Annotated in this window: 51 protein-coding genes and 2 pseudogenes (2 of these 53 only partly in view); 38 read left to right on the forward strand and 15 right to left on the reverse strand. The window is 70.0% G+C overall.

The window, feature by feature from the left end; translation table 11 throughout:
• The 3 genes from FCK90_RS08210 to FCK90_RS08220 form a co-directional block, all read left to right on the forward strand.
• A protein-coding gene (locus FCK90_RS08210) for an HAD family hydrolase (RefSeq protein ID WP_158033823.1) crosses the window boundary here: on the forward strand, positions 1–716 show its 3' portion. The gene continues 130 nt to the left of window position 1, outside the view; the window shows 716 of its 846 coding nt (coding positions 131–846); its start codon lies beyond the left edge, outside the window; it ends in the stop codon at positions 714–716.
• A 68-nt stretch (positions 717–784) separates the two neighbouring features.
• A complete protein-coding gene (locus FCK90_RS08215; RefSeq protein ID WP_158033824.1) occupies positions 785–1,639 on the forward strand; it encodes a glycerophosphodiester phosphodiesterase family protein in 855 nt (284 codons plus the stop codon).
• Between the two features lie 9 nt (positions 1,640–1,648).
• Positions 1,649–2,710: an enoyl-CoA hydratase/isomerase family protein gene (locus FCK90_RS08220; RefSeq protein WP_158033825.1), complete on the forward strand. Its 1,062-nt coding sequence runs from the start codon at positions 1,649–1,651 to the stop codon at positions 2,708–2,710.
• A gap of 89 nt (positions 2,711–2,799) precedes the next feature.
• Here FCK90_RS08220 and FCK90_RS08225 read toward each other — a convergent pair whose 3' ends face one another.
• Positions 2,800–4,218: a uracil-xanthine permease family protein gene (locus FCK90_RS08225; protein WP_158033826.1), complete on the reverse strand. Its 1,419-nt coding sequence runs from the start codon at positions 4,216–4,218 to the stop codon at positions 2,800–2,802.
• A 178-nt stretch (positions 4,219–4,396) separates the two neighbouring features.
• Between FCK90_RS08225 and FCK90_RS08230 the strand changes: the two genes are divergently transcribed.
• On the forward strand, positions 4,397–4,732 hold the full coding sequence (locus FCK90_RS08230) for a PadR family transcriptional regulator (RefSeq protein ID WP_158033827.1): 336 nt from the start codon (positions 4,397–4,399) through the stop codon (positions 4,730–4,732).
• Entirely contained in the window at positions 4,729–5,757 is a 1,029-nt protein-coding gene (locus tag FCK90_RS08235) for a permease prefix domain 1-containing protein (RefSeq protein WP_158033828.1), read from the forward strand. Before FCK90_RS08230 ends, FCK90_RS08235 begins: the two co-directional genes overlap by 4 nt.
• Positions 5,758–5,860: 103 nt before the next feature.
• On the opposite strand, the gene pgm is transcribed toward FCK90_RS08235, so the two are convergent.
• The 7 genes from pgm to FCK90_RS08270 form a co-directional block, all read right to left on the reverse strand.
• Positions 5,861–7,495, reverse strand: a complete 1,635-nt coding sequence (gene pgm, locus FCK90_RS08240) for a phosphoglucomutase (alpha-D-glucose-1,6-bisphosphate-dependent) (protein WP_158033829.1) — start codon at positions 7,493–7,495, stop codon at positions 5,861–5,863.
• Positions 7,496–7,552: 57 nt separating this feature from the next.
• Positions 7,553–8,530, reverse strand: coding sequence for a ribokinase (locus FCK90_RS08245; protein ID WP_158033830.1), 978 nt, complete (start codon positions 8,528–8,530; stop codon positions 7,553–7,555).
• Position 8,531: 1 nt separating this feature from the next.
• Positions 8,532–9,488, reverse strand: a complete 957-nt coding sequence (locus tag FCK90_RS08250; protein WP_158033831.1) for a nucleoside hydrolase — start codon at positions 9,486–9,488, stop codon at positions 8,532–8,534.
• Between the two features lie 39 nt (positions 9,489–9,527).
• Entirely contained in the window at positions 9,528–9,848 is a 321-nt protein-coding gene (locus FCK90_RS08255; RefSeq protein ID WP_158033832.1) for a putative quinol monooxygenase, read from the reverse strand.
• Between the two features lie 153 nt (positions 9,849–10,001).
• Positions 10,002–11,624: an amidase gene (locus tag FCK90_RS08260; RefSeq protein ID WP_158033834.1), complete on the reverse strand. Its 1,623-nt coding sequence runs from the start codon at positions 11,622–11,624 to the stop codon at positions 10,002–10,004.
• Entirely contained in the window at positions 11,587–12,930 is a 1,344-nt protein-coding gene (gabT, locus tag FCK90_RS08265; protein WP_158033835.1) for a 4-aminobutyrate--2-oxoglutarate transaminase, read from the reverse strand. Before gabT ends, FCK90_RS08260 begins: the two co-directional genes overlap by 38 nt.
• A gap of 198 nt (positions 12,931–13,128) precedes the next feature.
• Positions 13,129–14,640, reverse strand: a complete 1,512-nt coding sequence (locus FCK90_RS08270) for an NAD-dependent succinate-semialdehyde dehydrogenase (protein WP_158033836.1) — start codon at positions 14,638–14,640, stop codon at positions 13,129–13,131.
• Between the two features lie 217 nt (positions 14,641–14,857).
• Between FCK90_RS08270 and FCK90_RS08275 the strand changes: the two genes are divergently transcribed.
• Positions 14,858–17,272, forward strand: a complete 2,415-nt coding sequence (locus FCK90_RS08275) for an ATP-binding cassette domain-containing protein (protein WP_158033837.1) — start codon at positions 14,858–14,860, stop codon at positions 17,270–17,272.
• A gap of 6 nt (positions 17,273–17,278) precedes the next feature.
• On the opposite strand, the gene FCK90_RS08280 is transcribed toward FCK90_RS08275, so the two are convergent.
• Positions 17,279–17,629 (reverse strand): ArsR/SmtB family transcription factor, encoded by a 351-nt coding sequence (locus FCK90_RS08280; protein ID WP_158033838.1) that lies wholly within the window; start codon positions 17,627–17,629, stop codon positions 17,279–17,281.
• A 226-nt stretch (positions 17,630–17,855) separates the two neighbouring features.
• Here FCK90_RS08280 and FCK90_RS08285 point away from each other — a divergent pair, with 226 nt between their 5' ends.
• From FCK90_RS08285 to FCK90_RS08295, 3 genes are read left to right on the forward strand one after another with little or no spacing between them, the layout of a single operon-like run.
• On the forward strand, positions 17,856–18,191 hold the full coding sequence (locus FCK90_RS08285) for a rhodanese-like domain-containing protein (RefSeq protein WP_158033839.1): 336 nt from the start codon (positions 17,856–17,858) through the stop codon (positions 18,189–18,191).
• A gap of 13 nt (positions 18,192–18,204) precedes the next feature.
• Positions 18,205–19,134, forward strand: a complete 930-nt coding sequence (gene pheA / locus FCK90_RS08290; RefSeq protein ID WP_158033841.1) for a prephenate dehydratase — start codon at positions 18,205–18,207, stop codon at positions 19,132–19,134.
• Positions 19,135–19,194: 60 nt separating this feature from the next.
• Positions 19,195–20,595 carry a GntP family permease gene (locus FCK90_RS08295; RefSeq protein WP_158033842.1) on the forward strand — a complete coding sequence of 467 codons (1,401 nt, stop codon included), beginning with the start codon at positions 19,195–19,197 and terminating at the stop codon, positions 20,593–20,595.
• Positions 20,596–20,823: 228 nt separating this feature from the next.
• Here the strand turns inward: FCK90_RS08295 and FCK90_RS08300 are convergent, their stop codons facing one another.
• Entirely contained in the window at positions 20,824–21,783 is a 960-nt protein-coding gene (locus FCK90_RS08300) for a diacylglycerol/lipid kinase family protein (protein ID WP_158033844.1), read from the reverse strand.
• A gap of 138 nt (positions 21,784–21,921) precedes the next feature.
• Between FCK90_RS08300 and serS the strand changes: the two genes are divergently transcribed.
• The 7 genes from serS (at position 21,922) to FCK90_RS08335 (ending at position 28,842) form a co-directional block, all read left to right on the forward strand.
• The gene (serS, locus tag FCK90_RS08305) at positions 21,922–23,223 is read left to right on the forward strand and encodes a serine--tRNA ligase (RefSeq protein ID WP_158033845.1); all 1,302 of its coding nucleotides are present in this window, start codon (positions 21,922–21,924) and stop codon (positions 23,221–23,223) included.
• 37 nt (positions 23,224–23,260) lie between these two features.
• The gene (locus FCK90_RS08310; RefSeq protein WP_158033846.1) at positions 23,261–23,803 is read left to right on the forward strand and encodes a hypothetical protein; all 543 of its coding nucleotides are present in this window, start codon (positions 23,261–23,263) and stop codon (positions 23,801–23,803) included.
• A 110-nt stretch (positions 23,804–23,913) separates the two neighbouring features.
• Positions 23,914–24,900: an HAD family hydrolase gene (locus FCK90_RS08315; protein WP_158033847.1), complete on the forward strand. Its 987-nt coding sequence runs from the start codon at positions 23,914–23,916 to the stop codon at positions 24,898–24,900.
• Positions 24,901–25,120: 220 nt separating this feature from the next.
• Positions 25,121–25,759: an ABC transporter permease gene (locus FCK90_RS08320; protein ID WP_158033848.1), complete on the forward strand. Its 639-nt coding sequence runs from the start codon at positions 25,121–25,123 to the stop codon at positions 25,757–25,759.
• 7 nt (positions 25,760–25,766) lie between these two features.
• Positions 25,767–27,053, forward strand: coding sequence for a betaine/proline/choline family ABC transporter ATP-binding protein (locus FCK90_RS08325; protein WP_158033913.1), 1,287 nt, complete (start codon positions 25,767–25,769; stop codon positions 27,051–27,053).
• The gene (locus FCK90_RS08330; RefSeq protein WP_158033849.1) at positions 27,050–27,838 is read left to right on the forward strand and encodes an ABC transporter permease; all 789 of its coding nucleotides are present in this window, start codon (positions 27,050–27,052) and stop codon (positions 27,836–27,838) included. Before FCK90_RS08325 ends, FCK90_RS08330 begins: the two co-directional genes overlap by 4 nt.
• Before the next feature lie 11 nt (positions 27,839–27,849).
• Positions 27,850–28,842, forward strand: coding sequence for a glycine betaine ABC transporter substrate-binding protein (locus FCK90_RS08335; protein ID WP_158033851.1), 993 nt, complete (start codon positions 27,850–27,852; stop codon positions 28,840–28,842).
• 40 nt (positions 28,843–28,882) lie between these two features.
• Here the strand turns inward: FCK90_RS08335 and FCK90_RS08340 are convergent, their stop codons facing one another.
• Positions 28,883–29,584: a hypothetical protein gene (locus tag FCK90_RS08340; protein WP_158033852.1), complete on the reverse strand. Its 702-nt coding sequence runs from the start codon at positions 29,582–29,584 to the stop codon at positions 28,883–28,885.
• Between the two features lie 166 nt (positions 29,585–29,750).
• Entirely contained in the window at positions 29,751–30,266 is a 516-nt protein-coding gene (locus FCK90_RS08345) for an inorganic diphosphatase (RefSeq protein ID WP_158033853.1), read from the reverse strand.
• A 197-nt stretch (positions 30,267–30,463) separates the two neighbouring features.
• On the opposite strand from FCK90_RS08345, the gene dacB reads away from it, so the two are divergent.
• The 20 genes and pseudogenes from dacB (at position 30,464) to FCK90_RS08440 (ending at position 51,384) form a co-directional block, all read left to right on the forward strand.
• Complete coding sequence (gene dacB, locus FCK90_RS08350) at positions 30,464–31,978, forward strand: D-alanyl-D-alanine carboxypeptidase/D-alanyl-D-alanine endopeptidase (RefSeq protein ID WP_181954245.1); 1,515 nt, start codon at positions 30,464–30,466, stop codon at positions 31,976–31,978.
• Positions 31,979–32,027: 49 nt separating this feature from the next.
• Positions 32,028–33,185, forward strand: a complete 1,158-nt coding sequence (locus FCK90_RS08355; RefSeq protein ID WP_158033857.1) for a zinc-dependent metalloprotease — start codon at positions 32,028–32,030, stop codon at positions 33,183–33,185.
• A 132-nt stretch (positions 33,186–33,317) separates the two neighbouring features.
• Positions 33,318–33,779 carry a DNA-binding protein gene (locus FCK90_RS08360; protein ID WP_158033858.1) on the forward strand — a complete coding sequence of 154 codons (462 nt, stop codon included), beginning with the start codon at positions 33,318–33,320 and terminating at the stop codon, positions 33,777–33,779.
• 51 nt (positions 33,780–33,830) lie between these two features.
• Positions 33,831–34,949 (forward strand): tRNA lysidine(34) synthetase TilS, encoded by a 1,119-nt coding sequence (tilS, locus tag FCK90_RS08365; RefSeq protein ID WP_158033859.1) that lies wholly within the window; start codon positions 33,831–33,833, stop codon positions 34,947–34,949.
• Positions 34,950–34,990: 41 nt separating this feature from the next.
• Positions 34,991–35,542, forward strand: coding sequence for a hypoxanthine phosphoribosyltransferase (hpt, locus tag FCK90_RS08370; RefSeq protein ID WP_158033860.1), 552 nt, complete (start codon positions 34,991–34,993; stop codon positions 35,540–35,542).
• Between the two features lie 214 nt (positions 35,543–35,756).
• Complete coding sequence (gene ftsH, locus FCK90_RS08375) at positions 35,757–37,934, forward strand: ATP-dependent zinc metalloprotease FtsH (RefSeq protein WP_246180097.1); 2,178 nt, start codon at positions 35,757–35,759, stop codon at positions 37,932–37,934.
• The gene (folE, locus tag FCK90_RS08380) at positions 37,931–38,494 is read left to right on the forward strand and encodes a GTP cyclohydrolase I FolE (protein WP_158033861.1); all 564 of its coding nucleotides are present in this window, start codon (positions 37,931–37,933) and stop codon (positions 38,492–38,494) included. Before ftsH ends, folE begins: the two co-directional genes overlap by 4 nt.
• Before the next feature lie 71 nt (positions 38,495–38,565).
• The gene (folP, locus tag FCK90_RS08385; protein WP_158033862.1) at positions 38,566–39,516 is read left to right on the forward strand and encodes a dihydropteroate synthase; all 951 of its coding nucleotides are present in this window, start codon (positions 38,566–38,568) and stop codon (positions 39,514–39,516) included.
• 5 nt (positions 39,517–39,521) lie between these two features.
• Positions 39,522–39,941, forward strand: coding sequence for a dihydroneopterin aldolase (gene folB, locus FCK90_RS08390; protein ID WP_158033914.1), 420 nt, complete (start codon positions 39,522–39,524; stop codon positions 39,939–39,941).
• Positions 39,938–40,522, forward strand: coding sequence for a 2-amino-4-hydroxy-6-hydroxymethyldihydropteridine diphosphokinase (gene folK, locus FCK90_RS08395; RefSeq protein WP_158033863.1), 585 nt, complete (start codon positions 39,938–39,940; stop codon positions 40,520–40,522). Before folB ends, folK begins: the two co-directional genes overlap by 4 nt.
• Positions 40,519–41,085, forward strand: coding sequence for a DUF3180 domain-containing protein (locus tag FCK90_RS08400; RefSeq protein WP_181954246.1), 567 nt, complete (start codon positions 40,519–40,521; stop codon positions 41,083–41,085). The genes folK and FCK90_RS08400 overlap by 4 nt, the downstream gene beginning before the upstream one ends.
• A complete protein-coding gene (locus FCK90_RS08405; protein ID WP_158033865.1) occupies positions 41,078–41,638 on the forward strand; it encodes a PH domain-containing protein in 561 nt (186 codons plus the stop codon). The genes FCK90_RS08400 and FCK90_RS08405 overlap by 8 nt, the downstream gene beginning before the upstream one ends.
• The gene (locus tag FCK90_RS08410) at positions 41,635–43,425 is read left to right on the forward strand and encodes a PH domain-containing protein (RefSeq protein ID WP_158033866.1); all 1,791 of its coding nucleotides are present in this window, start codon (positions 41,635–41,637) and stop codon (positions 43,423–43,425) included. The genes FCK90_RS08405 and FCK90_RS08410 overlap by 4 nt, the downstream gene beginning before the upstream one ends.
• Positions 43,426–43,573: 148 nt before the next feature.
• Positions 43,574–44,464 (forward strand): annotated as a pseudogene (locus FCK90_RS15540) (Rossmann-like and DUF2520 domain-containing protein); the annotation flags it as partial.
• Positions 44,465–44,539: 75 nt separating this feature from the next.
• A pseudogene (gene panC, locus FCK90_RS15545) lies at positions 44,540–45,376 on the forward strand (pantoate--beta-alanine ligase); the annotation flags it as partial.
• 145 nt (positions 45,377–45,521) lie between these two features.
• Positions 45,522–46,985: a lysine--tRNA ligase gene (gene lysS, locus FCK90_RS08420; RefSeq protein WP_158033915.1), complete on the forward strand. Its 1,464-nt coding sequence runs from the start codon at positions 45,522–45,524 to the stop codon at positions 46,983–46,985.
• A 3-nt stretch (positions 46,986–46,988) separates the two neighbouring features.
• Complete coding sequence (locus tag FCK90_RS08425; protein WP_246180098.1) at positions 46,989–47,228, forward strand: hypothetical protein; 240 nt, start codon at positions 46,989–46,991, stop codon at positions 47,226–47,228.
• A 278-nt stretch (positions 47,229–47,506) separates the two neighbouring features.
• The gene (locus FCK90_RS08430) at positions 47,507–47,854 is read left to right on the forward strand and encodes a histone-like nucleoid-structuring protein Lsr2 (RefSeq protein ID WP_158033868.1); all 348 of its coding nucleotides are present in this window, start codon (positions 47,507–47,509) and stop codon (positions 47,852–47,854) included.
• 306 nt (positions 47,855–48,160) lie between these two features.
• The gene (locus tag FCK90_RS08435) at positions 48,161–50,794 is read left to right on the forward strand and encodes an ATP-dependent Clp protease ATP-binding subunit (RefSeq protein ID WP_158033869.1); all 2,634 of its coding nucleotides are present in this window, start codon (positions 48,161–48,163) and stop codon (positions 50,792–50,794) included.
• A gap of 68 nt (positions 50,795–50,862) precedes the next feature.
• Positions 50,863–51,384, forward strand: coding sequence for an amino-acid N-acetyltransferase (locus tag FCK90_RS08440; RefSeq protein WP_158033870.1), 522 nt, complete (start codon positions 50,863–50,865; stop codon positions 51,382–51,384).
• Between the two features lie 61 nt (positions 51,385–51,445).
• Here FCK90_RS08440 and FCK90_RS08445 read toward each other — a convergent pair whose 3' ends face one another.
• Positions 51,446–52,426 carry an HhH-GPD family protein gene (locus FCK90_RS08445; protein ID WP_158033871.1) on the reverse strand — a complete coding sequence of 327 codons (981 nt, stop codon included), beginning with the start codon at positions 52,424–52,426 and terminating at the stop codon, positions 51,446–51,448.
• 24 nt (positions 52,427–52,450) lie between these two features.
• Between FCK90_RS08445 and FCK90_RS08450 the strand changes: the two genes are divergently transcribed.
• The gene (locus FCK90_RS08450; protein WP_158033872.1) at positions 52,451–53,410 is read left to right on the forward strand and encodes a hypothetical protein; all 960 of its coding nucleotides are present in this window, start codon (positions 52,451–52,453) and stop codon (positions 53,408–53,410) included.
• A 23-nt stretch (positions 53,411–53,433) separates the two neighbouring features.
• On the opposite strand, the gene radA is transcribed toward FCK90_RS08450, so the two are convergent.
• Both radA and FCK90_RS08460 read right to left on the reverse strand, forming a co-directional pair.
• Complete coding sequence (gene radA / locus FCK90_RS08455; RefSeq protein WP_158033873.1) at positions 53,434–54,819, reverse strand: DNA repair protein RadA; 1,386 nt, start codon at positions 54,817–54,819, stop codon at positions 53,434–53,436.
• Between the two features lie 107 nt (positions 54,820–54,926).
• Positions 54,927–56,084: an FUSC family protein gene (locus tag FCK90_RS08460; RefSeq protein ID WP_246180099.1), complete on the reverse strand. Its 1,158-nt coding sequence runs from the start codon at positions 56,082–56,084 to the stop codon at positions 54,927–54,929.
• Positions 56,085–56,346: 262 nt separating this feature from the next.
• Here FCK90_RS08460 and pstS point away from each other — a divergent pair, with 262 nt between their 5' ends.
• Positions 56,347–56,533, forward strand: the start of a protein-coding gene (pstS, locus tag FCK90_RS08465; protein WP_158033874.1) for a phosphate ABC transporter substrate-binding protein PstS. 896 nt of this gene lie beyond the right edge of the window; the window shows 187 of its 1,083 coding nt (coding positions 1–187); the start codon lies at positions 56,347–56,349; its stop codon lies off the right edge, out of view.

Here is a 56,533-nt window from a genome sequence, read left to right on the forward strand (position 1 = left end):
TGACCGGGCGTCCGTCCCGCTGGCTGCATCCGCTGCGCGAGCAGATCGCCCCCGCCGTGGCCGCCGTGGGCACGGTGATCTGCTCCAACGGCGCCATGGTCTACGACCTCGCGACGGACGAGGTGGTCTCCGCCAGCACGTTCGAGGGCCACATCGCGCTCTCGGTGGTCGAACGCCTGCGGGAACGGGTACCCGGCGTCTACTTCAGCGCCGAGACCCTCCGGGGCGTGGTCGCCGAGCCGGGCTGGATCCCCACGGATCGGACCGGCATGCAGGACGTGGAGGTCGGCGTCATCGAGTCCGTGCTCACCCCGGACGACGCGGTGGTCAAGTTCCTGGCCAAGCACGACGGGCGCAAGCCGCACGCCTTCATCCGTGAAGTCACGCGCCTGGCCGCGGAACAGGTCACGGTGACCCATTCCGTGCCCGCCGTCTGCCTCGCGGAGATGTCCCGGCTGGGGCTGAGCAAGGCGCACACCCTCAAGGCGGTCTGCGGCGAGCTCGGGGTGGACCGCTCCCAGGTCATGGCATTCGGCGACATGCCCAATGACCTGGAGATGCTCACCTGGGCGCGTTACGGGTTCGCGATGGCCTCCGGCTCTCCTGCGGTCGTGGATGCAGTCGAGCGCACCGCGCCGGCGTTCGAGGAGGACGGCGTGGCGCAAGTGGTCGAGGCGTTCCTGGCGGCCAGACCGGGCCCCGGCCTGGCCCGATGAACCCCGGGGACATGCCGCCCAGGACGTCCCGATGAGGTGACGGCGGTCGCCCCGCCTAGGATCGGTTCATGACCGAACGCTCCGACGACATCTCCCCCAAGGTGCTCGCCCACCGCGGATTCTCCCTGGACGGCGCCGAGAACACGCTTCCGGCGTTCAAGGCTGCTCGCGAGCTCGGGTGCACGTGGATTGAGACCGATGTGCACACCACCCGCGACGGCGTGGTCGTCGCCTTCCACGACCCCACCCTGGAGCGGGTCACCCAGGGCGCGGGCCAGATCAACGACGTCACCTACGAGGAGCTGACCCATCTGGCGGTGGCCGGGTCGAGCCGGATCCCCACCCTCCGCGAGGTCCTGGAGGAGCTGCCCGACGTCTACGTCAACATCGACGTCAAGGACGAGGCCTCCGTGCGCACGCTGCCCCGGCTGCTCGCCGAGACAGGTGCTGCGGGACGGGTCCGGATCGCCTCGTTCTCGGAGTCGCGGCGGGTGCAGGCACTGGCGGCCATGCGGGAACTGGGCCTCGAGCCGATGAGCTCCTCGGCCGGGGCGCTGGGGACCACCGTCGCCGTGCTGGTCTTCAGGCTGCTGCCCGCGGCATGGCCGGTGGCCTGGCGGCTCCTGCGCAACCGGGTGCCGGAGTTCGACACGATCCAGATGCCGCTCTACCTGAAATGGACCCTGCCCGCGGTGACACGGCTGCCGCTCGTCGGCGGGCGCCTGGGGCAGGTGGTGATTCCCTCCAGGCGCGCCATCCGAGCGGCCCACCGGTACGGATTCGAGGCCCATGTCTGGACGGTCGATCACCCGGAGGAGATGCGCATGCTGCTGGACCGCGAGGTCGACGCGCTGATCACCGACCGGGCCGACATCGCGCTCGCCGTGGTGGCTGGGACCTGGCCGGAGGCTCCCGGCCTCTAGGCTGGAGCTATGACGCAGAGCACAGTGCCGGCAGATCCCGAACAGTACGTCCGCGCGGAGGTCCGCCACCGCACCGGGGTGATCACCCTGGACCGGCCCAAGGCGCTCAACGCCCTGACGGCGAAGATGTACCGCGATCTCCTGGAATGCCTGTGGGTGTGGTCGGACGACGACTCCGTCGACCAGGTGCTCATCCACGCCAGCGCGTCGCGCGCCTTCTGCGCGGGCGGGGACATCCGCCAGGTCCGGCAGGCCGTGCTGGACGGTGAGATCGAGCGCGGTATGGGGGCGTTCACCGACGAGTACACGCTGAACAACCTGATCGCCGGTTATCCCAAGCCGTACATCGCGTTGATGGAGGGCTACACCATGGGCGGTGGCATGGGGCTGTCGGTGCACGGCAGCCACCGGATCGTCACCGAGAACACCGTGATGGCCATGCCGGAGTGCGTCATCGGGTTCTTCCCGGACATCGGCGCCTCCTGGTTCCTGCCGCGGATGAGCCTGCTGGGCCGGGGTCCCTCGCTCGCCGTGGCGCGCTGGATGGGCCTGGGCGGGCAGCGGATCTCCGGCGCAGACGCCGTGGCGGTGGGCCTGGCGGACGTGCTGGTGCCCTCCGAGCGGCTGGACCGGTTCCGTGAGCTGGCGATCTCCGACGGCGTCGAGGCCGCCATCTCCGAGTTCGCCGCCACCGCGGCGGACGGGCTGCCGGACACTTCGCTGGCGGAGGCCTGGGACCAGATCGAGCAGGTCTACGGCGCCGACTCCCTGCCCGAGGTGCTCGCAGCCGCGGGAGAGGAGCTGGCGGGTGCCTCGCCGTCGTCGCTCGTGCGGACCTGGGAGCTCCTGGACGCCGGCGCCGCGGCCTCCTCCGTCACGGAATGCCTCGAACGCGAGCTGGCGTTCGCGCGGGCCACCATCTCCGCCCCCGATTTCAGCGAAGGCGTGCGGTGCGCCCTGATCGACAAGGAGGACTCCCCGCAGTGGAGCCCCGCCACGGTGGAGGAGGTGGACGTGGCGGCGATCAAGGCGGTGCTGGGCGCCTCCGAGCCGCTGCGCGAGCGCCCCTGAGTGCTCCAAAGGCGCCGAGATGCGAGCCGGCCCGCCCATCAGCGCTGATGGGCGGGCCAACTCGCATCTCGGCCGAAGGCGGGGCGCTGTCAGCCCATCGGGCCGGAGTGCTCCTTCGGAACCGGGGTGTAGTCCGGGTCGATCGGGTCCGTCCCGCCCGTGGTCCCGCGCCACAGGGCGATCCCGCGCATGCCGTGGAAGACGATCAGCGTGGCCGCGGTGCCCAGCGCGATGCCCGCGAACTGGATGCCGAAGGCGTCCCACGTGTAGTCGGCGATGCCGATGATCATGGCGATCGCCGCTGTGCTCAGGTTGATCGGGTTGGAGAAGTCCACCCGGTTCTGCACCCAGATCCGCACGCCGAGCATGCCGATCATGCCGTAGAGGACGGTCGCGGCCCCGCCCAGCACGCCCGCCGGGACGGAGGCGACGGCGGCGCCGAACACGGGCATGAAGGACAGCAGCAGGGCGACGACGGCGGCCACCCAGTAGGCGGCGGTGGAATAGACCTTGGTGGCGGCCATGACCCCGATGTTCTCCGCGTAGGTGGTGGTGCCCGAGCCGCCGCCGGATCCCGCCAGGATGGTGGCCAGGCCGTCGGACATGATGGCCCGGCCCATCAGGGGGTCCAGGTTCTCACCGGTCATCAGCGACACGGATTTCACGTGCCCGATGTTCTCGGCCACCAGCACCAGGATGACGGGGACGAACAGCCCGATCAGCGCGAGGTGGAACTCCGGTGCGTGGAAGGTCGGAAGCCCCACGAGGCCCTCGGACTCCCAGGCCGCCCGGATCGGGGCGAAATCGACCTCGCCGCGGGCCACGGCGGTGAGATAGCCGATCACGACGCCCACCAGGATGGACAGCCGCCCGAGGATCCCGCGGAAGAGCACGGAGACCAGGATGATCGACACCAGGGTGACCAGCGCGGTCACCGGAGCCAGCATGAAGTTGTCCTTGGCGGCGGGCGCCAGGTTGAAGCCGATGAGCGCCACGATGGTGCCCGTGACCAGCGGCGGCATGAGCGCCTGCAGCCATCCCGTGCCCATGAACTGCACCAGGAGACCGATCAGGAACAGGGCGGCACCGGCCATGACCACGCCGCCCAGCGCGCCGCCGGGGCCGTACTGGCCCATGGCGGCGGAGATCGGGGCGATGAACGCGAACGATGATCCGAGATAGGACGGCACGCGCCCGGCGGTGATGACCAGGAAGAGGATCGTGCCGATGCCCGAGAAGAACAGCGTGGTGGACGGCGGGAACCCCGTGATCAGCGGCACCAGGAACGTGGCGCCGAACATCGCGACCACGTGCTGGGCGCCGATGCCGATGGTCCGCGGCCAGGTGAGGCGCTCGCCCGGGCGGACCACGTTTCCCGGGGCCACGGTGCGCCCGTCGCCGTGGAGCGTCCAGCCCAGCCCGAGACGGGAGGCGGTCGTGGCCGGGCGGTCCGGCGTCGTTGAGTTCTCCGGTGGCCGGGATGCTGAGGAACCCGTGGAATCGGACATGGGGCAGCTCCTGTGCGAGAGGGACGAGACCCGGCGCGACACCGGCGGGCCGCAGCTAGCGTAGTCCTCCCCGGTTTCGGGCCGTTAAAACTGTCTCAGCGAAAACTCACTAGACGTACTACGTGATACGTAGTACGTTGAAGGCAGTACTTCGGCGATACGAGAGGAGAGCAGGCCCATGATCGGTGCCGATGCCATCCGCGGGCACATCACCCTGATGGTGCTGGCCATCCTCGAGCACCAGCCGTCGTACGCCTACGAGATCTCGCGCACCATCACCGAGATCTCCGGAGGCACCTACGCCATGAAGCAGACCACGTTGTACACCGCCGTCAAACGGCTGGAGTCCCTCGGCTACCTCGACTCCTACGACGCCACCTCCGACTCCGGCAAGTCGCGCACCTATTACCGGCTGACCGGGCCGGGCCGCGCGCACCTGGATGAGAAACGCGCTGAATGGCAGCAGACACGAGACCTCGTCGATCACTTCGTGAAAGGAGATGGACGGCCGTGAACGTCATCGACTCCTACCTGGACACCCTTTTCGCCCCCTATCCCAACACCGCACAGATGCAACGAGCCCGCCGGGAACTGCGGGACATGATGGAGGACAAATTCCACGCGCTGGTCGCCAGCGGCGTGGGGGAGTCCCAGGCCGTGGGGACGGTGATCGCCGAGTTCGGCTCCCTGGACGAGATCGCCCCGGTCCTGGGCATCGACGTGGAGATGGGCGAGGCCGCCGGGGCGAGGCAGGCGCGTGAGACGACGGCGCCCCCGCTGGACCCTCATCGCGCCCTGCGCTACGTCGATGCCGTCCGCGCCTCCCGCTTCACCGGCGGGGTCTCCACGGCGCTGTTCGTCCTGAGCCCGGTGCCGCTTCTGCTGCTGCTGGCGATCTTCCGCGACAGCACCGGCATGGCCTCGGGGATCACCGTGGGGATCGGCATCGCGGGCGTGCTGGTGATCGTGCTGCTCGGCATCCTGCTGAACATGCGGCGCGGCGAGCAGCTGGCCGAGTTCGAGGACATCGAGAACGGCGCCTTCACCACCACGGCCAGGATCGAGGAGGTGGCGCACCGCCTGGAGGCGGAGCACCGTAGGCAGTCCTCCCGGGGGTGGATGATCGCCATCTCCCTCTGGGTGCTGTGCGCCGTGCCGCTGATCGTGCTGTCCCTTATCTCGGAGGGCAACAGCCCCCTGCCCCTGATCGGGGTGGTGCTGACGATCACCATGGTGGCCATCGGCCTGGTGGTCGTCTCGACCACGACGTGGTCCGACGCCGTCGTCGAGACGCTGATCGGCGAGGACCCGGACGAAGACGACGAGGACGCGGTCATGCACCCCGTGGTGCGCGCGATCACGGCCGTCTACTGGCCGGTGGTCGTCGCGGTCTACCTGGGCTGGAGCTTCCTGGGCAGCGCATGGTCGCAGTCCTGGCTCGTGTGGCCCATCGCCGGCGTCCTGTACGCGGGCCTGCTGGCCCTCGGGCGCGTGCTCGATGAGAACAGGGCGCAGTCGGATCGTTCCGCCTCGAACTGAGGCGAGCGGCATGCCGCCGCTCGACATGATGCCGGGGTGGTCCTGCACATCCGATCGGATGTACGGGACCACCCCGGCATCGGTGCCCGGAGCCGGCCGGTGACTAGGAGATCACCGAGTCCACCAGCGCCTTGGCCTCCTCCTGGACCCGCTTGAGGTGGTCTTCGCCGATGAAGGACTCGGCGTAGATCTTGTAGACGTCCTCGGTGCCTGACGGGCGGGCGGCGAACCAGGCGTTGTCGGTGGTCACCTTGAGCCCGCCCACGGCCTCGCCGTTGCCGGGAGCCTTGGTGAGCTTGGCCGTGATCGGGTCGCCGGCCAGCGTCTCGGCCGTGACCTGCTCGGGGGAGAGCTTCTTCAGGGCCGCCTTCTGGTCCCGGTCGGCCGGGGCGTCGATGCGCTGGTAGACCGGCGCGCCGAACCGTTCGGTCAGCTCGGCGTAGCGCTGCGAGGGCGTCTTACCCGTGACCGCCGTGATCTCCGCCGCCAGCAGCGCGAGGATGATGCCGTCCTTGTCGGTGGACCACACCGAGCCGTCCCGGCGCAGGAAGGAGGCGCCTGCGGACTCCTCGCCGCCGAAGCCGATCGTGCCCTCCAGGAGGCCCGGCACGAAGTACTTGAAGCCCACAGGCACCTCGACCAGTTCACGGCCCAGGGACTCCGCCACCCGGTCGATGATCGACGACGACACCAGGGTCTTGCCGATCCCGGCCGACGGGTTCCAGCCGTCTCGGTGGGTGTACAGGTAGTCGATGGCGACCGCGAGGTAGTGGTTGGGGTTCATCAGACCGGCATCGGGGGTCACGATGCCGTGACGGTCGGTGTCGGCGTCGTTGCCGGTGGCGATGTCGTACTTGTCCCGGTTGCCGATGAGCGAGGCCATGGCATTGGGGGAGGAGCAGTCCATCCGGATCTTCTCGTCCCAGTCCAGGGTCATGAAGGCCCACTGGGGATCCACGTCCGGGTTGACGATGTCCATGTTCAGCCCGAACCGGGAGGCGATCTCCTTCCAGTACTCCACCGAGGCCGAGCCCATCGGGTCCGCCCCGATGTGCAGGCCGGAGTTCTTGATGGCCTCGATGTCGATGATCTCCGGCAGTGCGGAGACGTAGGAGTCCAGGAAGTCGAAGCTGCCCGTGGTCTCGGCCGTCCGGGCCTCGTCGAGGGAGATCCGCTTGACGTCCGCGTTGCCGCCTTCCAGCAGCTCGTTGGCGCGGTCGGCGATCCAGCCGGTCGCATCCGAGTCGGCCGGCCCACCGTGGGTCGGGTTGTACTTGAATCCGCCGTCCGACGGCGGGTTGTGCGACGGGGTGATCACGATGCCGTCCGCCAGGTCCGCGTCCCGACCGGCGTTGTAGGTCAGGATCGCGTGCGAGAGCGCCGGGGTGGGGGTGTAGCCCTCACGGGAGTCCAGCAGCACGTTCACGCCGTTGGCGGCCAGCACCTCCAGGGCGGTGTCCTGGGCGACGTCGGACAGGGCATGGGTGTCCTTGCCCATGAAGAGGGGGCCGGTGGTGCCCTGGGCGGCCCGGTACTCGACGATCGCCTGGGTGATCGCCGCGATATGAGAGTCGTTGAACGACGATTTCAGTGAGGTCCCTCGGTGTCCCGAGGTCCCGAACGCCACCCGCTGTCCCGGATCGTTCAGATCCGGCTGGCGTGAGGCATAGGCCTCCAGCAGCTCAGCGATGTCGACAAGATCTTCCGGAAGGGCGACGGTGCCCGCGCGATTAGCCATGAGGCCAACGGTAGGCCAGGTGAGTGACTCCGGTCACCCGGCACGCGCAATTGCCCGTCACATTGTGTGCAGATCGGCGGCGAACGGATAGGACGGCTGGGCGCCCGCCACGGTGGCCGCATGGGCGGCGACCCGCATGGCCAGCGCGGTGGCCTCGGCCAGAGGCGCGCCTCCCGAGGTCGCCGCGAGCAGCGCTCCCAGGACGGCGTCCCCGCAGCCGGTCGTATCCACCGCCTCGACCTCGTGACCGGCGATCTCGGTGACGCGCAGCTGGTCGTGCTCCGGGGCCGAGGCTTCCGCGGAGCCGGGGGAGACCGCGGCCCCTTTCTCGTGTTCGATCACGACGGCGCCCCTGGCGCCCAGGGTCACCACGAGCGAGCCGACGCCGGTGGCCGCGCACAGGGCCCGCCCGCGCTCCCGCCACCCTCCGCCGGAGCCGGCCCCGAACGCGTCGAGGATCTGCCCTATCTCGTGCTCGTTGACCACCAGGACGTCCGTGGCCGCCAGCAGCTCGGGCTCTGGCAGCCGGAAGGGGGAGGGGTTCAGGAAGACGGGGACGCCGAGTGCGCGTGCGTGCCGTGCGGCGGCGATGACGGTCTCTCCCGGGATCTCGAAGGTCAGCCCGAGTGCCCCCGCCCCCTCCAGCGCGGCCTCCGGCACGTCCTCGGGCCGCAGCTCGCCGTTGGCGCCGGCCGAGATGATGATCGTGTTCTCGCCGTCGGCGGAGACGGTGATGACCGCGGTGCCGGTCGGTGTCCGCTGGAGCGCGCGGACGTGGCCGGTGTCCACGCCGTCGTCGTCGAGGGAACCGAGGAGGAGGCGGCCGTGGGCGTCGTCGCCGACCGCGCCGACCATGCGCACCCTAGCTCCCAGCCGAGCCGCCGCGACCGCCTGGTTGGCGGACTTGCCGCCGGGGGCGATGGACAGAGGGCCGCCCGTGAGCGTCTCCCCGGGCCGGGGGTGGCGCTCGGTGCGGACCACCAGGTCGGCATTGAGCGAGCCCACGACGCACACCGTCCCGGCCTGGATCTCCATGTCAGGCCTCCTGCGCACGGGGCTCGCCGAGTGCCCGTACGGCGTCGACCACCAGGTCCCAGAACCCCGCGTGATCCAGCTCGGTGGACACGGCGGTCGGGCACTCCTCCGGCTCCAGGCCCCGGAGGTCCACGACCGTCTGCCCGGCCGTGAGCTCACCGTGCAGTTCGACATCGACGGGCGCCCGGCGAACTCCGACGAATTCAGGAGCGATCACGCGGGCCACCGCGACCGGATCGTGGCACGGCGGGTCCGTGAAGGCCTGGTTGTGCCGGTAGGCATGGCGGTAACTGCGGATCAGCCCGACGGCGATCTCGCCCGGGCGCGTCCCCAGCCCGGCGAAACGCGCCTCGACCTCCGGCGTCGCCAGCGACTGGTGGGTGGTGTCCAGGCCCACCATCGTGACCGGCCAGCCGGCGGTGAAGACCGCCCGGGCGGCCTCGGGGTCCACGGCGACGTTGAACTCGGCCACCGGGGTCACGTTGCCCGTGGCCACGCCGCCGCCCATGAGCACGACCTCCCGTACCCGGCCGACGATCTCCGGGTACTGCCGGATGGCCAGCGCCAGGTTCGTGAGCGGGCCGGTGGCGATGAGGGTGATCTCCCCGGGCTGCGCGTCGAGCACCGTGCGGGCGATGACCTCCACGGCATGGCGGCGGTCCGGCGCATAACGGGGCTCCGGGAGTTCCACCAGCCCCAGCCCGGTGTCCCCGTGGATGTCCCTCGCCGTCAGGGGTTCGCGTACCAGGGGGCGGTCGGCGCCGGCGGCCACCGGGATCCCGTCCAGGCCCAGGGCGTCGGCCAGGCAGAGCGCGTTCCGGGTGACCTTCTCCAGGGTCTGGTTGCCGCCGCACACCGTCACGGCCAGGAGCTCCACCTCGGGGCTGCCGTGGGCGAGCATGAGTGCCAGGGCGTCGTCGATGCCGGGATCGCAGTCGATGAGAACTTTGCGGGTCATGCCCCTAAGGTATCGGCCCCGGCCCCGGCAGAACGGAGCTCAGCCGACCTGCAGCTCGCCCATGTCGTCCCAGTCGTCGCCTTCGATCTGACGGGAGATGATCTTGGGGGTGGCGCGCAGGTACTGCGGGAAGTCGCGCTGCATCTTCTCGAAGTGCGGGGAGGAGACGTGGGCCTCGGCGGCATCGTCGTCGAAGGCCTCCACCAGGACGAACTCGTACGGGTCCTCGATCGACCGGGACCACTGGAACCACTTGTTGCCGGGCTCGGCGCGGGTGGCGTCGGTGAACTCCCGGACCAGCTCGGGCCACTGATCGACGTACTCGGGCTTCACGGGCATCTTCACGACGATGAAAATCACGCGGATCACTCCTTCGACTCGTGTTCGACTCGTGCCGGGCGCAGCCCCGGCGTACTCGTCGATCGTGGCACACCGGCGCCACGGCGGGCCACGACGACGTCTCCTGCCCGGCGCCTCTTCGCCACCGGCTGACCGCCGCGGGGCCGGCGGGCCTCAGCCCAGCCGGCCGCGCACCTGCTCGGCCAGCGCCAGGAGCCCGATGTCGGCGCCGGGGCGGCCGATCAGCTGGATCCCCATGGGCACGCGGCTCCCGCCGAACTCGGAGCGCTCCCAGGTGGTCGGCACCACGACGGCGGGCAGCCCCACCACGTTGACGATCGAGGTGAACGGCGTGTAGCGGCACTGCCTCTCGTAGTCCTGGGCCGCCGAGGCGGGATCCGCGGGATCGAAACCCTCCCACCACCAGCCCAGCGGCCGGGGCGTCTGGGCCAGGGCCGGGGTCAGGACGACGTCGTAGGCGTCCCACGCCCGCAGGGTGGCCTTCTCGAGGTCCCGGAGCACGCGGACGGCGATCGCCAGGTCGGTGGCGGACCGTTCCAGGGCCGCGCGCCGGTAGTGCCTGGCCAGTCCGGTCAGCCGGTCCTCCTGCTCGGCGTCCAGCGGGGCGACGCCCAGGGACGTGGTCCACAGCGCGAAGAAGGCCTCCGGATACCGGGGGTCGTAGCCGAAATCCGCCTCCGCGACCTCGTGCCCCGCGGCCCGCAGGGCGTCGACGCCGGCCTGCAGCGCCGATGAGGCCTCGGGGGAGACCGGCGTGGGATGGGCGGAGTTGAAGGGCGACGCGGTGGACACCCCGATCCGCAGCGGCCGCTGGCCCCAGGGCATCCGGCCGCGGGCGGCGCCGAGCACGGCCTCCAGCGCGGGGGAGGAGTCCTCGACCGCGGTGCGGAACCGCCCGGCGGTGGGTTCGGCGATCGCGTCCGCGGCAGTGTCCCGCCACGGGGACGCGGCCTGCCGGGCCCCCGGTGCGCTGACGGGGCGGAACAGGCGGTTGCCTCCCGGCACGGTGCGCAGATGCGCCGTGAGCCCGTCGAAGACCAGCGCCGCGTCGGCGGGAGTGCGGGCGAGGGGGCCCTGGACGGCCAGCTGCGTGTGGTCGGCCAGCCCGTCGCCGACAGGCACCATCCCGCGCGAGGGTTTCAGCCCGATCAGGCCGCAGGCGGCCGCCGGGATGCGGATCGACCCGCCCGCGTCGGAGCCCACCGCTACGGGAAGCGCCCCGGCGGCCACGGCCGCGGCCTGCCCGCCGGAGGAACCGCCGGAACCGCATTCCAGGTCGTAGGGATTGCGCGAGGGCGCCGCCACCAGGTTCTCGCTGTAGCAGTTGAGCCCGAATTCCGGGACCTGCGTCTTGGCGAACAGCAGGGCCCCATGAGCGCGGTGGAGGGCTGCCGTCTCATCGTCCGCGACCGCCACCGGGGCCGACGAGGGGCCGCCCGGGGCCAGCACCAGCGACCCCTGGGTGGTGGGTTGCCCCTCCACCTCCTGGAGGTCCTTGAGGGCCATGGGCAGGCCGTGCCACCGTCCGCGGTCCCAGGAGGGACGATCGTCCAGCGCGGAGGCTGCAGCGGTGACCTCGGCGGCCGGGGCGATGTGCACGAACGCGCCCAGCGCCGGGCCCGAATCCGGGTTCTCCACGGCGACCGCGCGCTCGCGGACCGCCGTCGCGACCTCGCCGGAGGACACCCGGCCGTGGCGCAGCGCGTCGCGCAACGCCACGGCATCGGTCAGGGGCAGCTCATCGGTCGTGCGCGGCGATGGCATCGGAGAGGACATCCAGTCCTTCGCGCAGCAGTTCGTCCGTGATCGTCAGCGGGGGCAGCAGCCGCACGATATTGCCGTACGTGCCGCAGGTCAGGATGATCACGCCCTTCCCGAGACACTCGGCGGCGACGGCCTTGGCCGCTTCGGGGTGGGGATCGCGGCTCCCGGGCTTCACGAACTCCAGGGCGATCATCGCTCCGCGTCCGCGGACCTCGCCGACCACGCCGGTGCCCTCCACCAGGGAGTCCAGGGAGGCGTGGATCACGGCCTCGATGTGCTTGGCCCGGGACTTCAGGTCCCATTCCTCGATGGTGTCCAGCGCGCCGATCGCAGCGGCGCAGGTCACCGGATTGCCGCCGTAGGTTCCGCCCAGGCCACCGCCGTGCACGGCGTCCAGCAGCTCCGCGCGCCCGACGACGGCGGACAGCGGCATCCCTCCGGCCACGCCCTTGGCGATGGTCATCAGATCCGGGACGACGCCCTCGTGCTCCACGGCGAACCACTCACCGGTGCGTGCCACCCCGGACTGCACCTCGTCGGCCACGAACAGGGCGCCGTTGTCGGTGCACCACTCGGAGAGGGCCGGCAGGAACCCGTCAGCCGGGACGATGAAGCCCCCCTCGCCCTGGATCGGCTCGATCACGACGGCCGCGACGTTGTCGGCACCGATCTGCTTGTCGACCATCTCCAGGGCGCGCCGGGCCGCCTCCGCGCCGTTCATGCCCTCGGGGTCGCGGAAGGGGTAGGACACCGGGACGCGGTAGATCTCCGGGGCGAACGGCCCGAAGCCGTTCTTGTAGGGCATGTTCTTGGCCGTCATGGCCATGGTGACGTTGGTGCGGCCGTGGTAGGCGTGGTCGAAGACCACGATGGCGTCGCGCCCGGTGGCCACGCGCGCGATCTTGACCGCGTTCTCCACGGCCTCGGCCCCCGAGTTGAACAGGGCGACCTTCTTGGCGTGATCGCCGGGGGTGATCGCCACCAGGCGCTCGGCCAGCTCCACGTACCCCTCGTAAGGGGTCACCATGAAGCACGTGTGGGTGAAGCGCTCCACGGAGTTCTTCACGTTCTCGACCACCTTGGGCGCGGAGCCGCCCACCGTGGTCACGGCGATGCCGGAACCGAAATCGATCAGCGAGTTGCCGTCGACGTCGACGACGACCCCTCCGTCCACGTCGGCGGCGTAGACGGGAACGGAGGAGGCCACGCCGGTGGCGATCACCGAGCTCCGCCGGTCCGCCAGGGCCCGGGACTTCTCGCCCGGGAACTCGCCGGCGATCTCGCGCTTCTGCGGCAGCCGGTACTGGATTTCGCTCATCGACGGGTCCTTCCGTGTTCTGGCCGTGCACCCGGGTTTCCCCGCGATGGGGCGGGTCCAGGGGGCCGTGTGGTGTCTGTGCTCATCGTCTCATGCCCGCCGCGCGAGGGGACCTCGCCGCTGACGTGCTGATGACCCCGGAACCAGGGGTCTTACGGTCATCAGCACGTCAGCGGCGTCCGGCCGCCGGTCACGCGATCAGCTCCAGGGGCTCTCCGCGCCGATGTACTGCACGGTGCTGTACTCCTCGATGCCCTCGGAGCCGCCCTCGCGGCCCACGCCCGACTGCTTGACGCCGCCGAACGGGGCCGCCGCGTTGGAGATCACCCCCAGGTTCAGACCCATGAGCCCGAACTCGATGCGGTCGGCCACCCGGTAGGCGCGCCGGTGGTCCTCGGTGAACACGTACGAGGCCAGGCCGTACTCCGTGGTGTTGGCGATCCGGACGGCGTCGTCCTCGTCCGTGAAGGTGATGACGGGCGCCACCGGGCCGAAGATCTCCTCGCAGGAGACCCGGGCGTCCTCGGGGACGTCGGCCAGCACGGTGGGGGCGTAGAAGTAGCCCTTCTCCCCGACGCGGTGCCCGCCGGTGACCACCCGGGCGCCCTTGGCCACGGCGTCCTCCACGAAGGCGGTCACCGACTCCAGGGCCTTGGCGTCCACGAGCGGACCCACCTTGGCGTCCTCGAGGGTCCCGTCGCCCACGGCCAGCTCCGAGAGCTTCGCGGCCAGCTTCGAGGTGAACTCCTCCGCGATCGACTCGTGCACCAGGATCCGGTTCGCGGCCGTGCAGGCCTCGCCCATGTTGCGCATCTTGGCGGCCACAGCGCCCGTCACGGCCTTGTCGAGGTCGGCGTCGTCGAACACGATCAGCGGCCCGTTGCCCCCCAGCTCCATGGAGGTGCGCAGGACGTGATCCGCGGCGTCCTTCATGAGCTGCTTGCCCACGGGGGTCGAGCCCGTGAAGGAGACCTTGCGCAGCCGGGGATCGGACATGATCGGCTCCGAGACGGCCGAAGCCGACATGGAGGTCACCACGTTGAGCACGCCCGCCGGAAGCCCCGCGTCGATCATGATCTGGGCGAAGTACTGGGAGGTCAGCGGCGTGAGCTTGGCCGACTTGAGCACCATGGTGCAGCCGGCGGCCACGGCCGGGGTCACCTTGCGGGTGGCCATGGCCAGCGGGAAGTTCCACGGCGTGATCAGGTAGCAGGGCCCCACGGGCTTGTGCCGGACGACGACCTGCAGGTTGCCCTCGGGCGAGGACACCGTGCGGCCGTAGTGCCGCACGGCCTCCTCGGAGAACCAGCGCAGGAACTCGCCGCCGTAGGTCACCTCCCCGTTCGCCTCGGCCAGCGGCTTGCCCATCTCCAGGGTCATCAGCAGCGCCAGGTCCTCGCGGCGCTCCTGGACGAGGTCGAAGGCGCGGCGGAGGATCTCGGCGCGTTCGCGCGGGGCGGTCCGGGCCCAGTCCTCCTGGGCCTGCGCGGCGGCGTCCATGGCGGCCTGCGCGTCCTCGGGCGTGGCCGATGCCAGCGTGGCCAGGACCTCGCCGGTCGCCGGGTTCTCGACGTCGAAGGTCGACCCGTCGGAGGCGTCCTGCCACGTCCCGTTGATCAGAAGGCCCTTGGGCGTGCGGGCCAGGAGATCCTCGATCTGCTCGGCGGAGACGGACGGATCGCCCGAGGCGATGACGGTGTGATCGGTCATTTGACGGACCTCCTTCGCTGGCTGCCGCCCTCGGCAGCCTGGGGGAGCGAGGCGGCCGGGCGCCCCGCTGGGTTCGGTTTCATCCTAGGCACGCGCGGGGAGCGGGCGGAGGGTCTCAGGACATCTTCCTTGGTCTTCAGCGCACAGCGCACGCCGGTCGCCCGATGACCCGGCGGGCTCGTGGTGAGATGATCCTGGCATCACGAACGGAGACCAGATGACCCCCCATGCAGTGAGCCCCGCCACGACCGGTCAGCCCGGCGCCCCCGACAACCACGAGACCATCCGCGTCCAGGGCGCCCGGGAGAACAACCTGAAGGGGATCGACGTCGAGATCCCCAAGCGCCGCCTGACGGTGTTCACCGGGGTCTCCGGATCCGGGAAGAGCTCCCTGGTCTTCGGCACCATCGCCGCCGAGTCCCAGCGCCTGATCAACGAGACCTACAGCACCTTCGTCCAGGGTTTCATGCCCGCCCTGGCCCGGCCCGACGTCGACGTCCTGGAGGGGCTGACGACGGCGATCATCGTGGACCAGGAGCGGATGGGGGCCAACGTGCGCTCGACCGTCGGCACCGTGACCGACGCCAACGCCATGCTGCGCATCCTGTTCAGCAGGCTGGGGACCCCGTACGTCGGCTCGGCCAAGGCGTTCTCCTTCAACGTGGCCACGATCAGCGGCAAGGGCGCGGTGACCCTGCAGAAGGACGGCAAGGAGGTCAGGGAACGCCGTGAGTTCAGCGTCACCGGCGGCATGTGCCCCCGGTGCGAGGGCCTGGGGCGGGTCTCCGACGTCAACCTCGCCGCGATCTACGACGCCTCCAAGTCCCTCAGCGACGGCGGCCTGACCGTTCCCGGCTACAGCATGGACGGCTGGTACGGGCGGCTCTACGGCGGCTCCGGCTACTTCGACATGGACAAGCCCATCGGCGAGTTCACCGAGCAGGAGCTCCAGGACCTGCTCTACCGGGAGCCCATCAAGATCAAGGTGGACGGGATCAACCTGACCTACGAGGGTGTGATCCCGCGTATCCAGAAGTCCATGCTGTCCAAGGAGCGGGAGGCGCTGCAGCCGCATATCCGCGCCTTCGTGGACCGGGCTATCACCTTCACCGCCTGCCCGGACTGCGGGGGTACCCGGCTGAACGAGGCCGCCCGGTCGGCCAGCATCGGCGGTGTCTCGATCGCCGATGCCTGCGCGATGCAGATCAGCGACCTCGCCGAGTGGGTCCGGGGGATCGACGAGCCCTCGGTCCGCCCCCTGCTGAACTCGCTGACGGAGCTGCTGGACTCCTTCGTCGAGATCGGGCTGGGGTACCTGGCGCTGGAGCGCTCGTCGTCGTCGCTGTCCGGAGGTGAGGCGCAGCGCACCAAGATGATCCGGCACCTCGGCTCGCCCCTGACCGACGTCACCTATGTCTTCGACGAGCCCACGGTGGGCCTGCACCCCCATGACATCCAGCGGATGAACAGCCTGCTGCTGCAGCTGCGCGACAAGGGCAACACGGTTCTGGTGGTCGAGCACAAGCCGGAGACCATCGTGATCGCCGATCACGTGGTGGACCTCGGACCGCTCGCGGGCACCGGGGGCGGGCAGGTGACCTTCGAGGGCACCGTCGAAGGCCTGCGGGACAGCGACACCCTGACCGGACGCCACCTGGGTGATCGCGCCTCGCTCAAGGGGTCCGTGCGCGAGCCGTCGGGCAGGATCGAGATCCGCGGGGCCCGCATGCACAACCTGCGGGACGTGGACGTCGACGTGCCCCTGGGCGTCCTGACGGTGGTCACGGGGGTCGCCGGATCCGGGAAGAGCTCCCTGATCCACGGCTTCCTCGACGACGCAGCGGGCGACGACTCCGTGATCGCCATCGACCAGGGGGCGATCAAGGGCTCGCGGCGCTCCAACCCCGCCACCTATACCGGCCTGCTCGAACCGATCCGCAAGGCCTTCGCCAAGGCCAACGGCGTGAAGCCGGCACTGTTCAGCGCCAACTCCGAAGGCGCCTGCCCCACCTGCAAGGGCGCCGGGGTGATCTACACGGACCTGGCGATGATGGCCGGGGTCGCCACGGAGTGCGAGGACTGCGAGGGAAAGCGTTTCCAGGCCGCCGTCCTCGACTACCGCCTGGGCGGCAAGGACATCAGCGAGGTGCTGTCGATGTCCGTGGCCCAGGCCCGGGAGTTCTTCGAGGGCAAGACCGAGGGCGCCGCGGAGGCGAGGATCCCCGCCGCTTCCAAGATCCTGGTGCGCCTGGACGACGTCGGACTCGGCTACATCACGCTGGGGCAGCCGCTGACCACGTTGTCCGGCGGCGAGCGGCAGCGGCTGAAGCTGGCCACCAACATGGCGGACCGGGGCGGGATCTACGTGCTCGACGAGCCCACCACGGGCCTGCACCTCGCCGACGTCCAGCAACTGCTGGCGCTGCTGGACAAGCTCGTCGAATCGGGCAAGTCCGTGATCGTGATCGAGCACCATCAGGCGGTCATGGCCCACGCGGACTGGATCATCGACCTCGGCCCCGGGGCGGGCTCCGACGGCGGCCGGGTGGTCTTCGAGGGCACGCCCGCCGAGCTGGTGGCCGACGCCGGGACGCTGACCGGAGAGCATCTGGCCCGGTACGTCGAGGGGTAGCCGCGGTCAGCTCTCCACGCTGTCGTCGTCGTGGAGCTCTTCCTCCCGGTCCTGCGCCGCATGCTCGTGCGTGTGGTGCAGGGCATCAAGGAAGAGATGGGTCACGTGCTCGTCCATGAGCTGGTACCGGCTCTGGCGCCCGTGGCGGACGGCCTGCACCAGGTTCGCCTGCCGCAGGACCTTCAGATGCTGGGAGACCAGCGGCTGGGACAGCTCGAGGTGCTCGACCAGCTCGCCCACGTAACAGGGCGACTCGGTGAGCCGGTGCACGATCGCCGACCGGGCGGGGTTGGACAGCGCGGAGAAGATCAGGGACACGGCGGCGTAGGGCGCCAGCTGCGGGTTCTCGTCGTTCATGCGCTCTCTTCTCGCGGTCGCCGGCATCCCGGCCGGGGCCGGCCCGGACCAGGGTATGCGCTGTCCACGATGCTACGGAGCCATCCGGCTGCTCACGGAATCCACCGGAATCCACCGGGCTCCTCCGCCCCCGGGCGCCGGTGGACGTGCCCTTGGTCACGGCGGCGTGCAACGGTGCGTATTGTGGGGGCGTTACGGGCACCGACAACCGGACAGGAGCACGACCGTGGACAACATCGACAACTTGCCCAGCGCATCCGTGGACGAGATCCCGGCTGAGGCCAAGATCCTGGACGTCCGTGAGGACTTCGAATGGGAGGCCGGGCACATCGAAGGCGCCCAGCACATTCCCCTGGGCCAGCTCTCCGAGCGCTACGGGGAGGTCCCGCTCGACGTCGACGTCTACGTGATCTGCCGCACCGGCGGGCGTTCGCTCAAGGCCACGGCATTCCTGGCCGGCACCGGTTTCGACCCGATCAACGTGCTCGGCGGCATGGGGGCCTGGGCGGATGCGGAGAAGCCCATGGTCTCCGATCTCGGCGCCGAACCCCACGTGAAGTAGCGGCCCAGCGCACATGACCATCGCATATCTGGGTCCGGCAGGGACCTTCACCGAGGCCGCCCTGCGGCAGGTCGACCCCGACGGGAACGATCACCTCCCCGCGAGCTCGGTGCCCGCTGCCCTGGCCGCCGTGAGGGAGGGGCGAGCCTCCTCGGCCGTGGTGCCGATCGAGAACTCCGTCGAGGGCGGGGTCTCGGCGACCCTGGATGCCGTTGCCACCGGCCCCGAACTGCGGATCCTGGCCGAGATGCTCGTGCCCATCCGTTTCGACCTGGTGGCGCTCGAGGACAAGCCTCTGACGGCGATCAGGGCCGTCTCCACTCATTCGCACGCCTGGGCGCAGGTGCGTCAGTGGGCGGAGGCCAGTATTCCGCAGGCGGAATACATCCCGGCGTCCTCCACCGCCGCAGGCGCTCTCGGCCTGCTGGGGGCGACGGCGGCTCCCTATGATGCCGCCATCTGCGCCCCCAACGTCAGCGAGGCCCACCCGGAACTCGTGGTACTGGCCGAGAACATCGGCGACAACCCGGAGGCCGTGACCCGGTTCGTGCACCTGGGCGGCCCGGATTCGGCGTTGCCCGGCAGGACCGACGCGGATCGCACCACGCTGGTCATCCCCCTGTGGGAGGACCGGGCCGGGGCCCTGATGGAGATCCTGGAGCAGTTCGCCACGCGCGGGGTGAACCTCAGCCGGATCGAGTCCCGCCCCACGGGCAACTACCTGGGGGACTACTTCTTCAGCGTCGACATCGACGGTCATATCGAGGACGAACGCGTCGCGGAGGCCCTGGTCGGCCTGCGGCGGATCTGTCCCACCACACGCTTCCTGGGCTCCTACGCCCGGGCGGACCACAAACCGGCCACCGTCGCCAGTCACCACACCGACGGTGCATTCACCCAGGCCAGGGACTGGGTGGCCGGCTTACGGGCTCAGAAGAGCTGAGCCGTACAACAGAGGATCGAGGCGCACGGCAAAGGGGCCGCTGCGTGAAAGTGGGTAGCCATGGTTGAACAACTCGAAGGCTGGGAGCAGACCCTCACAGCCGGACCCCTCCTAGCCATCGCAGCAGCGGCCATCGTCGTGCTGCTGGTGCTCATCATCCAGTTCAAGGTCCATGCCTTCCTGGCGCTGATCGTGATCAGCGGCCTGACGGCCGTGGCGACCGGCATCCCGATGGATGCCGTCGTGCCCGTGATGACCAGCGGATTCGGCAACACGCTGTCCACCGTGGCGCTGCTGGTCGGCCTGGGCGCCATGCTCGGACGGCTGCTGGAAACCTCCGGCGGGGCGCAGGTGCTGGCGGACAAACTCATCGGCATCTTCGGTGAGAAGCGGGCGCCGCTGGCCTTGGGCATCGCCTCCCTGCTGTTCGGCTTCCCGATCTTCTTCGACGCCGGCCTGGTGGTCATGCTCCCGGTCGTGTTCTCGGTCGCCCGCCGTCTGGGCGGCTCAGTGCTGCGGTACGCGCTGCCGGCCGTCGGCGGTTTCTCGGCGATGCACATCTTCCTGCCGCCCCACCCGGGGCCGGTCGCCGCATCGGCGTTCTTCGAGGCCAACGTGGGCATCGTGCTGCTGCTCGGCCTGATCGTGGCCCTGCCTGCCTGGTACCTGAGCTCCTACCTGTTCGGCCTCTACTCCGGAAAGCGCATCAACCTCCCGGTGCCCACGATCCTGGGCAAGGCCGAGGACGTGCAGAACCCGCCGAAGACCGCCACCGTGGTCCTCATCCTGCTGCTGCCGCTGATCCTGATCTTCCTGAACACCGGCCTGACCACCCTGCTCAATGCGGGGCTCATCCCCGAGAGCGTGGGCGGTGACCTCTGGTACCAGGTCCTGGTGGCCGTGGGGCAGACACCCGTGGCACTGACCATCACCCTGATCGTCGCGGCCCTCCTGATCGGCAGGGCCCGCGGCGTGAGCGGCAGCGCCATCGAGAAGACCTTCGAGTCGGCGCTCGGCCCGGTCTGCTCGGTCATCCTGATCACCGGTGCCGGTGGCATGTTCGGCGGCGTGCTGCGCTCCTCGGGCATCGGTGACGCCCTGGCGGATGTGCTCTCCGACATGGGCGTGCCCGTGATCCTGGCGGGCTTCCTGATCGCGCTCATCCTGCGCGTGGCCCAGGGCTCGGCAACCGTCGCCCTGACCACGGCGGCCGGCCTGATCGCCCCGGCGGTCATGGCCGGGGCCTACAACGAGGTCCAGGTGGGCGCCCTGGTGCTGGCCATCGCCGCCGGATCCGTGGCCCTGTCCCACGTCAACGACTCCGGCTTCTGGCTGGTCGGCCGGCTCCTCGAGATGGACGTGAAGACCACGTTCAAGACCTGGACGGTGCTGGAGACCATCATCGGCGTGGTCGGCTTCGCGATCGCGGGGGTGATCTTCGTGGCAGCAGGAGCTTTCTGACTCCTCCCCCAACCCAACCCAACCCGCCCCCGCCCCCTCCCCCCCCCCCCCCCCCCCCCCCCCCCCGCCCCCCCCCCCCCCGCCGAGTGTCCGATCGCATACCGGAAATCGCGGAAAATCGGTCCGCAATCGGACACTCGGCGGGTGGGGAGAGTGGGGAGAGTGGGAGAGGGCAGGTCAGGCCAGGAGGTCGTTNTGGGGAGAGTGGGGAGAGTGGGAGAGGGCAGGTCAGGCCAGGAGGTCGTTGGCCTCATCACCCTGCGACGGCGGAACCCTGAGGTAGAGCGCCTCCGGCATGATCTTCGCCTCGAAGGCCGTGATCCGGCCGATCCCGTCGCCGTCGATCTGCGCCTCGGTCGGCTTGTGGAACTCCACCCGGACCTTGCGGCACGAGGAGTGCTCCATCGAGGGCAGATCGTGGCGCTGCTTGAAGATGATCTTGCTGGTCAGCGTCACCCACCCGAGCGGGCCGCGGGGTGCGATCACCACGACGTCGAGCCGCCCATCGTTGATCTTCGCGACCGGTACGAGCACCAGGCCGCCGGTCAGCACGCCGCAGTTGGCCGCCAGGATCGAGCGCAGGCGCTTGGTCTGCCACGGGCCGTCGTCGATGCTGTAGCGGGTCCACACCGGCTCGGCGGTGATCCTCCGCATCCCGGCTTCGATGTAGGCCATCCATCCGATCTGGCGCTTGAGCTCCTCGCTGGTGTTGGTCATGATCTCGGCGTCGAAGCCCGCCCCGCCCATCACGCACGAGGCATGGGTGAAGTGCTCGCCCCGCATGTTCTCGGTGGAGAAGGAGACCATGTCGATCCGGCGCTGATCGCCGAACAGGGCGATGTCCACCGAGTGGTGGATGTCGTCCAGATGCGCGCCCAGGTTGCGGGCCAGCAGGTTGCCGGTGCCCAGCGGGATGACCCCCAGCGGGGTGCCGGTGTTCGCCAGGATCTCCGCCACGGTGCGCACCGTGCCGTCACCACCTGCGGCCAGGACGACGTCGGCACCGGCCGCGAGGGCCTCGTAGGTCATGGAGGTGCCCGGATCGTCCACGGTGGTGGGCAGGAACATCGGATCCGGCCATCCCGCCTTGCGGCAGGTGACCACCAGGGTGTCGCGGGCCGAGTCGGCGTCGTACTTCGACGGATTGATCACCACGGCCACGCGCTGAGGAGAGGGGGTCGAGACCACGGGCGGCTCCTTGAAGGACGCTGGCAGGGACAGCGCGGGATGGCGATGGGTACAGGGGCAACGCTACCGGCGTTGCGAGCGTTGCCGTAACCGCGTCCCGGTGGCGCCACGACGCGCTTCCTCCGTTACCCTGACTGGGTGATCGACATCAATCTTCTCCGTGAGCACCCCGACCAGTTCCGCGCCTCCCAGATCGCACGTGGTCTCTCCCCGGACGTGGTGGACCGCGTCCTGCAGGCCGATGCCTCGCGGCGCAGTGCGATCACCGAATACGAGAACCTGCGGGCCGAGCAGAAGGTCTTCGGCAAGAAGGTCGCCCAGGCACAGGGGGAGGCCAAGCAGGCCCTCCTGGCCGAGGTCAAGGAGCTCGCCGGCCGGGTCAAGGACGCCGACACCACGGCCGCCGAGGCGCAGACCGTGATCGAAGAGCTGCTCAACGCCATGCCCAACCTGATCGTCGACGGCGTTCCCACGGGAGGCGAGGACGACTTCACCGTGGTCAAGCACGTCGGCACGCCGCGCGACTTCTCGGCCGAGGGCTTCGAACCGCGCGATCACCTGGCCATCGGCGAGCTGGTGGACGGCATCGACATGGAGCGCGGGGCCAAGGTCAGCGGCTCCCGTTTCTACTTCCTCAAGCGCGACATCGCCCGCCTGGAGACCGCGCTGCTGCGCATGGGCCAGGACCTGGCGGTGGACAACGGCTTCATCTGCCTCACCACCCCCACCCTGGTGCGTCCCGAGATCATGGGCGGCACGGGGTTCGACGTCGAGCACGACGCCGAGATCTACCGGCTCGAGAAGGACGACCTCTACCTGGTCGGCACCTCCGAGGTCGCGATCGCGGGCTACCACGCCGACGAGATCCTGGACCTGGGCGAGGCCCCCCTGCGCTACGCGGGCTGGTCCTCCTGCTACCGCCGTGAAGCCGGCTCCGCGGGCAAGGACACCAGGGGCATCATCCGCGTGCACCAGTTCAACAAACTGGAGATGTTCGTCTACTGCCCCGTCGACCAGGCGGAGGCCGAGCACGCCCGCATGCTCGAGTGGGAAGAGCACATGCTGCAGTCCTGCGGCCTGGCCTACCGGGTCATCGACACGGCGGCGGGGGACCTCGGCACCTCGGCCGCCCGCAAGTTCGACTGCGAGGCCTGGATCCCCACCCAGGGCCGCTACCGCGAGCTGACCTCGACGTCGAACTGCACCACGTACCAGGCCCGTCGCCTCAACATCCGCGAGCGCCTCGCCGACACCACCGAGGGCGGCAAGCGCAAGAAGGGCGGCACCCGGACGGTGGCCACCCTCAACGGCACTCTCGCGACCACCCGGTGGCTGGTCGCGATCCTGGAGACGCATCAGCAGGAGGACGGCTCCGTCACCATCCCCGAGGCGCTGCGCCCGTACATGCGCGGACAGGAGCGGATCGAGCCCGTGGCCTGAGGCCGGCCCGGCTGCGCGGGGTCCGTAGGGTGGTCGCATGGACCTAGACATCGTGGCCTCGCTGTTCGTCATCGCGGTGGTCCTCGGCGTCCTGTGGGCGTCGGTCGCTATCCACGAACTCGGTCACTTCCTCGCGGGCCTGGCCGTCGGCGTGCCGCGGGAGGCCATGAGCGTCCGGCTGCGGAATCCGCCGCACGTCGCGCTGCTGGCACCGGACGACGGCGGCACCTGGCTCAGTCCCGATCACCCGGACTACGCCGAGACGTTCAGGGGCTACAACCCGTCCGAACGGGCGGCGTGGGTGTTCATCGCCGGGGGCTTCCTGGTCGAGACCTCCGCGGTGGTCGCGGTGGCCGGCCTGGTGCACGACCTCGGGACCCTGCCGGTCGTGCTGACCGGAGCCAGTACGGCCCTGGTGGTGTTCTACCTGGCCGCGGACCTCGTGCTGAGCACGGTGCGCAAACGCCCCTGCGGGGACGCCTCCGCGATGTGGCGGATCGCCCCCTCGTACACGGCGATCACGGTGATGACGATGCTGGCCATACGCCTCGGCGTGATCCTGCTCGTCCTGCCCGTCTGAGGGCCTCCCCTGAGCCCGATCAAGACGGCGGACGACAAGAGTTCACCTGGAGGTTCCCCTGTGGTCCACGGAACGGAAGGGGCGGGTGGTGGTGTGACACCATGACGATCATGACTACGCAGAAGAACGCCGGCAGCGACGACCGGCTGGAGAACACGGACCTGCTCGAAGACTACGAGGGCAACGACTACAAGGGCGACGACTACGACAACGCCGTCGAGACGCCGGAGTTCCTGCAGTCCGGGACCTCGCCCTTCCCAGAGCCGGACCGCGAGCCCGTGGGCAGCGACTGGGAGCTGGAGGAGGGCGTCAAGTACCTGATCGCCCTGGACGTCGACGGCACGCTGGTGGATCACGACGGCGTCATGTCCGGCGAGGTCAAGGAGGCGGCGCTGGCCGCGGCGGCCGCCGGCCACCACCTGGTGATCTCCACCGGCCGCTCCCGGGGCGCGACCCTGCCCGTGTGCGAGCAGCTCGGCCTGGAGACGGGTTTCGTCGTGTGCTCGAACGGCGGCATCACGCTCCAGCTGGATCCGGGCCTCCCCGACTACCACCAGGTCATCGACGCCGTGACCTTCAACCCGCGCTCGGCGCTCGACGCGCTGCGGGAGGCGCTGCCGACCGCCAAGTTCGCCCTGGAGACGGCGGAGGGGCACTTCTTCGCCACCGAGCGGTTCCAGGACCGCTCGTTCGGGATCCAGGCGATCGGCACCGACATCCACCAGCTCGCCGACCTGGACGCCGTACGGCTGGTGGTCTACAGCGCCGAGGACACCCCCGAGGGCTTCGCCCAGGCGATCGACGCCGCGGGGCTGCACGGCGTGGCCTACGCCGTCGGCTGGACGGCCTGGCTGGACGTCGCCGCCGCCGGGGTCTCCAAGGCCACCGCGCTCGAGCAGGTGCGCCGGTACCTCCGCGTCGACCCGGCGCACACCGTGGCGGTGGGGGACGGGCGCAACGACGTCGAGATGCTCGACTGGGCGGCCCGCGGCGTGGCGATGGGCCAGGCCCCGGACGAGGTGGTGGCCGCGGCCCGCGAGGTGACCAGCAGCGTCTACGCCGACGGAGCCGCGCGTATTCTCCGCAGCCTGGTCTGAAACCGGGCCGGCCGGTGAAACCCCGGCGAGTCGGAATATGAACAACCCCTCTGACTAGCGAAGACGGTTTAATTCCCCCGAATTCGGGGGAATTAAACCGATGATCAGTCAACTGTCGGCGTATGGTGGAAGTGATTCCGGGCACCACCCGGGGTGGCCTCGGGAGCCTGTCTCGGGTGCTGCGTCTGTCCGATACTCTTCCGACTGAGGGGCACCCTTCATGGACTATGTCGCTGAACGGTGGCAACAGATCGCTTTCGCCAGTTGGCAGCATTTCTCGCTGGTGGCCCAGTGCGTGATCCTGGCCACGGTGATCGCCGTGGCCCTGGCCATGGTCTGTTATCGCTCCGAACGCCTGCGTGAATTCGCCAACGGCCTGACCGCCGTGGGCCTGACCATTCCGTCCTTCGCCCTCATCGGGCTTCTGATCACTCCGCTCGGGTTCGGCGTGCTGCCGGCCGTCGTGGTGCTGACCTTCTACGCCATCCTGCCGATCCTGCGCAATGCCGTGGTGGGGCTGTCGTCGGTTCCCAGCGCCCTGGTCGAATCCGCCCGCGGCATCGGCATGAGCCGGACCGCCACGTTCTTCCGCGTGGAACTCCCCATGGCCTGGCCGGTGATCCTGACCGGTATGCGGATCTCCTCCCAGATGGTCATGGGCGTCGCCGCCATCGCCGCTTACGTCCTGGGTCCCGGCCTCGGCGGCCTGATCTTCTCCGGCCTGTCCCGGCAGGGCGGAGCCAATGCCCTCGCGTCCGTGGTCACGGCGGTTATCGGCGTGATCGTCGTCGCCATGATCCTGGACGCCATCCTCGCCCTGATCGGGCGGCTCACCATCTCAAGGGGTCTTCGTGTCTGAATCCACCATGTCATCCCAAGCATCCGCCGAAGGGCAGCAGAACGGCCAGGGAGCCGGCCAGGAGGTCACGGGCGTCCCGATCCTCCTGGACGGGGTCACCAAACAGTATGGCTCCAAGTCGGCACCGGCCGTGGACCACCTCACCCTGGAGATCCCCGCCGGATCCACCGTCATGTTCGTGGGACCGTCGGGCTGCGGCAAGACCACCACGATGAAGATGATCAACCGCCTCATCGAACCCACCGAGGGCTCGATCGTGATCGACGGCGAGGACGTCACCACCATGAACGGCGACGAGCTGCGCCGCCGGATGGGATACGTCATCCAGGCCGGCGGGCTGTTCCCCCACATGACGGTGGCCGCGAACATCGGGATGGTCCCCAAGATGCTGGGCTGGGACAAGCAGCGCATCGCCAGCCGCGTGGACGAGCTGCTCGAACTGGTCTCCCTGGACCCGGGCCAGTACCGGGACCGGTATCCCAAGCAGCTCTCGGGCGGCCAGCAGCAGCGCGTGGGCGTGGCCCGTGCCCTGGCCGCCGACCCGCCCGTCCTGCTCATGGACGAGCCGTTCGGCGCGGTGGATCCCATCACCCGGCAGCGGCTGCAGGAGGAGATGATCTCCATCCAGCAGGAGCTGAAGAAGACCATCGTGATCGTCACGCACGATATCGACGAGGCCGTGAAGCTCGGCGACTGGGTGGTGGTCTTCGACGAGGGCGCCCACATCCAGCAGTACGACAGCCCCGAACGGATCCTCTCGGATCCCGCGAACGACTTCGTCGCCGATTTCGTCGGCCGCGGCGCCGGGCTGAAGACCCTGGGCCTGGCCCGGGTGCACGAGGTCCCGCGGATGGAGGCCGTCGTCGTGACCCCGGAGCAGACCCCCGCCGAGGCGCTGCGCCAGGCCGAGGAATCGGGTCACGGGCACGTGCTGGTCCTGGACAAGCAGCAGCGCCCCATCGCCTGGCCGAGCGTGGAGCAGCTGCGCCGGGCCGAGAAGCTGCCCCACATCCACGAGGAGAACCTGCCCGTCGTGGGCACGGGCGCCACCCTGGAGGACGCCCTGGACACCATGCTCGTCAGCCGCGCCGGCGCCGCCCTGGTCGTCGGTGCCCGCGGCCGGTTCGAAGGGGTCGTCGACCTGGACACGGTCATGGAGACGCTGCGCGACCGGCGTGCTGGGGAGAATCAGCCGAAGGCGCCCGTGGGGACCAACGACGAGGACATCACGCTCGAACGCTCCCCGGAGACAGGGGAGATCACGATCGTCCCCAGCGGTGGTGGGGCGCGATGACCACGACTGCCAATGCCGAGAGCACGGCGGAGACCACCAACCGGAGCGGCCTGCGGGTGGACCGCGGAAGCCTCCGCTCCCTGATCCTCTATCCCGTCATCCTCCTGGCGATCCTGGGCCTCCTGATCCTGTGGCTGCTGACGGCGGATCTGACCAACACCGAGCGGGTCACGCTGGCCCCGGGCGAGCTGTGGACGATGACCAAGCAGCATCTGTGGCTCACCCTGGTGGCGACGGTGATCGTCCTGGTGGTCGCGATCCCCCTGGGGGTGCTGCTGACCCGCAAGCCCTTCCGGCCCTTCAAGGGATTCATCTCGGGAGTCGCGAACTTCGGCCAGGCGGCACCGGCCGTCGGCCTGATCGTGCTGTTCGCGACCTGGATCGGCTACGGGCCCACCGCCGCCATCGCGGCCCTCGTGGTCTACGCGGTGCTGCCGGTGCTGGCCAACACCATGGCCGGGCTGGACGCGGTGGACAAGTCCCTCATCGAGGCCGGTCGCGGCATGGGCATGTCCGCCTGGGCCGTCCTGTGGCGGATCGAGCTGCCCCTGGCCGTGCCCCTGATGCTGGCCGGCGTGCGCACCGCTCTGGTCCTGGTGGTCGGCACGGCCACTCTGGGTACCTTCATCAACGCAGGCGGCCTGGGTCTTCTCATCACCACCGGCGTGAACCTGGACCTGTCCCGCGTTCTGATCACCGGGTCGATCCTGGTCGCGCTCCTGGCGCTCACCGTGGACTGGGTGGGCCGAGTGGTGGAGCACATCGCAAGGCCCCGTGGATTGTGAGGAAGCAGGCTATGAGAAAACGACGTCCCACCCGTTTCACCGCAGCTTCCGCCGTCCTGGGCGCGGGGTTGCTGACCGTCACCGGATGCGGGCTCCAGTCCTCATCCGGGTACACGCCCGCCTTCGAGCAGGGCTCGATCGAGGAGATCGACGGCGCGGAGTCCACCACCGTACGCGTGGTGTCCAAGAACTTCTCCGAGCAGCTCATCCTGGGCAAGATCATGGTCCTGGCCGCTGAGGCCGCCGGCTTCGACACCCGCGACATGACGAACGTGCCCGGTTCGCAGCCGGCTCGCCGGATGATGCTCAACCACGAGGCGGACATCTCCATCGAGTACACCGGCACCGCCTGGCTGACCTACATGGGCCACGAGGAGGGCATCCCCGACAGCCAGGAGCAGTGGCAGGCCGTGCACGACGAGGACCTGGAGAACGGGCTGGTCTGGGGTGCTCCCGGTCCGTTCAACAACACCTACGCCTTCGCCGTCCGCCATGACTACGCGGAGGAGCACAACCTGACCAGGCTCTCCGACATCCACAACCTCCCCGAGGAGGAGCGGACCTTCTGCGTGGAGTCGGAGTTCAACTCCCGGGCCGACGGCATGACCCCTATGCTCGAGCACTACGGCCTGGACCGCGGCTCCGAGGTCCCGGACGGCAACATCGGCATGTACGACACCGGTTCGATCTACAACGCCACCGCCGAGGGCGCCTGCAACTTCGGTGAGGTGTTCACCACCGACGGGCGCATCCTGGCCCTGAACCTCACCGTGCTGGAGGACGACGAGCAGTACTTCCCCGCCTACAACGGCTCCCCGGTCTTCAACGAGGAGCTGCTGGACGAATACCCCGAGCTGGAGGAGGCCATCGCCCCCATCATCGCCAGGCTCGACAACGAGACCCTGCAGCGGCTCAACGCGAAGGTGGACGTCGACGGCGAGGAGCCCGCCGACGTGGCCTTCGAATGGATGGTCGAGGAAGGCTTCATCTCAGAACCGAACTGAGTCCGCCGACCTGGACCCGGGCGACGTGAGCCCGTCGGGTTCAGCCGGTGCGGGGCCAGAACCGGGGCTCGATGTCGATCGAGCGCGCGATCAGCTCGTCCTCGAGGGATTCCCGGCAGATCAGGGGAAGGCGCAGGGAGCCGGGCCGCTCGAACTCGTCGAAGCACGCCCCGAGCTCGGCGAAGCCGCGACGGTACCGGGCGAGCTCCATGGCCAGCAGCCGGATCTCGGCCAGGTCCTCCAGCGAGGCCAGCACCCAGAACGAGTCCTGGTCCATGAGCTGGAACAGCCCCACCGAGCCCTCGCCCCGCGCCGTGTCCGCGCCGCCGAAGGACGGCCGGCACAGCCAGCCGCCGGGCTGCTCGATCCGGGCCCCCTCGACCAGGGGCAGGATGGGGGCGACGGGATCGTACTCCCAGCAGCGCGCGGCGGAGAGCCACTCCGGCGGCGAGGGGACGGTGATGGGGGAGTCGTCGGAGGGCCAGGGGGCGTCGTCGAACGCGGAGGCGTGGACGTGCTCCCAGAAACCGGTCATGGGCAGGTCCACGGAGACGCTGTTGAGCAGCACCCCGTCCAGGTGCATCGTGCCCGTCCCAGAGACCGTGGTGGTCGTGGGGACGTCGGAGCGGGTGAGCATGCGATCCAGCTCGGCCAGGTGGAACGGCTCCCCCAGGACCACGGTGCGCCCCTGGTACTCGAGGACGTAGGGCACCCGCCGGGGAACCTCGTCGGAACGAGTCATGGCTTCCGGTCACCTCCCGGGCGGATCGCCGCGGGCCGCTGGTCAGCCCTGCAGTGCTTGCCCACACTCAACCACAGCCGACTGACAGCACACCGGATACGCGGGAACCCGCACCGGCCGGTGCGGGTTCCCGGAACGTCCCCGCAAAGAGCGGGGTGCGGAGGAGTCAGTCCTTCTGCTCGGCCTCTGCCGCGGAATCGTAGTGCGAGGCCTCGAAACGCTCCTGCGCCTCGCGGACCAGGCGCTCGGCCTCGTCCTTGCCGGCCCAGCCCTCGCCCTTGACCCACTTGTTGGGCTCCAGGTCCTTGTAGCGCTCGAAGAAGTGCTGGATCTCCTTCTGCTTGAACTCGTCGATGTCCTCCAGGCCCTGGATGTGGTCGTAGCGCTTGTCGGTGGAGACGCACAGCACCTTCGCATCGCCGCCGGCCTCGTCGGTCATGTTGAAGACCGCGATCGGGCGGGCCTCCACGATCACGCCGGGCATGATCTCGACGTCGAGCAGGACCATGGCATCCAGCGGGTCGCCGTCCTCGCCCAGGGTGTCCTCGAAGTAGCCGTAGTGGGTGGGGTAGCCCATCGAGGTGAACAGCACGCGATCCAGCCGGATGCGTCCCGTTTCATGATCGATCTCGTACTTCACCCGTGATCCCTTGGGGATTTCGATGGTGACATCCATCTCCATGGCTGCTCCTTTGTTCTGGTCCTAGGCGATCTGGTCATAGGCTCCGCGGATCGGCTCCGCGATCTGCGCAAGGTCCGGTGACGCGGTGCCCCTGCACGGGCGCGATCGGCGCGAATTCTGGGCCAAGCCTAACGGTCACCGGGCGGACGTGCTGTGCGTAGCTGGAAAACCCGGTGTTTCACGGCACAATGGGGGGCGTGCCGAGACGCGACCAGCCCCCCGAAGACCGCGTGCCGACACCGGGCCCCGATGCGCGCGCAGTCCCGGTGCGGCGGCGCCTGCTCGTGGGCCTCTACCTCCTGCTGGCGGCCGCGGTGGCGGTCAGCCTGATCGTGCTGGGCCCCGGCATCGTCCGCGGGCTCGGGGATCCCGGGGACGAGGGGCCTGCGGAGCGGTCCGTCACGGGCGCCGCTCCCGAGGCACCCGAGGGGGAGGCCGCCCTGACCGGGGAGACCATCGAGGGAATCGACCGGGCTCTGGACGACTCCACGGCGACCGCCACGAGCGCCGTCGTCGTCGACCCCGCGACGGGCGACCGGCTCTATACCCGCGACGACGGGGCCGAGATGATCCCGGCGTCCAACCAGAAGATCATGACGGAACTGTCCCTGCTCCACCACGCCGGTCCGCAACGGCGGCTGGCCACGACCGTGGTGGAGGGGAGCTCCCCGGGGCACCTGGTCCTGGTGGCCGGCGGCGACACCCTGCTCGGAGAGGGCGAGAGCGATCCGGACGCCGTCGTGGGCCGCGCGGGGCTAGCGACCCTGGCAGCCCGCACGGCCGAGACCATGACGGGCGACCGGCTGGCCGAGGAGACCGGGGAGCAGATCACGGTGGACGTCGACACCAGCATCTTCGAGGGCCCCGAGCTCAACGACACCTGGCTGCCGGGGGATATCGCCGCGGACGAGATCGGCCCGATCGCCCCCCTCGCCATCGGATCCCATGCACTGCCCGGCGCGGAGGAAGGGGACAGCAGGGGACACGACACCGACGCCGCGGGCGGGGCGGCCGACGTCTTCGCGCAGCGCCTCCAGGAGGAACTGTGGGAGCGCTCGGGCCGGGACGTCTCGGTCACCACCGGGGAGCGGACGGAGACCGGCGCGGATCCCTCGCTACCGGCCGATCGGCAGCCGGGGCCCACGGAGCTGGCGCGCGTGGAGTCCGCGCCCCTGGTGGAGCAGGCCACGGTCATGATGAACGACTCCGACAACCGGCTCGCCGAGGCCCTGGGCCGGGTGGCGGCCGACGCGGCGGGGCACCCCGGAAGCGTCGACGGCGCCCGGGCCGCCATGCGGGAGGCCCTGACCGAGAGCCTGGGCCGCGACGTCGTGGAGCGCGACGGCGTGGTGCTCGCCGACTGCTCCGGGATGTCGCCCGAGAACCGGGTGACGGCCCGCGTGCTGGGCGAGGTCCTGCTGCACGCGGCCCGGGACACGACGGGGCGCTACGCGCCCATGATCTCCACGTTCCCTGTCAGCGGACATTCCGGAACGCTCGAGGACAGGTTCGACGACCGCGACGAGGCGGCCGCCCGGGGCGTGGCGAGGGCGAAGACGGGGACGCTGCGGGGCGTGACCGCCCTGTCGGGCCAGGTCATCACGCAGAACGGGCAGCCATTGATCGCCGTCGTGCTCCTGGGGGAGGTGGGCGATCCCGCCGCTGCGACCGACGGCGCGGACCGGGTCTTCGCCGGGCTGGCCCGGCAGTGACCGGCCGGCTCACAGCCGCTCCTGAGCGGACTGTGATTGCATGAGGAGCATGAGTACGCCAGAGCTCGCCGAGAGCACGCCCGCCGGGAAAGAGTCCGGACTGATCCAATGGGATCTCGCCGCGAGGATCGCGGCCAGGACCGTGCCCGCGGGTCCCACCCCGCCGGCCCGGGCGATGCAGGAGGCCGTGGCCTCCATGCGGCACTACGCCGAGGCCTCCGTGGACCACGTCCACGAGATCTCCGGCCTGGACGCCGCCCGGAACCTGCGCGACGCCCCGGTGGTCGTGGTGGACCGCGCCGGATGGTCCGCCGCGAACGCCGCGACCTTCCAGGCGCTGCTCGAGCCGGCCATGGCGGAGCTCGAGCAGTCCTACCGGCAGCGGGGACGCGCCCCCGGTGAGGTGACGCAATGGATCGGGAGCCGGGCCACGGCGGCCGAGGCGGGTGCGCTCCTGGGCTTCCTCTCCACCAAGGTGCTGGGGCAGTACGACCCCTATGCCGGGCTCGCATCCCCGCAGGCCGCGCGGCGGCACCCGGGCGGGCGGCTCATGATCGTGGCGCCCAATGTCATGCTGGTCGAGCGGGAGCTGAACGTGGACCCCGACGACTTCCGTTTGTGGGTCTGCCTCCACGAGCAGACGCACCGCGTCCAGTTCGCCGCGGCCCCCTGGCTGCGCGACCATATGGCGGAGACCATCCGGGAGCTCTCGACCTCCATGACCGGTGATCTCGACCAGATCAAGGCTCGGCTGAGCCGTGCCGCGGCCGCAGTGGGCGGGCAGATGACGGGCCGGTCGGCGCATAAGGCCGACGAGGATCTCCTGGGCCCGGTCTCGGCCGTGCTCGGGCAGAGGGAGCGCGAGCTGATGTCCACGGCGGTGGCCACGATGTCGCTGCTGGAGGGCCACGCCAACTGGGTCATGGACAACGTCGACGCGTCCGTGGTGTCCTCCGTCAAGACCATCCGGCGGCGCTTCGACCGCCGACGCGATCTCCACGGTCCCGTCCAGCGACTGCTCCGGAAGGTCCTGGGCCTGGACGCGAAGGCCAGGCAGTACGTCCAGGGACAGCACTTCGTGACCGAGGTGGTGCGCATGGCGGGCAGGGACGGCTTCAACACCGTCTGGGAGTCCCCGGCGCACCTGCCCAGCGAGCGGGAGATCCTCGACCCGGCTGCCTGGGTGGACAGGGTGCTGTCCCGGTGAGACCCGGCCGGCCGCCTCCAGAGGGAGGTGACCGGATGAACCCATCGCCTCCAGCCAGTTCCCTGCGTCCTCCCAGGTTCCGGCGTACCCGCTCATGACCATTCGCCGGGGCCCTGTGACACAATTGCAAATGTGACTTCGGAGAACATCGAACAGCAGATCCAGCTCTACGGACAGCCTCTCTCAGAGCGTTTCGGCGCCGTGGTCAACGCCTACAGCATCACGCAGCGCCGCCTGGCGGAGGTCCTGGGGCTGTCCGCTCCGATGCTCTCTCAGCTCAACTCCGGCCGGCGCATCAAGATCGGCAACCCGGCCGTCTACGAACGCCTGGTCATGCTCGAGCAGCGCGTCGGAACCACGGACATCGATGCCACGCTGAACGCGGTCGAGCAGTCCCAGCCGGTGCTGACCACCACCCAGATCCAAGCCGGGATCCACGGCGAGACCAATGCGGTCTCCGCCCTCGCCTCGGTGATTCCCGCCCCCGAGCTGCGGCACGCCGTGGACGCCCTGGGGGAGTCGGCGCCCACCCTGGTCAAGGTCCTGGGGCTGGCCCTCCAGGACTCGGAGAACCACGGCAACGGCGTCAACTGACCGGTTGCCGGCCGTGAACCCCGCCGGCCCGCGATCGGGCCGTGGTACGCCATGACGCAGTTCGGCCGCCGCGGGCGCCTGCTGCCCCAGGTGTCGATGGCCCGCAGGGCCGTCGAGAGCTGCCTGACGGACTCCCTGGGCCGCGCGCCGCAGCCGGAGGACCTGCTCCTGATCGGGCTCTCGGGCGGCCCGGATTCGCTGGCCCTGGCGGCCGCCGCCGCGCATTTCTCCAGGCGACGGCGCTTCCGGGTGGGTGCGGTCGTCGTCGACCACCAGCTCCAGGAGGGTTCCGCGGAGGTGGCCCGAACCGCCGCCGGCCAGGCGCGAGCGCTGGGCCTGGAACCCGTGGAGGTCCGCACCGTCGTCGTCGAGCGGGACGGGGACGGGCTGGAGGCCGCCGCCCGTGCCGTCCGGTACGCCGCCCTGGGGCGGGCGGTCCGCGCCCACGGTGCGCACGGTGTGGCGCTGGGGCATACCCGCGACGATCAGGCGGAGACCGTGCTGCTGGGCCTCGCCCGGGGCTCCGGCACGCGCTCGCTGGGCGGCATGGCCCCGGTCTGCGACCGGGACGGGCTGCGGCTGATGCGCCCCCTCCTGTCGATGACACGGGAGGACACGGTGGCCATCTGCGATGCCGAGCAGATGACGCCCTGGACGGATCCCACGAACGCCGATCAATCGCTGATGCGGGCTAAGGTGCGGCACACCGTCCTGCCCTTCCTGGAACGCGAGCTCGGCCCCGGGGTGGGAGCCTCGCTGGCCCGTTCCGCCGCGATCCTGGGCCCGGACGCCGGGCTCCTGGAGGACCAGGCCGGGGACCTGCTGGACCGGGCGCAGCAGCAGGCGGCGCTGGACGTGGCGCACGGGGTCGTGCAGCCGGTCGCCCCGGGCGCGACCGCCCTGTCCCTGAGGAGCCTGCAGGAGGCCCCGGAGCCCTTGAGCAGGCGTGCGCTGGCCATGGCCTGCGTCCGGGTCGGAGGCGAGCCGGTGTCCTTCGAGAGGCTCAACGCACTGGGCGCCCTGGCGGCGGGAAGGGGTGAGGCCGGGCCCATCGAAATGGCGGGTAAGGTGTCCGTGTACAGGCGTCGTGCCATCCGAACCCGCGGCGTGAGCGGTGAGTCAGGTCTGCCGCGCAGCCGGGGAATCCTGGAACTTCGCCCAACGGTTTGACGGCGACCATCTGGTCAGCCATCCCCACGATTAGGAGCATCGTGAAGTCCGAGGACGTTTCAGGCGATCTCAGGGAAGTTCTCTATACCAAGGAAGACATCGATGCGCGGGTCGCGGAGCTGGCCGCGGCCGTCGACGCGGACTACCAGGGCCGGGACGTCCTGCTCGTGGGCGTCCTCAAGGGCGCGCTCATGATCATGGCCGACCTCTCCCGGGCCCTGTCGGGGCAGTACCCCATGGACTGGATGGCCGTCTCGTCCTACGGCTCCGGCACCAAGTCCTCCGGCGTGGTGCGCATCCTCAAGGACCTGGACACGGACCTCACGGGCCGGGACGTTCTGATCGTCGAGGACATCATCGACTCCGGCCTGACCCTGTCCTGGCTCAAGACCAACCTTCAGTCCCGTGGCGCCAGTTCCGTGGAGGTCTGCGCGCTGCTGCGCAAGCCGGAGGCGCTGAAGGTCGAGATCGACGTCAAGTACGTCGGCTGGGACATCCCCAACGAGTTCGTCGTGGGCTACGGCCTGGACTGGGCCGAGCAGTACCGCAACCTGGACTGCATCGCGGTACTGTCCGAGCACGTCTACTCCTGACCGCCGCCGTCCCCGGCACCCGCGCCGGGGGAGCACCCGGCCGACGTCCCGGAACTGGTATTTGCCGGGGAATGTGTCCGCCACGGGGTGAACGGCGACACTCCGGCTCTGACTGAGCCTGAGCGGCGCGTTACATTGACACATCGACTCATCCGGCTCTGCTCAAGAGCGGACCGGGATCAGGTTCGCATCGTGCGAGAGAGGACCATCGGCTTTGGCCACCGCTAAAAAGAAACCGGGCTTCTTCGGGGGGCCCTTCTTCTGGATTCTCCTCGCCCTGCTCGTGCTGATCCCGGTGATCACCACGCTGACCTCGAACGAGGGCAGCCGCGTCGACACCAACGTCGGCCTCCAGCTGCTGCAGGACAACCAGGCCACCGAGGCCAAGATCTACGACGGCGAACAGCGCGTGGAGCTGACACTGTCCGACGACTACTCCGCGAACGGCCACGACTACGGCCGCAACGTCGAGTTCTACTACGTCGAGCCGCGCGGCGACGACGTCGTGCAGGCGGTCGACAACGCCGGGCTGGACAGCTACACGGATCAGCCCGTGCAGAACAACTGGCTGCTGTCCATGCTCCAGTTCCTCCTGCCGTTCCTGATCATCCTGGCCATCTTCTGGTTCATCTTCGCCCGGATGCAGGGCGGCGGCTCGCAGCTCATGAAGTTCGGCCGCTCGAAGGCCAAGCAGTTCGACAAGGACAACCCGCAGGTCACCTTCGCCGACGTCGCCGGCGCGGACGAGGCCGTCCAGGAGCTGGACGAGATCAAGCAGTTCCTGGTCGAACGCGACCGCTTCACGGCCCTGGGCGCCTCCGTACCCAAGGGCGTCCTGCTCTACGGCCCTCCCGGCACCGGCAAGACCCTGCTCGCGAAGGCCGTCGCCGGTGAGGCCTCCGTCCCGTTCTTCTCCATCTCCGGCTCGGACTTCGTGGAGATGTTCGTGGGCGTGGGCGCCTCCCGCGTGCGCGACCTCTTCCAGACCGCCAAGGAGAACGCCCCCGCGATCATCTTCGTGGACGAGATCGACGCCGTCGGCCGCCAGCGCGGCGCCGGCATGGGCGGCGGCAACGACGAGCGCGAGCAGACCCTGAACCAGCTCCTGGTGGAGATGGACGGCTTCGACGCCAATACCAACATCATCCTGATCGCGGCCACCAACCGCCCGGACGTCCTGGACCCGGCGCTGCTGCGGCCGGGGCGTTTCGACCGCCAGATCGGCGTCGAGGCCCCGGACATGAAGGGCCGCGAGCAGATCCTGCGGGTGCACGCGCAGGGCAAGCCGCTGCACGAGTCCGTGGACCTCGCCTCGGTGGCCAAGCGCACCCCGGGGTTCACCGGCGCGGAGCTGGCCAACGTGATGAACGAGGCCGCCCTGCTCACCGCGCGGTCCCACGCGCAGCTGATCGACGACCGGGCCGTCGACGAGGCGATCGACCGCGTGATCGCGGGCCCGCAGAAGCGCTCGCGCCTGATGAAGGAGCACGAGCGCAAGGTCACCGCCTACCACGAGGGCGGCCACGCCCTGGTGGCCGCGGCACTGCGCAACACCGACCCGGTCACCAAGATCACGATCCTGCCCCGCGGCCGGGCCCTGGGCTACACGATGGTCATGCCGGCCGACGACAAGTACTCGACCACCCGTAACGAGCTGCTCGACCAGATGGCCTACGCCATGGGCGGTCGCGCGGCCGAGGAGATCGTGTTCAAGGACCCGTCGTCGGGAGCCGCGAACGACATCCAGAAGGCCACGGACACCGCGCGGAACATGGTCACCCAGTTCGGCATGTCCACGCTCGTCGGCTCCGTCAAGCTCGGCGGCAACGACTCCGAGCCCTTCATGGGGCGCGGCGGCATGGAGGAACGCGGCTACTCGGAGGCGACCGCCGCGATCGTCGACGCCGAGGTGCGCGCGCTGCTGGAGAACGCCCAGGACGAGGCGCACCGGATCCTGATCGAGAACCGCGAGGTCCTGGACCGGCTCGCCCTGGAGTTGCTCGAGAAGGAGACCCTGAACGAGGCCGAGATCGCCGGGATCTTCGAAGGCATCGCGCGCCAGCCCGAGCGCGGGCACTGGATCTCGAACGAGGGCCGCGAGACCTCGGACCTCCCGCCGGTGACCACCACGCGGGAGAAGGAGGAGCTCGAGCAGGCCTCCGAGGAGGAGCGCAAGCAGTTCGAGCGCCTGCCCGGCGAGGGCGAGCCCGAGGAGAACCCGCAGGGCCCCGAGGACACCGAGGACCGCGCCGGTGAACCCGCCGGGCAGGCCCCGACGCCCGGTGCGGATCACGGAGGCGGCCAGCAGACCCCCTGGCACCGCCCGCACGGCGGTCAGGAAGGCGACGACCGGGACGACGACCGCACGGACGACCACCGGGACAGGCCATGATCGATCAGCCCCGTATCGAAGCCGCGGTCCGCGAGATCCTGGCGGCCATCGGCGAGGACCCTGAGCGGGAAGGCCTCCAGGACACCCCGCAGCGGGTGGCCCGCGCCTACGAGGAGATGTTCTCCGGGATGGCCATGGAGGCGGAGGACGTGCTGGCCACGACCTTCGACATCGGCCACTCCGAGATGGTGCTGGTCAAGGACATCCCCTTCTACTCCACCTGCGAGCACCACCTGGTGCCGTTCCACGGCCAGGCCCACATCGGCTACATCCCCGGCTCCGGCGGCCGCGTGACCGGGCTGTCCAAGCTGGCGCGGCTCGTGGACGTCTACGCCAAGCGCCCCCAGGTGCAGGAACGGCTGACCACTCAGATCGTGGACGCCCTGGTGAGCCACCTGCAGGCAGCAGGAGCGATCGTGGTGCTGGAATGCGAGCACCTGTGCATGTCCATGCGGGGCGTCCGCAGGCCCGGGGCGAAGACCGTGACCTCGGCCGTGCGCGGTCAGCTGCACGACCCGGCCACGCGCGCGGAAGCGATGAGCCTGATACTCGGCAAGTGAGACCATCCGGGCGCGATGCCTGACCGCAGGCGCGTGGCCGGCCCGGACCAGACCCGGAAGGTGAGGCGCCCATGACCCGCCACCCACAGCCCCCGGCCAGCGCGGGCAGCGTACCGTCGACCACCGGCCTGGGCTGGGGCGGCTGGGAGGACCTGCCGGCGGGGCGCACCCTGATCATGGGCGTCCTGAACGTCACCCCGGACTCGTTCTCCGACGGGGGCCTGCACGAGTCCCATCGCGCGGCGATCGACCACGGCCTCCTGCTGGCCCGGCAGGGCGCCGACATGGTCGACGTGGGCGGGGAATCGACCAGGCCCGGGTCGACGCGCGTGGACCCGGCCGAGGAGAGACGGCGGATCCTCCCGGTCGTCCGCGAGCTCGCCGACGCCGGGATCGTCGTGACGGTGGACACCATCAACGCCTCCACGGCGCGGGCGGCGCTGGACGCCGGGGCGCACTGCGTCAACGACGTCTCCGGGGTCTCGGTCACGGACGACATGGTCCGGCTGGTGGCCGAACGGCAGGCGCCGTACATCCTGATGCACTCACGCGGCAACCCGGGGACCATGGACTCCCTGGCCGTCTACGACGATCTGGTCGGCGACGTGCTGCGGGAGTCCACGGAGGTGGCCGAGCGTTTCCTATCCGCTGGCCTGGACCCGGCCCGGCTGGTACTGGACCCGGGCCTGGGCTTCGCCAAGGGCGGGCAGCAGGACTGGGAGCTTCTCCAGGCCCTGCCGCGGTTCGTCGCCACGGGCTACCCGGTCCTGGTGGCGGCCTCGCGCAAGCGGTTCGTGGGCAACCTCCTGGCCGACCGCGGCGTGCCCCGCCCGGTCGAGCAGCGCGACCTCGCCACGGCGGCCATCTCCGCCCTCGCCGCCGACCGGGGGGCCTGGGCCGTGCGGGTGCACGACGTCCCCGCGAGCGTTGACACGGTGGCCGTCGCCCACGCCTGGCGCGGTGTCCGGCCACCGGTCCTGCGCCCCGCCGATCGTCCCGGAACCACGGAAGGCCAGGCATGACCACGATGTCCCAGCACGACGACGCGAACCGGGGCGGAGGGACCCTTCCAGGGCCCGGGCCGGACAGGATCACCCTGACGGGAGTCACCGGCAGGGGCTTCCACGGCGTGCTCGCGGAGGAGAAGCGAGACGGACAGCCCTTCATCGTGGACGCTGTGATGTACCTGGACCTCAGGCCGGCGGGACGGACGGACGACCTGAGCCGCACGGTGCACTACGGCGAGATCGCCGAGCTGATCCATCACGAGATCGAATCGAGACCTGTGGAGCTGATCGAGACCTTGGCTGATCGCACCGCACGGCTCATCCTGGAGAGGTACCCGTCAGTCGATCGCGTGGACTTGACCGTCAACAAACCCGAGGCGCCCATCACCGTTCCGTTCGGCAATGTGGCTGTCTCGGTCAGCAGGGAGCGAGAACCATGAGGCACGCCATCATCGCGCTGGGATCCAACCTGGGGGACCGGGCCGAACTGCTCCGGGCGGCGCTCGGAGACCTGCGGGCGGCGGAGGGCGTGGAGGTCCTGGACGCCTCGCCCGTCGTCGTCACCCGCCCCGTGGGCGGCCCCGAGGGGCAACCGGACTTCCTCAACGCCGTCGTCAAGATCCGGACCACCCTCGGTCCCTTCGAGATGCTGCAGCTCTGCCAGGCCATCGAGGACGCCCACGACCGGACCCACGACATCGAGTGGGGCCCGCGCACCGTGGACCTCGACATCATCGACTTCGGCGGGCTGAGCATGGACGAGCCCACCCTCACGCTGCCGCACCCCCGCGCCGCCGGACGGGCGTTCGTCCTGGTGCCCTGGGCCATGATGGACCCGGAGGCGCGCCTCGGGGGACGGCGGGTCCGGGAGCTCGCGCAGGAGGCGGACGACCTCCCGGGCATCTCCCCGCGCACCCACCCGCCGCTGATCGACCCGTCGGAGCTGCCCCATCACGACGGCGGCGGTCGCGTCCCGGAGGGCCTGCGGCCATGGCTCCAGCCGCCGGCGGAGCGCCCATGAAGTACCTGAGCCTGCGCCTCCTGCTGCTCCTGGCCGCGCTGTCCTTCACGGCCAGCTGGGCCGCGGGAATGCTGTCCGCGCGGCTGGGAGGACCGCTGCTCTCCTTGCCCTGGGCGGCCGGGATCGCGCTGCTGGTGGAGGCGGCGGTGCTGCTGATCGTGGGACTCAAGATCCGCAAGATCCGCGACGGGGACCGCGAGGTCCGCTTGGACCGCACCTGGGGTGCTGTGACAGCATCGCTGGCGCAGGCCAATGCCGTGGTGGGCGCCATGCTCGCCGGCTGGCACGGACTGCTCGTGGTCAGCCAGCTGACCTTGCTGTCCGTCCGGTCCCATCACGGACCGCTGTGGCTGGCCATCGGCATGACCGTCATCGGCGTCGTGCTCTGCGTGATCGGGTGGATCGTGGAGGGCTTCTGCCGGCTGCCGCCCGAGGACGACGACGAAGCCGGCGGCTCCTCGGGACGGACCCGTCCGCGGCCCGCGCAGGAAGGCGGGATGGCCCGCACCCGAGACAATCCCCCTGCCCACCACCGTGAACTGGAGGTCTCCCCGGATGAGTGACCCATCCGATCTGCTCACTCCGCTGCGCCCGGACGACCCGGCCGCTCGCCCCGACTCCTCACCGGGACAGGGCCAGTGGAAGGGCATCAGCCGTCGTTACATCCCGGTCCGGTTGATCAACGAGGTGATCGGAGGGGTGTTCATGCTCGCCGCCACCGGCTGGCCCGTGGTGCTCAAGCTCCTCGGCCCCTTCTCCGGCGCCTCGTGGTGGTGGCTGCTGCCCTGGCCGGCGCTCGTGCTGGTGATCACCCTGGTCAACATCATCCTGACCCCCCGACGCGTGCGCGCCCATTGCTACCGCGAGGACCCCGATGAGTTCCTGGTCCGAAAGGGCCTGCTGGTGCGCCGGCTCGTCGTGGTCCCCTACGGCCGGATGCAGTACGTGGACGTGAACTCGGGGCCCCTCCTGCGGGCCTTCGGCCTCGCGGAGATCACCCTGCACACCGCCTCCCCCCAGACCGACACCAAGGTGCCGGGGGTCACGGCCGAGGAGGCCAACAGGTTGCGCGAACACCTCACGGAGCGCGGCGAAGATCGCCTGATCGAGCTGTGAGCGCCCAGGACCGGACCAGCCTCGACGCCGAGCGCGCTGACCTCCAGGGGCCCGGACCCGAGGACCGGACGGCGCCCCCGGAGGTCGAGGACGAGGGCTCCTGGCACCGGATGCACCCGCTCAGCCCCCTGGCGCGCGGCTGGATCGCCATGGTCGTCGTCATCGGCGCGTGGATGAACACGGTCGTCAACGGGCTCGTGGGCGACTTCACGGGCGACGACGGCGAGCCGGACCCGTCGTCGGACCCTCCTGCGATCCTCGACTTCTTCCTGGGCCTGCCCGAATGGGTCTTCTACGGGTCGATGGCCGCCATCGGCGCGATCATCGCGGCCCTCGGCGCCCTCTACGTGTGGTGGTTCACGCGGTACCAGGTCACGGAAACCCACGTGCGCCTGCGCACCGGCCTGGTCTTCCGGCAGGAGCGGCAGACCCGGCTGGACCGGGTCCAGGCGCTTGATATCCATCGCCCGCTGGTGCCCCGGATCCTGGGGCTGGCCGAGCTTCGGTTCGAGGTGGCCGACGCGGGGGAGACCTCCGTGACGCTGCGGTACCTCAAGCACGACCACGCGAGACGGCTCCGCAAGGAACTGCTCGGGGCCATCGGCCCCGGTGGGAAAGGCGGTGCGAGGGCTGGTGCGAAGGGCGCGGTGGCATCGGGCACGCCCTCGCCGGGCACCGACCAGGAGGCCGGGAGCACGGCCGAGGAGAACGAGGAGGAGCTGCTCCTCTCGCTGCCGTTGCGGCGGGTGGTGCTGGCCCGCCTGCTGACCGTCTCCTTCATCGTCCTGACGGTGCTGGCCGTGGCCGCGGTGGTCCTGAGCTTCGTGTTCCCGGAGGTGATCCTCCCGATGCTGCTGGGTTTCATCCCTACCGTCCTGGCCCTGGGCGGCACGTTGCTCAAGGCCCTGGAGATCAGCTGGAGCTTCAAGATGTACCGCACCCCCGAGGGCCTGCGGCTGCGCTACGGACTGATCAACAAGACCTCCCAGACCGTGCCGACCGGGCGCATCCAGGCGCTGGCCGTCTACCGCCCCCTGCTCTGGCGCAAGGCCGGATGGTCGCTCGTGCACGTCAACGTGGCGGGATACGGGGGAGAGGCCGGCGGCGATTCCGCGGGCAACCGCTCGGTGCTGCTGCCCGTCGCCACCGACGGCGACCTGAACGTGCTCTTCCGCGAGGGCCTGCGCATCCCGCACAGCGACGACCTGACCGGCCTGGTGCTCGAGGGCCTCATGGGAGAGGGCGACGATGCGTCCCGCTTCGTCTCCTCCCCGGAACGGGTCAAGTGGGTCGCTCCGATCGTGCGCCGGCGTTACGGCTATGCGGTGACCGACCGGATGCTGCTGGCCCGCGGCGGGCGCGCCTATCGGCAGTGCTGCGTGATTCCCCACAACAAGCTGCAGTCCATCGGGGTGAGCCGGGGCCCCGTCGCCCGCCGGCTGGATCTGGCGGACGTCTCCCTGCACTCGATCGTGGGCGCCGTGCGCCCCACGATCTACCGGATGGACTTCGCGGACGCCCAGGCGTTCGTGGCCCGGCAGCTGGAACGCGGTCGCTCGGCCCCTGTGGTCGAGGCACTGACGGAATCCCCGGCGTCGCCCTCGGACGGCCCGGCATCTCCGGCGGGCGACCTCCCGGCGCTTCCCTGGGACCGGCCGCGAGCGGAGCACCCTGCCCGGACCGAGCAGTCGCTCCCCGGCCCGGCTGAGGCCTCGCACCGGCCGGCCCCCGCCTACGGAGCGCCGGGCGTGCCGCCCGGTCTGCGTCGGCCGGGCGCATCCTCCTGACCGGTCGACCTGCCCGGACCGCCCCTGGTCCGATCACCCTGCCCCGGTAGCCCCGATCCGGCGGAGCCCGCCGTGAGTACACTGACCTGATGCCCGCGGGCTTCGTCACGGGCCCGAGACCACGCGTTCGAACGTCAGGAGCTGCGCAGTGACCACACCATCGAACAGGCCCGGCCGGCTGGGCGTGGGGGTCATCGGCGCCGGAAGGGTCGGGGCCGTGCTGGGCGCGGCGCTGCGGGCCGCCGGGCACGCGGTGGTGGGTGTCAGCGCCGTCTCGGACGCCTCCCGGGAACGCGCCGAGCTCCTGCTCCCGGAGGTCCCGGTCCTGACCGTCCCGGAGGTCGTGGAACGCGCCGAACTGGTGCTGCTGGCCGTCCCGGACGACCAGCTGCCGGACCTGGTCGGCGGCCTGGCGGAGGCCGGGCACTGGCAGGCAGGCCAGCTTGTGGTCCACGTGGCCGGACGGTGGGGGACCTCCGTGCTCGAACCCGCCCGCGGAAGCGGCGTGATCCCCCTGGCGATCCACCCGGCCATGACCTTCACGGGGATGTCCATGGACCTGGACCGGCTGGCGGACTGCTCGTTCGGCGTCACCGCACCCGCCGCGGTCCTGCCCATCGCCCAGGCGCTCGTCGTCGAGATGGGCGGCGAGCCCGTGGTGATCCCCGAGGCCGACCGCACGCTCTATCACGCGGGCCTGACGCACGGGGCGAACCACCTGACCACGGTGGTGGGCCAGGCGATCCAGGTGCTCGGCGGGATCGGCGTCGAACAGCCCTCCCGGGTGCTCGGCGCCCTGACCCGCGCGAGCCTCGACAACGCCCTGACTGCCGGGGAGACCGCCCTAACCGGCCCCGTCTCCCGGGGCGACGCCGGAACGGTGCGCGAGCACCGCCTGGCACTGGCCGAAGAGGCCCTGGCCACCGGACAGGACGACGTCCTGCGCGCCTACGCCGACCTGGCGAGGGTTACCGCGGACCGGGCACTGGCCCGCGGACGACTCGACCCAGCCGCGTACCAGGCCGTGATCGAGGCGCTGGGCCCGGCGCCCCAGCACCTGCCCGAGGCCCCACGGGTGCCGGCCCGTCAGGACGGCCCGGTGATCGTCACGGACCCCGCGGAGTTCCGCGCGCTGCTGCGCAACCGCTCGGCGGAGGCGGGGCCGGGCGCCACCGTGGGCCTGGTGCCGACCATGGGAGCACTGCACGACGGGCACGGCCACATGGTGCGGCAGGCCCGGGAGGAGAACGACGTGCTGGCCGTCTCCGTCTTCGTCAACCCGCTCCAGTTCGGCCCCCATGAGGACTTCTCGCGCTACCCCGCGGACCTGGAGGCCGACGTCGCGCGGCTGGCCGGGCTCGGCGCGGACATCGTCTTCGCCCCGAGCGTCGAGCAGATGTACCCCGGGGGACTGCCCCTGGTCCGCGTGAGCTCGGGCGAGCTCGGCACCCGGCTGGAGGGAGGCTCCCGGCCCGGGCACTTCGACGGCGTGCTGACCGTGGTGGCCAAACTGTTCGCCCTGGCCGGCGGGACCGGGCGGCCGCTGCGGGCCTACTTCGGCCAGAAGGACGCCCAGCAACTGCTGATCGTCGACCGTATGGTCCGGGACCTCAACCTGGACGTCGAGGTCCGGCCCGTGCCGATCGTGCGCGCTCCCGACGGCCTCGCGCTGTCCTCCCGCAACGCCTACCTCGGCGACGACGAGCGCACGGCCGCCCTGGTCCTGCCCCGCACCCTGCAGCGGCTCGCCACCCGGGAGATCACCGTCGACCAGGCCCGCCGGGAGATCGCGGCGCAGCCTATCGGCGTAGGGTCGCGGACCGTGGAACTGGACTACCTGGTGGTCGTCGACCCCGCCACCCTCGAGGAGGCCGCCCCCGCTCCGGGCGCCCTGGCGCTCGTCGCCGCTCATGTGGGGGACACGCGCCTGATCGACAACCTGCGGCTGTGAGCAAGGCAGCGCCTGCCGCGTACTGCTCACCGGGCACGGACCGTTACCATGGGTCACCGTGACCACGCCAGAAGAATCCCAGAACCTCGCCGTCGTCCAGGGCGGATCCGAGCCCGCGAAACCCGCTGCGGTGACCGACGAACAGATGGAGTTCCGCCTGGCCAAGCGTCAGGCGCTGCTGGATTCCGGCCGCGAGGCCTACCCGGTGACGGTTCCGCGGACGCACACCATCCCGCAGGTCCGCGAGACCTGGGGGCACCTGGAAGCCGGTGAGGAGACGGACGAGGTCGTCTCCGTGACCGGTCGTGTGGTCTTCGTGCGCAACACGGGCAAGCTGTGCTTCGCGGCCATCCAGGACGGCGACGGCGTCCAGCTCCAGCTGATGCTCTCCCTGGCCGTGGTCGGCGAGGATTCCCTGGGCGAGTGGAAGAACCTGGTCGACCTGGGCGACTTCGTCTCGGCCACCGGCCGGGTGATCTGCTCCCGGCGCGGTGAGCTGTCCATCATGGTCGGCGACTGGCAGATGGCCTCCAAGGCCCTGCGCCCCCTGCCCAACCTGTACGAGGGCAGCGAGCTGAACGAGGAGACCCGCGTACGTCAGCGCTACCTCGACCTCCTGGTGCGCCAGCAGGCCCGCGACGTCGTGCGTACCCGGGCCACCATCATCAAGACCGTGCGCCGCACGCTCGAGGACTCCGGTTATCTCGAGATCGAGACGCCGGTGCTGCAGCTGGTGCACGGCGGGGCCACGGCGCGGCCGTTCGAGACCCACCTCAACGCCTTCGACCAGCCGATGACCCTGCGCATCGCCACGGAGCTGTTCCTCAAGCGCGCCGTCGTGGGCGGCGTGGAGCGCGTGTTCGAGATCGGGCGGGTCTTCCGCAACGAAGGCGTGGATTCCACCCACAGCCCCGAGTTCACCACGCTGGAGGCCTACGAGGCCTGGGGCGACCAGTTCACCATGGCCCGGCTGATCCAGGAGATCATCGTGGCCTGCGCCGAGGCACTGGGCATCGACGGCCCGGTGGAGACGGCCAAGGGCCAGATCGACCTGCACGGCGAATGGTCCTGGCTGGGTGTCTACCCCGGGCTGTCGGAGGTCGTGGGGCAGCCCATCACCCCGCAGACCCCGGCCGAGCAGTTGCGCCGTATCGCCGCGGAGCACGAGATCTCCGTGAAGCCGGAGTGGGGCGCCGAAAAGCTCGTCGTCGAGTTGTTCGGGGAAATCGTGGAGCCGACGCTGATTCAGCCCACATTCGTCTACGATTACCCGCCCTCGGCCCAGCCCCTCTCGCGGCCGCACCGCTCGGAGCCCGATGTGATTGAGGCATGGGATTTGATTATCGGGGGTATGGAACGCGGCACCGCTTTCTCCGAACTCATCGATCCGGTTATTCAGCGCGAGCGTCTGGCCGAGCAGTCCAGAATGGCCGCCGCCGGCGACGACGAAGCCATGCAATTGGATGAAGATTTCCTGCGTGCCCTGGAACACGGTGCACCCCCAATGGGCGGGCTCGGCCTCGGGGTGGATCGCCTGATCATGTTGTTCACCGATCTCGGTATTCGGGAAACGATCCTGTTCCCGCTCATGAAGCCTGAGAAGGACTGACCCATGATGGACTATCTTGCCGTTCTGCTGCCTTCGATCGGCGTCGGGCTCGTCTTCTGGTTCGTCATGCGTTCCGTCATGCGAGCCGACCGCGGCGAGCGAGCCGCGGAGAAGGCCGCGCGGGACGATGCGGAGCAGTGGTACGAACAGGTGCGCGCCCGGGAGGGCCACGACCTGGCGGAACCGCAGCGTCCTGCTGATTCCGACCGGAAACGCACTAAGGAAGAGCGCGGCGGAGAATAATCGCTTTCGGTGAAACTCCGGCCTCGCCTAGCCTGCGGCGGCCATAAGGCCCTTCTTCGCTGGAAATCATGTGTTCTCCTACGGATGAGTTCTCCGTCACGGCCCGAAGTTGAGAATTTCCTGACAATGCCTATGCTTGGCTACTGGCTAATTGCGTAAGCCCGGCAATGGGTTTACCGTGGCCGTTAACGGGGGCGTTCATCAGTGGGCCTTACCACTGATGAGCCCGCAACCCTTGCGACCCTCGACCCTCGATCAATTACGGGAGAGATCCACAGATGGCACAGACAGTAAAGATCATTCTCGAGGACGATCTCGACGGTGGTTCCGCCGACGAAACCATTCGTTTCGGACTGGACGGCAATAGCTACGAGATCGACCTCTCCAGCGCCAACGCCGACAAGCTGCGCGGAGCGATCCGCCCCTTCGTCGCCAAGGCCCGTCGCTCCACCGTTGCCAACAAGGGCCGCGGCGGAAACACTCGCGCCGCATCCTCCTCGTCGACCCGCGGCAACCCGGATACCCCGAAGATCCGTGAATGGGCCAAGGAGAACGGCTACAACGTCTCCGACCGTGGCCGCATCCACCAGGAGATCCAGGACGCCTATTACGCAGCCCACAAGTGACCGGTGCGGTGGCGCAGCGATCTTCGCGGCGCCACCGGAAGCTCACGGAGAGCCGCCGTCGCAGCCCGGGTTCGGGTCCCGGCCAGGGACTCGTCCAACGGGGACCCGAGGGGAACTGACTGCGAAAAGGGCCGGATGAACAAGGACTTGTTCATCCGGCCCTTTTCCGCGCTCGGTGAAGGGCGAATTCCGCAGCCCGCCGGGCCGGGGATCTTGCGCCGGCATCCTTCTCGCCAGTGGCGAACAGTAGGGGAAAGGGCTATCCGCGTGCGTAGCATCTTCGTGACGATCAACTGAGGAGTATCCATGTTTGAACGCTTCACCGACAGGGCCCGACGGGTCGTGGTGCTGGCCCAGGAAGAGGCCAGGATGCTCAACCACAACTACATCGGAACCGAGCACCTCCTGCTCGGACTCATCCACGAGAACGAAGGTGTAGCCGCCAAGGCCCTCGACTCGCTCGGTATCACGCTCAACGCCGCCCGCGAGCAGGTTCAGGACATCATCGGGCCGGGCCAGCAGGCCCCGTCCGGTCACATCCCCTTCACTCCTCGCGCCAAGAAGGTCCTCGAGCTTTCACTACGCGAGGCCCTCCAGCTGGGGCACAACTACATCGGCACCGAGCACATCCTGCTCGGCATCATCCGTGCCGGTGAGGGCGTCGCCGCCCAGGTGCTCACCAAGCTCGGCACCGAGCCCCAGAAGGTCCGCTCGACCGTGCTCGATCTCATCTCCGGCTACCAGGGCGGTGGCCAGGGCGAGGAGAAGGAGACCGCCGGCACCGGTGGCCGCAGCTCCGGCGAGGGGACTCCCGCAGGCTCCGCCGTGCTCGATCAGTTCGGCCGAAACCTCACCGCCGCCGCCCGCGAAGGCCAGCTCGATCCCGTGATCGGCCGTGCCCGCGAGATGGAGCGCGTGATGCAGGTGCTCTCCCGCCGCACCAAGAACAACCCCGTCCTGATCGGCGAGCCCGGCGTGGGCAAGACCGCCGTCGTCGAGGGCCTGGCCCAGTCCATCGTGCGCGGGGACGTCCCGGAGACCCTGAAGGACAAGCACCTCTACACCCTGGACCTCGGCTCGCTCGTGGCCGGGTCGCGCTACCGCGGTGATTTCGAGGAGCGCCTCAAGAAGGTGCTCAAGGAGATCCGCACGCGCGGTGACATCATCCTGTTCATCGACGAGATCCACACGCTGGTGGGGGCCGGGGCCGCCGAGGGCGCTATCGACGCCGCGTCGATCCTCAAGCCCATGCTGGCCCGCGGCGAGCTGCAGACCATCGGTGCCACCACCCTGGACGAGTACCGCAAGCACATCGAGAAGGACGCCGCCCTGGAGCGCCGCTTCCAGCCCATCCAGGTGGATGAGCCCTCGGAGGCGCATGCCATCGAGATCCTCAAGGGCCTGCGGGACAAGTACGAGGCCCACCACCGGGTCTCCATCTCGGACGACGCCCTGGAGGCCGCCGTCCACCAGGCGGCGCGCTACATCTCCGACCGGTTCCTGCCGGACAAGGCCATCGACCTGATCGACGAGGCGGGTGCGCGCCTGCGCATCAAGCGCATGACCGCGCCGCCGGAGATCAAGGAGCTCGACGAGCAGATCGCCGGCCTCAAGAAGGCCAAGGAAGACGCCATCGAGGGCCAGGACTACGAGAAGGCCGCCTCGCTGCGCGACCGCGAGCAGAAGCTGATCGCCGAGCGCGACGAGAAGGACAAGGCCTGGCGCGAAGGCGGCGAGCAGGTCGCCGAGGTGACCCCCGACGTCATCGCCGACGTGCTCTCGGCCGCCACCGGCGTGCCGGTCTACAAGCTCTCCGATGAGGAGTCGGGCCGCCTGCTGCGCATGGAGGAGGAGCTGCACAAGCGCGTGGTGGGCCAGAATGACGCCATCAAGGCGCTGTCCCGCTCGATCCGGCGGACCCGCGCGGGCCTCAAGGACCCCAAGCGTCCCGGCGGCTCGTTCATCTTCGCCGGCCCCACCGGCGTGGGCAAGACCGAGCTCGCCAAGGCGCTCGCGGAGTTCCTCTTCGGTGACGAGGACGCCCTGATCACCCTGGACATGTCCGAGTACCAGGAGAAGCACACCGTCTCGCGCCTGTTCGGTGCCCCTCCCGGCTACGTCGGCTTCGAGGAGGGCGGCCAGCTCACGGAGAAGGTGCGCCGCAAGCCGTTCTCGGTCGTGCTGTTCGACGAGGTGGAGAAGGCGCACCAGGACCTGTTCAACTCGCTGCTGCAGATCCTGGAGGACGGTCGCCTGACCGACTCCCAGGGCCGCGTGGTCGACTTCAAGAACACCGTGATCATCATGACCACGAACCTGGGCACCAAGGACATCTCCCGCTCGGTCCCCGTCGGCTTCCAGGCCGGCAACGACTCCGGGACGAACTACGAGCGCATGCAGGCCAAGGTGCAGGAGGAGCTCAAGGACCACTTCCGTCCCGAGTTCCTCAACCGCGTGGACGAGATCATCGTCTTCCCGCAGCTCACCGAGGAGGAGATCGTGCAGATCGTCGATCTCTTCGTGGCCCGGCTGCAGGAGCGCCTGCGCGAGCAGGACATGTCGATCGTGGTCTCTGACGACGCCAAAAAGGCGCTGGCCTCCCGCGGCTACGACCCCTCCATGGGCGCCCGTCCGCTGCGGCGGACCATCCAGCGCGACATCGAGGACCAGCTCTCGGAAAAGATCCTCTTCGGGGAGATCTCCTCGGGCGAGCGGGTCTCCGTGGATGTCGAGGGCGAGGGCGACCAGCAGCACTTCACCTTCGTGGGCACGCCGATGTCGGAGCTGCCGGACACGGACTTCTCGGCCGACTCCTCGGAGGACGCGGACCTGGTCCCCGGCGAGGAGCCTTCGGGCACCGATGTGCCGCACAGCACCGATCACGACTCGCAGGCCTCCTCCTCATCCGAGGGGCCCGGTACCGGGCAGGCCACCGCCTGATCGAGAGTCTGACGTGAGAAGGGCCGCACCCCCGGGTGCGGCCCTTCCGCTGTGCCTAGACTTGCCTGATGACCACCTCCCGTATCGTCCTGCGCCCGGCCACGACCGATGATGTGCCCGGTATCAAAGCACTCGTGGCGCCCCTCGCGGACTCCGGCGTCCTGGTGATCAAGGAGACGGTGGCCTACTACGAGGGCATCCAGGAGTTCGTGGTCGCCGAGCAGGTCAAGGACGGCCAGGCGCGCCTGGTGGGCTGCGGTGCCCTCCACGTGATGTGGCAGGACCTGGCCGAGATCCGCACGCTGGCCACGGATTTGTCCGAACGCGGGCAGGGGATCGGCGGCAAGCTGGTCACCGAGCTGCTGCGCCGGGCCCGTGGGGTGGGGGTCGACCGGGTCTTCTGCCTGACCTTCGAGGTCTCGTTCTTCCGCAGCCACGGCTTCGAGGTCATGGCCAACCAGGACCAGATCGACCCGGAGGTCTTCGCCGAGCTGCTGCGCTCGCATGACGAGGGCGTGGCCGAATACCTGGATCTGGCCCGGGTCAAGCCCAATACCTTGGGCAACACCCGCATGATCCTCGACCTCTGACCGGCCGGGCGCGGCGATAAGCCGGCGGTAACCCGATCAGAGGCCGGTGGGAAGTGAGCGCTCAGGGGAGAGCGATCCCTCCATCCGTGCGGACTGCCAGGCCATCGGCCACCAGCCCGTCCACGGCACGGCGGCGCTGCTGCTCGGGGGCATCCAGCGACAGGAGTTTTTCCAAGGGCTTCTCCGCACCGCGGGCCAGGGGCACGGAGCCGTCGATGCGGATCTCGTGTGCGACGGTCAGCCAGTCCTCGGGGACGGCGGCGTCGGCCCCGCGGAGCACTGCCATCACCGCCCCGCGTACCTGGCGGTCGGTCCCGTGCCAGGCCTGGCCTCGCGGCGCGACGGCGGGCGGCGGCGATCCCGCGGCCAGCCACGCGCAATCGGCCGACACCGGGCATTCGTGGCACCTAGGGGATCTGGCCGTGCACACGAGCGCGCCCAGTTCCATGACCGCCTGGTTCCAGCGCACAGAGAGTTTGCGGTCCTCGGGCATGAGGTCCTCCGCCAGCCGGGTCTCCGCCGCGGACAGGGACTTCCCGGGCAGGGCGACGCCGGAGACCACCCTCGCGTGCACCCTGCGGATATTGGTGTCGATCACGGTCTGCCGGCCGCCGAAGGCGAAGACCGTCACGGCCGCAGCCGTGTAGGACCCGATGCCCGGCAGGGCCAGGAGGGCGGCGTGATCGTCGGGGACCTGACCGCCGTGATGATCCCTGATCGCCTGGGCCGCCGCCTGCAGGCGCAGTGCGCGCCGCGGATAGCCCAGCCGGTCCCAGGCCCGCAGCACGTCGGCGGTGGCCGCCTCCGCCAGGTCGGCGGGGGTGGGCCACCTGCGCATCCACTCCAGCCATCGTGGCAGGACGCGGACCACGGGGGTCTGCTGCAGCATGATCTCCGAGACCAGGATTCCCCACGGGGAGCAGTCGGGATCCCGCCAGGGGAGGTCGCGATGGGCGCCGGCGTACCACTCCGTGATCGCCCGGTGGAGCCTGTGCGCGACCTCGGGGGTTACCGGTGTGGGCGAGGTGTGCACGGGGGTCATCGTCACCACTGTAGCCTGGAGATCATGGCACGGGACGAGTCAAACGGGAGCGGGCAAGACGGCGGTTGGGACTTCGATCTCCCCGATCTGGGCGCTTCGACCACCCCCGGTCATCACAGGGGGAGCCGGCGCGGACCGGCACGGCAGCAGCCGGATGCTCAGGGGCAGCGGAACTCCCAGGACAGCGACAGGCCGGCCCGGAACGATCGCCGTGGCGAGCCGCGTGAGACCCGCGACGGGGACCCCGGCGGACGCCCCGGAAAAGCCCCTTTCGACTCCGAGGCGGACAGCGGCCCGGGGCCGTCCCGAGGCGGCGGTCGAGAATACGACGATGAGGCCTACGACGACGGCAATGGCGCCGGCGGCGCGGGTAACACCGGACCCGGCGCCGGGGTCTATCGTCGTCGCCGGCTCATCGCGCTGATCGTGGCGGTGCTCCTGGTGGGGGTCGTGGGGTTCGGGATCATGAACATGGTGGGCGGCGGCGAGGCCGAGCCCGATCCGGCGGTCACGGCCCAGCCCACCAGCACGGACCCGTTCGACGGCTTCAGCGCCCGCCCGGAGTCCGAGGCCAGCGACGGCGCCTCCGGCCCGGCGGCCAGGGCCTGCGGTGAGCAGCTCACGGTCACGGCGTCGACCGACCAGCCCACCTACTCCGAGGACACGGACCCGGTCCTGATCATGACCCTGGAGAACGGCGGGGACGAGGCCTGCATGGTGAACGCGGGCACGGCACGCATGAACTTCACGGTGATGAGCGGTCAGGAGAAGGTCTTCGACTCCGAGCACTGCCAGATCGACGGCCAGGACCGCCCCATCGAGCTGAATCCCGGTGAGACGGAATCGGCCCGCTTCGAGTGGAACCGGCACGATTCGGTGGCCGACTGCGCGACCGAGGGCACCGAGGTCCAGCCGGGCACCTACCGGCTGACCGTGGCCCTGGGGGAGATCCGCAGCGAGGGCCAGGAGTTCACCCTCGAATAGGCCGTCCCGGGCAGGCGAAGCGCTCAGCCGGGGAAGAACACCTCCAGGGCCTCCTGGAGCGTGGTGACCTGCTTGACCCTGAACCCGTCCGGTACGGCACCCGGGCCCTGAGGCGAGGCGGGGACGACGGCGTGGGTGAACCCGAGCCGGGAGACCTCGTGGATCCGCCGGCCGATCCCCGGGACGGGGCGGACCTCTCCCGCAAGCCCCACCTCACCGAAGCACACCAGGCGCTGGGGCAGGGGCTTGTCCTGCGCGGCGGAGGCCAGGGCCAGCGCGACGGCGAGGTCCGCGGCGGGCTCGCCGAGCCGCACGCCGCCCACGGTGGAGACGTAGGCGTCCATGTTCCCCAGGGTCAGTCCGGCCCGGCGTTGCAGCACGGCCAGCAGCATGGCCACCCGGGAGGAATCCAGCCCCGCGGTGGCCCGGCGCGGCTGGGGGGTCTGGGACTGGTCGAGCAGTGCCTGGACCTCGGCGAGCAGCGGGCGGCGTCCCTCCATGGTGACCGTCAGGCAGGTCCCGGAGACCGGCTGAGCGGTCCGGGAGACGAACAGCCCGGAGGGATCCTCGACGGACTTGATGCCGGCCTCCAGCAGCTCGAAGCAGCCGACCTCATCGGTGGGACCGTAGCGGTTCTTGACCGCGCGCAGGAGCCGGATGCTGGAGTGCTTGTCCCCCTCGAACTGGCAGACCACGTCCACCAGGTGCTCCAGCAGCCGGGGGCCGGCGATCGAGCCGTCCTTGGTCACGTGACCCACCATCAGCACGGTCATGCCCCGGGATTTGGCCGCGGAGATCACGGACCCGGCCACCTCCCGCACCTGGGTCACGCCTCCGGCGGAGCCTTCGACCTCCGCGCTGCTCAGCGTCTGGACGGAGTCCACCACCAGGACATCGGGGGCGATGGCCTCCACCTGGCCGAGGGCCGTGGCCAGGTCGCTCTCGGCCGTCAGGTACAGCGAATCCGCCAGGGCGCCCACGCGGTCGGCGCGCAGCTTCACCTGGGCGGTGGATTCCTCCCCGGTCACGTAGAGCACCTTGCGGGAGGGCCGGGGAGCGGTGCCCCTGGCCACGCGGGCCGCGGCCTCGATCAGGAGCGTGGACTTCCCGACGCCGGGTTCCCCCGCCAGCAGGATCACGGCTCCGGGCACCAGGCCGCCGCCCAGGACGCGGTCCAGCTCGGAGACCCCGGTGGGGACGAAGGCCGCCTGGGTGGCGTCCACGGAGGCGATGGGCTGCGCCGGGTGCTCCACGACCCGTGCCGGGGTGGTGCGTGCCGTGGCTGCGCCGATCTCCTCCACGGTGCCCCAGGACTGGCATTCGCCGCAGCGGCCCACCCATTTGGCGGTGGACCAGCCGCACTCCGTGCAACGGTATCCGGCGGTCGCCCGCTTGGACTTGGAACTCATGCCTCCAACCTACCCAGCTGGTCGGACAGCACAGCGGGTCGGACGGGAGGCGATGCAGAGGGAGCCGGAGGAGGCCGCCGTCGTCGTGCGGGTGCTCTCGGGCAGGGTCAGAGCCTGTCCCAGCCGTCCAGGCGGGGCAGGTAGCTCAGCGTCTCCTCGTGCTCCTCGCCCGTGGCCTCGAGGAGGTCGACGGCCATGGGACGCAGCAGCAGGACCAGGGTCTGGCCCTCCATGGTCTCGATGCCCATCTTGTCCGGGTGCAGCTGAGCGGCCACGGCGTGCAGCTCGTTGCGGGCCTGGCGCATGTAGGACTCCCGCGCACCTGGCTGCGCCACGGCCAGGGCGTTGCCCACGGTGTTGACCACGTCCGCCATGGAATCCAGGCAGTCCGAGATGGAGTCGACCGCCGCCGGTGCCAGCGCGGCGTGGTCGATGATGCTGGCCACCCGCCGGGCCAGCACACGGGTGTTGCGGGCGACCAGGTCCAGGTAGCGCACGGCCCGGGAGATGTCGTCCACCTCGGACCGGTGGCGCCGGTACAGGGGAGCGGCCACCGCGATCTCGTGCGAGGACTTCAGGGAGTCGGTGACGGCGTCGACGATGGGCTGGGTCTTGCGGGCGCGGACCAGGCTGTGCCACGCGGCCTGCGCGTCGTCCTGCCGCACCGCCTCGGCGGCCTCCCGCAGTACGTCGGAGAGCTCGTTGGTCAGGTTGCGGAGCTCTTCGCGCGGCTGCCTGCGCGGGTCCGTGGGCACCAGGTACACCAGCACCAGGGCGAACAGGCCGCCGACCATGGCGTCGATCGACCGGGTCATCATGCCGTCCACCGGCGGGGGCAGCATGACCACCAGCACCGACTGCAGCGCCATCTGGGTGGTGAACAGCGTCGCGCTGTTCAAGAACTGGGCGACCAGCACGGACATCAGCATGACGACGGCGGCCTGCCAGACCCCGCGCCCGATCCAGTGCGTGACCAGCTCGGCGAGGAGGATGCCCAGCGTGCACCCGATGCTGACCTCCAGCACGCGGCGGTAGCGCACGCCTCCCTTGGAGAAGCCCAGGGCGATCGTCGCCGCCGTCGCCGCGAAGATCGGGCCGTGGTGGCCCAGCACCCGCTCGGCGAACACGAACGCTCCCACCGCGGCCACGGTGACCTGCAGCGCTTGCGCAAGGCCGGAGCGGACGCGCAGCAGCCCGTCGCCCATGTGCTCGCGCAGCTTCCCGGTGAGCCCTTGCGGGGGTGGGGGCGTGGTGCTTGAGCTCATGCCGCCATCTTAGGCAGGGCCGGGCCGGGGCGAGCCGGATCCCAGTACAACGACGGCGGCTGCGGACGTTCCCACTGTTCACTTTCCGTTCATGCTCTCCGGCTGCATTCGCTATCTCCCGCACCTAAAGTCTTTCCACGTGGGTCCGCCGTGCCATGCGAACGGCGGCTCGCGATGCCGGACCTCACCGGCGTGACATCTATACGGAGCCCCTAGCGAATCGAATGGACCGGGGCCCGGGACTCTACGTGAAGGGGCAATCGTGAAGGCTTCCTACTTTGGTCGTACCGCCGCTGTGATGGCTGCTGGCGCACTGGCTCTCACCGCCTGCGGCGGCGGCGGCGACGGTGGCTCCGACGGAGACGTCTCCGGCACGCTGACCGGCGCCGGCGCTTCCTCCCAGGAGGCGGCCATGACTTCGTGGATCGACGGCGTCAAGGGCCAGCACT

Origin of the sequence: Kocuria coralli (assembly GCF_008831305.1) — a bacterium.
GTDB classification, from domain to species: Bacteria; Actinomycetota; Actinomycetes; order Actinomycetales; family Micrococcaceae; genus Kocuria; species Kocuria coralli.

Excerpts from the sequence above, each read along its gene's own strand:
- FCK90_RS08225 (WP_158033826.1), bottom strand. The coding sequence starts at position 4,218 with ATGTCCGATTCCACGGGTTCCTCAGCATCCCGGCCACCGGAGAACTCA.
- lysS (WP_158033915.1), top strand. The coding sequence starts at position 45,522 with ATGGAGTTCCGCCTGGCCAAGCGTCAGGCGCTGCTGGATTCCGGCCGC.
- FCK90_RS08295 (WP_158033842.1), top strand. The coding sequence starts at position 19,195 with ATGGTTGAACAACTCGAAGGCTGGGAGCAGACCCTCACAGCCGGACCC.
- folP (WP_158033862.1), top strand. The coding sequence starts at position 38,566 with ATGACCCGCCACCCACAGCCCCCGGCCAGCGCGGGCAGCGTACCGTCG.
- FCK90_RS08400 (WP_181954246.1), top strand. The coding sequence starts at position 40,519 with ATGAAGTACCTGAGCCTGCGCCTCCTGCTGCTCCTGGCCGCGCTGTCC.
- pheA (WP_158033841.1), top strand. The coding sequence starts at position 18,205 with ATGACCATCGCATATCTGGGTCCGGCAGGGACCTTCACCGAGGCCGCC.
- FCK90_RS08445 (WP_158033871.1), bottom strand. The coding sequence starts at position 52,426 with ATGACCCCCGTGCACACCTCGCCCACACCGGTAACCCCCGAGGTCGCG.
- FCK90_RS08260 (WP_158033834.1), bottom strand. The coding sequence starts at position 11,624 with ATGTCCTCTCCGATGCCATCGCCGCGCACGACCGATGAGCTGCCCCTG.
- FCK90_RS08280 (WP_158033838.1), bottom strand. The coding sequence starts at position 17,629 with ATGAACGACGAGAACCCGCAGCTGGCGCCCTACGCCGCCGTGTCCCTG.
- FCK90_RS08315 (WP_158033847.1), top strand. The coding sequence starts at position 23,914 with ATGACTACGCAGAAGAACGCCGGCAGCGACGACCGGCTGGAGAACACG.
- FCK90_RS08430 (WP_158033868.1), top strand. The coding sequence starts at position 47,507 with ATGGCACAGACAGTAAAGATCATTCTCGAGGACGATCTCGACGGTGGT.
- FCK90_RS08320 (WP_158033848.1), top strand. The coding sequence starts at position 25,121 with ATGGACTATGTCGCTGAACGGTGGCAACAGATCGCTTTCGCCAGTTGG.
- radA (WP_158033873.1), bottom strand. The coding sequence starts at position 54,819 with ATGAGTTCCAAGTCCAAGCGGGCGACCGCCGGATACCGTTGCACGGAG.
- FCK90_RS08345 (WP_158033853.1), bottom strand. The coding sequence starts at position 30,266 with ATGGAGATGGATGTCACCATCGAAATCCCCAAGGGATCACGGGTGAAG.
- FCK90_RS08215 (WP_158033824.1), top strand. The coding sequence starts at position 785 with ATGACCGAACGCTCCGACGACATCTCCCCCAAGGTGCTCGCCCACCGC.
- FCK90_RS08325 (WP_158033913.1), top strand. The coding sequence starts at position 25,767 with ATGTCATCCCAAGCATCCGCCGAAGGGCAGCAGAACGGCCAGGGAGCC.
- pgm (WP_158033829.1), bottom strand. The coding sequence starts at position 7,495 with ATGGCTAATCGCGCGGGCACCGTCGCCCTTCCGGAAGATCTTGTCGAC.
- FCK90_RS08270 (WP_158033836.1), bottom strand. The coding sequence starts at position 14,640 with ATGACCGATCACACCGTCATCGCCTCGGGCGATCCGTCCGTCTCCGCC.
- folB (WP_158033914.1), top strand. The coding sequence starts at position 39,522 with ATGTCCCAGCACGACGACGCGAACCGGGGCGGAGGGACCCTTCCAGGG.
- FCK90_RS08435 (WP_158033869.1), top strand. The coding sequence starts at position 48,161 with ATGTTTGAACGCTTCACCGACAGGGCCCGACGGGTCGTGGTGCTGGCC.
- FCK90_RS08335 (WP_158033851.1), top strand. The coding sequence starts at position 27,850 with ATGAGAAAACGACGTCCCACCCGTTTCACCGCAGCTTCCGCCGTCCTG.
- FCK90_RS08450 (WP_158033872.1), top strand. The coding sequence starts at position 52,451 with ATGGCACGGGACGAGTCAAACGGGAGCGGGCAAGACGGCGGTTGGGAC.
- FCK90_RS08340 (WP_158033852.1), bottom strand. The coding sequence starts at position 29,584 with ATGACTCGTTCCGACGAGGTTCCCCGGCGGGTGCCCTACGTCCTCGAG.
- gabT (WP_158033835.1), bottom strand. The coding sequence starts at position 12,930 with ATGAGCGAAATCCAGTACCGGCTGCCGCAGAAGCGCGAGATCGCCGGC.
- FCK90_RS08275 (WP_158033837.1), top strand. The coding sequence starts at position 14,858 with ATGACCCCCCATGCAGTGAGCCCCGCCACGACCGGTCAGCCCGGCGCC.
- FCK90_RS08440 (WP_158033870.1), top strand. The coding sequence starts at position 50,863 with ATGACCACCTCCCGTATCGTCCTGCGCCCGGCCACGACCGATGATGTG.
- FCK90_RS08355 (WP_158033857.1), top strand. The coding sequence starts at position 32,028 with ATGAGTACGCCAGAGCTCGCCGAGAGCACGCCCGCCGGGAAAGAGTCC.
- FCK90_RS08220 (WP_158033825.1), top strand. The coding sequence starts at position 1,649 with ATGACGCAGAGCACAGTGCCGGCAGATCCCGAACAGTACGTCCGCGCG.
- FCK90_RS08330 (WP_158033849.1), top strand. The coding sequence starts at position 27,050 with ATGACCACGACTGCCAATGCCGAGAGCACGGCGGAGACCACCAACCGG.
- folK (WP_158033863.1), top strand. The coding sequence starts at position 39,938 with ATGAGGCACGCCATCATCGCGCTGGGATCCAACCTGGGGGACCGGGCC.
- FCK90_RS08250 (WP_158033831.1), bottom strand. The coding sequence starts at position 9,488 with ATGACCCGCAAAGTTCTCATCGACTGCGATCCCGGCATCGACGACGCC.
- FCK90_RS08230 (WP_158033827.1), top strand. The coding sequence starts at position 4,397 with ATGATCGGTGCCGATGCCATCCGCGGGCACATCACCCTGATGGTGCTG.
- FCK90_RS08310 (WP_158033846.1), top strand. The coding sequence starts at position 23,261 with ATGGACCTAGACATCGTGGCCTCGCTGTTCGTCATCGCGGTGGTCCTC.
- FCK90_RS08425 (WP_246180098.1), top strand. The coding sequence starts at position 46,989 with ATGATGGACTATCTTGCCGTTCTGCTGCCTTCGATCGGCGTCGGGCTC.
- FCK90_RS08405 (WP_158033865.1), top strand. The coding sequence starts at position 41,078 with ATGAGTGACCCATCCGATCTGCTCACTCCGCTGCGCCCGGACGACCCG.
- FCK90_RS08460 (WP_246180099.1), bottom strand. The coding sequence starts at position 56,084 with ATGAGCTCAAGCACCACGCCCCCACCCCCGCAAGGGCTCACCGGGAAG.
- FCK90_RS08245 (WP_158033830.1), bottom strand. The coding sequence starts at position 8,530 with ATGGAGATCCAGGCCGGGACGGTGTGCGTCGTGGGCTCGCTCAATGCC.
- tilS (WP_158033859.1), top strand. The coding sequence starts at position 33,831 with ATGACGCAGTTCGGCCGCCGCGGGCGCCTGCTGCCCCAGGTGTCGATG.
- folE (WP_158033861.1), top strand. The coding sequence starts at position 37,931 with ATGATCGATCAGCCCCGTATCGAAGCCGCGGTCCGCGAGATCCTGGCG.